This is a genomic window from Cyclobacterium qasimii M12-11B, assembly GCF_000427295.1.
In the GTDB taxonomy this organism is placed as follows: Bacteria; Bacteroidota; Bacteroidia; order Cytophagales; family Cyclobacteriaceae; genus Cyclobacterium; species Cyclobacterium qasimii.
Map to the genome: position 1 here is coordinate 1 of NZ_ATNM01000174.1, position 57,671 is coordinate 57,671.

A 57,671-nucleotide genomic window follows, 5' to 3' on the forward strand; every position below is an offset into this window, starting at 1 on the left:
ATATGCCACTCCTACGGAGTTTAAATCCTTTTCTAACTGATCCTATTTTCTATAATCTTAACACCCCTTTGGGGTTAGTGGTCTTATTTTACTACCAAAGTCACCTTAATTAAGCCCCAGTTTTTTCTATGACATCTCATCAACTATAATGAACAGCATGTTTTAATAATAACCTTCAAATTCAGTCCGAATCCCGAAGGGATGACAGGTTTATAGAACCAAAATCCATCTCAAATCTAAACCCCAAAGGGGGTGAAAGCCATTTTCCAAACCTGACAAAATCCAAAAAAATGGTTAAATTAGGATCCCTCTATCCCCTTTTGGAGGGTTTTTATTTGACTAACTAAATAACCCTATCAATCAATATCCTTTCTCAAAATCCCATATGGTCTCAAAAATAAAAATCCTGGGAATTTGTGGCAGCGCAAGTCGAAATTCCAGCAATCTATTTCTACTGAAACACCTGGCAGAATTGGGGCAAGTTGAATTCAATATGGACCTGCTTGAAGATTTGGCGGAATTGCCCCATTTCCAAACTGCATTAACGGAAAATAATGTGCCGGAAAAAATCATTGCACTGAGAGAGAAAATTGCCAAAGCAGATGGGATTATTATTTGTACTCCTGAATATGTTTTCAGTATTCCAAGCGGTTTAAAAAACCTATTGGAATGGTGTGTTTCTACTACCATTTTTTCAGAAAAACCTGTTGGGCTGATAACGGCATCAGCAAGTGGTGTAAAAGGCCATGAAGAATTGAAACTAATCATGGAAACCATTCAGGCATCTTTCCTGGAAGGAACTACCCTTCTCATCCAGGGAATAAAGGGAAAGATTAATACCGAAGGCAAAATAACAGATCAAAATACGAGAAATCAATTGGCAAACTTCCTAACCGCTTTTGTTAATTTGACATCAAAGAGGTAAAGGATGGAGAGATCAGGATTTAAATTCACAACTTTTGAGCTGATTGCAATGTCCTTAAAAAAGAATCAGTATTTGGTATAATTAATGGTTCCAGCCCAACCCAATCGCGCAAAGCATTTCTGGTGATTATGGCCTGGGAACATCCATCTGTCGTACCGTATTCATCCTTTAATGAATTTGCAAAACCTCCATCATTCCGTGAAAATTGAAGTACATTGTCTATGGAAATTTTAATGATATCATTTTTCTCTTCCTCGCTAATGGCAACATAGGGTTTTATAACGGCCAGTAGGTTTAGTGGATTCCTAACCCAAGTTGAATTGATGCATTCTTCTTCCCGTATGCACTTTAAGGTGCTTTTGAGAATGTTGTTGGCATTTGGCATTTGCCTATCATATACGCCATAGAGCGTACTGACCTTAAAGGCTCCGGAAAGTTGAACATACAAAGAACTACCACCCAAAAACCATTTTCGTTTTGATTAGCGGCCAGGAAATCAAACATGGCCTCCACTATTTGTTCCTGTAAGGTTTCTTCCAGGGAGGAGATTACATTTCCTTGAGCAGACAAAGTTCCTCCTGCCCTCCATGGATTTTCTTCCCAGCCCAAGGTGTCCAACCAATTTTTAAAATTTTCAACTGATTTCAGATGGATAAGGCCATCCTCTTCAGTTTCATCATCGTTTTTGATTGTTGGATAAGGAAATTTGGAACTGGCATCTAATCGCCTAAAGGCTCCTTTCACATAACTTAGTGCCCTGCCCCTTCTCATGTCTATATTGCGGTGTTCGTTCGGATCGTCAAAGAAACCTGTGTCAGCATCTTGAAAAGATTGCAGGAACCCTACCCATTGCTGCTTGAGTGAATCCGGGATAGTATTGGTCAACCCATTGTCATCAATTCTACTTATCACCCTGCAAGTAGATTCAATCCTTGGAGCCGTCTTCTTTTCTGGGCTGTCATAAAATCCTCCGGTAGCAGGATCATACAAATTGGCATAAAAAACAAACAGGTTTTCATATGATTTGTCCAATTGCTTAACTTCTAATAGTAATTCATTGCCCTGCTGACTTTTGCAACTCAATGAGAGGCCGCTTAATGTTAAAACCGCTAAAAGTAAATAAATTCTTTGCATGAATTTGAAAATCAGTTTGAGGCGTTAATTGTTGATTTATTTGACTTCCCTTTATGAAAGGGAAAAGTTGAATCATTTGCGTTAAAGACCACAAATAACCGAATCTAAGGTTCTTGGTCTGGTATTTTATTCAAGGTCAAGGACTATCTTAATGTTCTCCTTTATGATTTCCACCAATTCTACTGGTAAAATACCGACTCTTTTTACAAGCCTCTTATTATCTATTGCTCTAATTTGGTCAATCATTACATCACAATCCTGATGCAGATTTGCCATTCCTTTTTGCAAATGAACCCTTAAAATTTGAGCGTCTTTATTAATATTGGTTGTAATTGGACAAATAATCGTTGAGGGATGAGGGATTTTGTTAAGGAAATTGGTTTGAACAGTCAATACAGGTCTGGTTTTACCTGGTTCTGTTCCAATCTTCGGGTTCAGATCAGCTATCCAAATTTCAAATTGATTAATCTGCATGGTCAATCTGTTCAAAGTCTTTAAGTGTTGCCATTGAATCTTTCTTTACCAAAGCAGATTCTTTTGCAAGCTTTTTTTCAATTAACAGCCGTTTCTGCATTTGATTATAATGCTCCAAAGCTTCATTTATATACCGGTTTCTGGGCTTCTTTATTCGAGAGAGAATCTTTTCAGTTTCTCCGAATATAGCATCATCAATTTTCAAGGAGATTGTCTTCATTTTTTTACATATTACCCATGTTAAATGTATATACAAAAAGTATATTCTACAAGTAAATAATAATAATTTGAAAAGATCCAATATTACATTCATACTTGGACTTTCCAGCCATCAGAATGCTTAGTTCTAGATTGAATTGTACCCTAATGAAATTGTACCCTGAGCCTGTCGAAGGGCACAAATCAATCGGTTCGGATAAGCCTTAACTCGGATCCCATTCAAGAGTATTTAGTATCACTTTGAGGAAATTCGGGTTTTGATAATCTGATTCCTCATGGCCTGCCTGATAATAAAACACCATCCCTTTTCCTTTTGGACGGTACCAGCCTGAAGTAGGTTGAACTCTTGATCCATCTTCAGTTCTGAAACCAAATAAAACGGTCCTTTGGTCATCGGTAAAGCGCTGATTCAAAAACAACTCCGTATTGACGAGTTGAAAAGCACTAAACTCACCCTCGTAATTTGTTTCGTATTCGGATTTAAATGGGATGACTTTTTCATAGTCGATCCCATTACTAGTAATAAAATGGCCGGGATTCAAATTCACCATAGAATAGGTCAAATTAGCCAAGACCTTCCACGGATATTCCTGATGATCCCTTGGGTACAATTGAATACCTAAAAAATCAAGCCATTCAGGGTTTTTCATTTTGGAAGACGAAATCCCATGATGCAGCACAATTAATGACCCACCTTCCATCGTGTAATCAATCAATACGCTGGTAGTTCTGGGTTTCTGGGTAACATGTACATACATAAAAACAAAGTCAAAACCGGATAAATCAGATTCAAGTTCTTCCTCGCTCGTCTTACTGACGAGGTAACCCTGTTCCTCCAAGCCATCTGCCAGGACATCCATCTCAGGCCAGGTGTCAGAAACAATTAAAACTTTGTTTTGCTGTGCAAAAGCTGAAATTGAAATAGGTATCAGTACGATTAGTACCAACAAAAATTTAAACGATGGTGATTTTAGGTTCATGGTTTTCTATTTTTTCTAAAGCCAAAGTATAGGCATATCCCTACTTTCTCCTACCCTGTAGTTTAGCGTATGATAACTTACCTTATAAGTTCTCTTAAAGTTAATAATAATGAGTAAACTGTCAGCGCTCCTCCATCAAACCATTTCCTATTAATGCAGGTCATGCAATCAATTTTCCTCTCATCCTGCTTAGCAGCAATCATTTTTATTGAGCTTTAGAAGCGTTCCACATCAAAAAACTGTCAAACAATTGCTTTGTGCAATTCCCTTATCCTTTTGTATTGTTAATAGGTTGGATGAAATTAATTTACCATTCCTACCATCTTGCGCTATTCCTCATCAGCGCTCACATCAAATCTTTCGTTTGGTAAACCAATAAAACCTCTAATGAAACCATGAACAATTGCAATTGGTAAAAAAAAGAAACCTAATATCAATGTTCTAAATTCGTAAAAGATTGAACTGTCTTTATATGGCTTTCCTTTTAATCTGGATAGCAATGCACTAAGTGGAATTCCATACATATTTCCAACAATCATCACTTGGGAAGCGGAAAGTATAATTTGTGCCTTCTCTTCTCCATATTCTTTTACTATAGCATCATAAGCGTATTTCTTTGGAAAACCTCTGGAATCGGCAAAATGTTGAGCAAAAAGGAGACCCTTTGCCTCTTCAGGCTTAATAAAGTCACCACCTCCTCCTTCACTTAAAAAACTGTTTATTTCTTCATTACCCATCCCTTGACGCAAGGCCATTTTTGCATGACCGTAGGAGCAGATAGCACAACCATTTACTTCTGTAACTGCCAATTGTATGCGTTTTACAAAATTTTGACAGACCAATTTACTTTTTTATTTGTTCCTAGTTTTGACATTGCCCTTGGAGCAAAAACAGCAGCACGATACATTTCTTGTAAACTGAATTTACGTTTAAATTCGACTCTTGAACTTATTGTTTTCGGTATTAATTTATTGCTCCCCATTTTCGTTTATTAATTGCATGCATTTTCACTTTGACCTATTCCGAGGCGGTTCTACTGATTTTGGGTACATTTAGTGCTTCTTGCTCATCCGGTTTCCTATTTGAGGTTATGTCCGCATCACCGTACCACATTACACCTACCCCATAGCCCATTTCACAATCGGTCCAAGTCCATATTTCCATATCCAGCTGTAAGGAGGATGAAAAAGGCATACCATCCAGTGCTCTGCTGCGGGTTTCAGTACTAAAACCCTGGCTATTCCTTTCATCACCTGTTTTTCGGTTGCGTTTATTGTAGACATTAGACCGGGGCTGGGCATGGAAGGGGTGCTCGTAAAAATCAGTGCTTTTCCCGCCCCAGGAGTAGCCATAATAGTCTTCTGTTCCTGTACCAAATAGGGATGGAAAATCTTCGCCATCTACCCAGATTTTCTCGTCTCCTTCTCCCCACCATCTTTCTACCGGATTCATTACTGTAAGTGCATCTGCTACATATACCCCACGACCTTTGAGGGTAACATAGTTCCAGTCGGAAAATGGACGGGTGGAAACTGGATACTGTCCTCGCCAAGCAGCATGAAAATACATGCTTCTGGTATCCCATTCATAATCATCTACCACAGCATGTAAATCAATGGCTATTGGCTCGCTATCTAAATTTTCAACACTTATACTCGCTGTAGATTGGTAGGGCATTACCCATCTACTGGTAAGTGTTCCATCTTCCCCAACGGTGTTGTGCCATCCTTGATAGGGATTCAAGCCTATTCCTGAGCCAAAAAAATCACCTATTGGACACCAAACGGTTTCTTTTCCATCAAAATTCATTTTAATAATCGTGGAGCGCATACGCTCGCTTTTTTCATAAGAACCAAGTTTGAGTGCAAGTGTCCTAAGGGCTGCCTCCCCTTCAGGTAGGACTATGGTTTTTTCTTCGCCTGCAAGCAAAGTTGTTTGCACCTTTACCTGCTCTCCTTCACTGTAGTTGGTTGGGTTTAAGATTTCTTTTCCAACTTGCTCAACCAAATTTTTAGATTTGTCAAAATCTTCCATCGTAAATGTTTTCACAGCTGTTCCTTCCGAGTATTGGCGGTAGGTAAACTGATAAAAGAATGGTGGCCCTGTAGTTGTGATTTTACAACTTCTGGCATAGGGTATCGGGAAGAAGGATACTGCTGAGCGCAAGGATTGATGGGCAAAGGGATAGGGTATTAGACCCGTTCCATTCAGTAATCCCAAGGCATTTCCTTCTAGCACCGGTTCAGCATTCCCATCCAAATATATTTTAATCTGTAGGTCAGTATCCGGTTTGTCGGCATGGAAGTAAGGCATCCAGGTACGCACAATAGCTCCCGGCCCATTGTGCTCCATTAACACCCATTCTTTTTGTTGCTTGTTTTCTTCGGTACGAATAAAATTATGGTCATTTTCGCTGGCATTAAAGTCGCGGTTCTTGAACCAGCCAATACTGTCTTTGGGATCGACCGATGCCCGATTATAACTGCTTTGTTGCTTTAGCCGAAAATCTGTTTTGGGAAACCGTGACTGTTCCTCTCTATCCACCATTTCGTTCAACATCGATTCCACAGACACCACACTTCTTTCATCAATACATGAAAAGAAAAGACAACATAGCGCAAATGCAAAAATGCTTAACTGAAGTATTTTAGGTAAATGAATCATACGATTAAAGATCTGTATACTCCCAAGTTATGCGTTTTTTATCAATTGCGGTAATGCTGACCAATGGGATTTAGGGTGATGTTCAGCTAGGGATATCAATTCGGCCCCCTTTCACAAATAAGCTACTGAACCAATCAACAAAACCTGACCAATTCTAATAAGAGAAAGCTACCGGAGCTTGAGTCCAATCCTAATCGATTGGGACAACAATTAACAAAGCCTTAATCGCATCATTGCAGCATAATTGTTTATGCTTTAATTTTGTTTTTTCAATTAGTCTTTGTTCGATTTTGAAAATGAGGTCATAAACAAATTTAAAATATAGTTTAGCATTTGTTTTAGCAAATCCCTCCATTTGAAGTGCTTGGAATGTGGGCATTATTTTTTGATTTATTTTGACTTCTTTTAAATCAGCATTTGGATCCGTGAAACTTCCTCCGAACATTACAGACTCATCCGGTAAATCTTTCAAAATTTCACTGGAATCAGAATGAGAAAATCCATTCCTTAACAGTACTCTTACAATATTAAATAAATAATCTTTTTCCGCCTGAGATATTAATTCATGTTTTTTGCATAACTCAATAGATTTTCCAAGTTGTATTGAATTATATTTCCTATTAGGTTCTTCAAATACTTCATTCCATTTTTCTAATTCTATGGGACCTATTCCTGTTTCATTATTTATGAGAGCAAGTTTCAATAATCTTTCTAATAAATTATTCGTTAAAGTTATGCTGGCACGACTTAATTCGAGAATCAAGCATTTATTTATCTCAAAAATTAAAGTATTAAACTCACAAAATATTTTAAGTCTAAATTCAAAGTATTTAGATTGTTCGGGGAAGTTTTTATCCAACTTTTCAATAAAGCTTTTTCTGAATATTTCTTTTTCCATTTTTTTTCAGATTATTGCATAGTAGAGCCTGATAGCCTAATTTATTAATTACCTATAAAGACAATAAGAAGCAGACTAACAGTACCTCTAACTGTATATGAAGTTTTCCTTCACACGGCTTGATCATTTGAGCAAACCGAGCTTCAGCGAAACCCTCACGGGTTTAATTGTCGTGAGCTATTCTAAATGATCAGCAAATTATTTAGGCAGGATATACACCTATTGGGTTACGATAACTTAGTGGTACGCCAACATATTGAATATGCATAGTATACTGAAGGTTGTTGTGTATACATGCTTATTGAGAGATTTTGAGTTTTTCAAGAACTTCTTCAAACTGATACTTGATAGCTAATAATGAATCAGGATTTTCACAAACAAGATTCCCGAAATTTTTTTTATTATTATCGTCCACCTTATGCGTGATGAGTAAGGCTTCCTCCTTAGTAAACCCAAGAGAAACTAAAGATTTCTCATCGAGAATTATTGTATTCAAATCAAGAATGTTTTCATCAATTTCTATATGATTTTCATCTCTATGGATTAGCCAACCCTTTTCCTTTGCAATAATCCATTGCTGAACATCAACTAAATCTTCTATAGTAGTTTGAAATACTATACCTTTTTTTTTAATAGACTTCAGTATCGTTGAGTATTTATAGCTATTACTTAAGATTGAGAACGTTTTAGACTCAGCAGAATTATCTCCTATTAACTCACGCACTTTTTCAATTGCATTGAACCCGGCCAAATCGCCATCAAATATCCCAACCGCTTTCAAATATCTTTCTTCAGTTGAATGTTTAGCCAACGTTTTTGCCCAAATAACAATCTGCCTTTCGACCCAAGAAGCACCACCACCATAATGAATCGTTTCGATATACACCCTGTCTTCGTAACCCTTAAAATAATATTTAATAGTGGCTTCAATCAATTTCTTATCAGTGGGGCCTTCGACAAAAATTGTTTCAATACGTTCAGAACTAATTCTTGACTTTACTAGGTTAATATGATGTATAAGGTCTCGTAAATATACCTTCCAATCTTCCTTACTTGAATCATAGTGCCAAACTTTCCACACTCCTTTGAAATCTTTTTGTAAATGTTCAAATTGTGTTAAACCAACAATGTACATAGGGATATTTGCCTTGCTCTTTTTCCTGTACATGTTCTTTAATAATGCCTTTCCTCCATCATTAGTGGCATCACTATCATGTTTCAAAGGCATTTGTAAATCGGTAATCAGAAGATGGAATTCTTTATTTTGTAGATTTTCAATTGCCTCCTGAACAGAAGACGCTTGACTAATAGATAAAGTGTCATTAACAACCTCTTGAATCGTCTTGATAATGATTGAAATCTTGTTCAAGTCATCATCTACAATCAAAGCACCTATGTGACTCATTCGGATGGGATTTGATCTATTAATGACTTCATGTTTTCCATCCAGCTATCGTCAATAGAATTATAAAAAACAGCACCCTGATAAAATGGACTAAAACTCTCTTTATATTTCTTATTTATCTCTTCGAAGGTTATATTCCCATTTTTAGTTGGGAAAACATCGAACATTGTAAATAGAATAGTTGGAACTAAAAGCTTCCTTCTTTTCATTTCTCTTAGAATTTTTTCTCCTCCAAATTGTTCATAATTCCCTCCTAAATCATTTCTTCCACTTTCCCATAAAGGAATTGTCATATCCAAAATTAATAGATCATACACCTTGTAATTAGTTTTCAATTCAATTACACAAGCATGATAAGATTCCTTGACTATTATTTCATCAGATAAAAAGAACTCTTTTAGTCTTTCTATTTTTATTTTTTCATCTTCTAATATTAATACTTTAATCATTGCTTGAAAATTGTTCGTAAGGAAAAAACAACATAATTGACATAGTGTCTTTATCTAGGTAAAAATCAAATCGATCTGATTTTGAATAGGTTTCATAAAGTAAAATTCGTTTTATCTTATCAAATCCACTCTCACCCTCCTTATTTGACCTATCAATATTACTATGATCATTCCACAATTCCTTGATTTTGGTTAATTTGCATAAATTTGGGGAAAAGTCATGACTTTTTGAAACATTATTGCTAGTTGTAACTCTGATATATTTTTCTTCCACCAGGTCAAAGTCTATGGTAATGTTTATTTTATCAGGACCTAAATGGGAATGTTGAATAATGTTGTTCAAAAGAATATTGAAAACAAAAAGTAAACTACTTGAACCCGTTAGTTCTATGTCATCACAATTAATATTTATTTGGGGAGTAATGATATAATTAGGGTTTATTTGATTTGTTAATTCTACAGTTGCCTCAACTATAGTTTTAATGCTTAATAAACTGGTTGAATTGGTGGTATTTAAATAAAACCAATCAGATACACTGATAAGCTCGTTTTGAATATCAGTATTGGATTTAATTAAGAACGGAAGGAGTTGACATTGACTCGGAAGATTCAACTCTCTTAAGCTTTGTATTGCTTCATCAATAATCTCATGATACTTTTTAGGTATAACTTTTGAAAAATGTTTATCAATTTTCCCTTGTAGTTCAAGTAGTGTATGATTTGTTAGACTAGAAAGGATCAAATCTATTGTGGCATCAATAGAAGTGAATAGCTGTTTATACTTTCGATAATATTCAAACAAGACCTCATCGTTAGTGAAAAAAGCGAAAAGCCCATCTTTATTTTCAGCAGTCCTTTCTGTTTGAATTTGAATTAAATGATCTACAATGTATGTTGTAAATTCATCTATCTCCCGGGAGAATTTTCTCAATACAAACTGAACCTGATGATTGATCTCTGGAAAGTAATTCAATTGTGCACCCCAAATTTCATTATCCTTGTACCTATCTTTATATTTCGAAGTTAATAGATCTAGTTTTTCAAAAACACTTCTCAAGTGATTTTTAAGAGCGCCATGCCTGATTCGAGTACTTAAACAGCTGTCTAACCCATACTCCTTGCTATATAAAAAGTTATTTCTTGATTCTAAATAAATACTTTTAAATGCTAAGTAATCTGCACTATTATAAGTTTCTGACTGCTCCTCACCTTGAGACAATGCAGCATCCCAGTCTTTTGTTTTGGAAGGGTTAAACCCAATTATTGCTTTAGATTCAGAGAAGTTCTCAATTTCTTTAAATCGCAAAAACTCATCATTAAATTTTTAACTTGAATTTCTTTGAGCTTGTCTATGTCAATATACAAACGACCTTCATCTACTTCCTTCAATACCTTTCTAATAGAAGTAATTCTGTATATCTCATTAAGTTCCTTTTCATGCTTCAATTTATTGTCAGAATCAATACTCATTAATTTTTTAAGTATTTTCACTCTAACTTGTTCTACTTCACTAATTGAGCCATAATCACTTGAATATTTTAAAGTGTCAATTGTTGCGACATTTTCGAGAAAAGTAATTGTGGTCTTTAGAGAGTACTTTTCTACAAAGTATTCTAGATCAATTTCCGTTATTTCATATATCTGAGTAGCACACATGAATTCATCATAAATCTCATACAAATCGAATTCTTTAACAATTAGAGACGCCAGTACAGAATATTCAATCAGGTCAAAATATTCGTCTTTTGAGTCTTGTTTATCTATGATATTGTATAATCGCTGAAAATCAAGCTTCCTTACTACTAATGCGTCATTAAAGTATATACTTCCAAATAGGATCAATGCTTCTCTTATCATATTCATCTCCAAATAAGAGAAAAATAACATACTTAATTTTCTTTCGTAGTGATATTGAGAAGAATCCAATTCTGTTGATTCTGTCAGTCTTTCTATTACCGCTGTATAGTCTTTCAAACTAAACAAACGCACAACATTTGATGACTCCGATTGGAGCTTTGATTCACTAATAGTATTTTCAAATACAACTTCATCACCAAGCTTATAATTATAAACCTTAAAGCAATGCTCATTATACAAAATACCAAGATTATCCTTAACCTGTGGTCGTGCTGCCGCAAATTTCACAGTCTTGTATGAAGTATATTCGTTAGAAAGAATCCCAATATTGTAATGAAGCCGAGCTATCCCTTCAACTTCTGCGATTAAACCAAAGATTTGCTTTCCAAATGGGCTATTCATAAAGAATAAAGACGATTTTAAAAGTTTGGGGAAACTTGACTCTCTATCTTTACTAAATGATAGAAGATTGTACACCTCCTCTAAAATCATATCTATTCTTTCACTCAAACCTGCTGGACGAAAATCTTCGTCTAAATTGAGAAGAGACCTGCAATAAATTGAATAAAATTCAAATTCTAATGGGTGATTCTCTATTCCATTTAAAGACTGCTTAAATGAATCGTTAAACTTTCCAGAATAGTACATGTTACTGCAATCGATAATATCTCGATAGCCCTCACGTTGAATGAATTCTCCATTCGGATTTAGAACATTAAAAATATTCCCTAACCGGTGGTCATTTGAAACCGTTAAATAAGAAGATTTAACAAACTGAAAAATGGTCTCGTCATTATCAATCGATTGTGATACCTTGTACAACATTACATCCACTAGTACAAGATATAGATCAATTATTGAGAAAGCGTTAGCTACAAAAAGAATGCCTTCCAATCCTTTATGATGGTATGGATAATTTGCTAAGTTACAGCTTTTAAATACAAAGAAATCTTTAAGGACATGAACAGAGTTTATATTATCTAGGTCATTTTGAAATTGACTTAGATATGATTCATATGACAGTTTAGACTCAACTCTTTTACTACTTGAATTTATGATGAATTCGTAAATAGGATTATTAATCTCATTTAAGTAGTATGATAATTCATTCCAATTCCCTTTAGACCCAGATAAATATTCTTTTATTATGAAGTTAGCCTCAATGCTCCATAAAGTTACTCCAAACTCTTTTTCGATTGAAATTAATGATATATTAGCTTCTTCATATTTACATAAGATGATTTGTTTTTCAAACTTGTTTTTCTGTGCAAGAAAATTATCTATAGTAGAAAGATACGGTCTAATTAAATTAGTCACCCACTTAAATTCCTTCCTGAAGTCATTAGTGAAAGTAAAAGGGTTTTTAATATGAATATCCTTTACAGTCTCAAAGAAAGGCGTTTGTTGTACACATTTCAGATAAAGAGGGTGCATTTTTAATGCATCTTTATACTGCCCAGCACTAACATTCTTTTTTATTGCATTAACTTGTTCTGGTATAGTAGAGTTTTTTTTAGACTGAATCTTCCGCACTATTTTTTTGTACTCCATTAGATCAATTTATTATCTGAGGTTTTACACAGGACATACAACACTATGATATCTATTGTTTAATAAAGACAAAATATAAGGAGTACCAAAGCTTGTTCAAATAACTATATACATATTGTTGTATTGAGTATTTCTTTAGCTTGTAAAAATAGACCGTTCTAGTCCCACTTTTGCGGGTAAATCTAAACAACAACGGAATTGAACAATATTTATCGCTCAAATTATTAACCATTAGGGCTTTAATTCAGGATACGAATTTTTATGTTTGTATACCCACTTTCTATTCAACCCCTATACTCCAGCTTTCAAATTAAGGATTTAGGACAAGTATTCAAGTGATAACTCCATATTTATTTATGAATACCGATCACATGACTTTATATCTATTTGGCTATAGGGAAGTTAAGACTGAAAAGATTTAGAATGTTCAGAATAATATAGGCAATGGTTTAATTCCTGAAGAAACCAATAATGTATACATTAAATACCCCACCAGCGAAATTTTACAGAATTTCTTTTCTTTCCATCCCCATAAAATCGACCCCTACTCCTCTCGAGGCATCATTTCCTCTCTTTCTGCAATCTGATACACTAGGCCAGCAATTACTGTGGCATTGATCATAACGTCTCGTTCTGGCACATATTCCATGGCATCCAGGTTGGTGTGGTGGGTTACGGTGAAATAGTTTAACATGTCCTGAATGATCTGGAATCCGGGGATTTTGTAATAATCAAAAACATCGTGGTCTGTGTAATTGGTGTTTTGGATGCTTAGGTTGCCCACATCGAGATGATCGTAGGGCGCCAGCATTTCCTCAAAAACAGGTCGTACGCCTTCATTTCCCTGTAGGTAGATGCCTCGCATTTTACCTGCACCATTGTCCATATTTAAATAGGCCGAGATTTTTTCTACTTCCTTTTTTCTGCTACTTTCTCCCACTTTACCATAGTGGTCTTGGGCATAGGCCAAAGAACCTAAAAAGCCTTGTTCCTCGCCTCCCCAAAGGGCAATTCTTATGGTTCGCTTGGGTTTCAATCCTGTGGCTTTGAGGATACGCATCACTTCCATCATCACACCTGTGCCCGCTCCATTGTCAGTGGCGCCGGATGCCGGATGCCAGGTGTCAAAATGAGCACCAATCATCACCACTTCTTCTTTTAATTTGGGGTCTGAACCTGTAATTTCTCCTATGATGTTCACATTGTTTCCCGGCTTTAAATAAAGCTCTGAATCCAAATGAAATTTGATTTTTGGCTGTATTTCTCTGTCAACAAGACGTTTTAATTTCCCGAAACTTTCAGGAGAAATTGCAAAATAGGGCACTGATTTGATGTGACTTTCTCTAAAACTGTAGGTACCACTCGGATGAACAATACCTGGAAATAAAGGGGTAGTTCCTAAAATACTTAATGCTCCTTCTTCTTTCAGGAAGGCATAAAAAGCATCGTTCTTCCGCATTCCTTTTTCAAAAACAACATCCTTATTTGCTACCAGGTCAACATTTCCGGAAGTTGGGCCCAATGGACTTGGAGAGGCTGGTAGTATATCTTTTTTAGCGCCCTCGATTTCCTCTTCGGTAAATCTTTCCGAAAGTGGATCGAACAACATGTTTTTCTTGGGAACCGAGCCTATCAATACCGTCTTCCCTTTCAGTTTCCCTGCCCATTGTTTTTTCACGGCTTCAATAGCTCCATAATTTTCTATCCATACCATGTCCCCTATTTGCACACCCTTGGAACTTTCGGTCCAGGCATAAGGATAGGCCTCTATTTTCATATAGGCTGGTTCAATCATTTCCACATTAAATGACTTTACTTCCCAACCCATACAGTCATCGCAATAATTTTCGAAGTACACCTTGTCCACTCCCCAAGCTTCCATGGTTTTCTTTGCCCAATGGGCTGCGGTAAGGTACTGATCGGTACCGGTCAATCTAGGCCCATAAACATCGGACAAATCTCCTATAAGCTGCATGACCTGTGACCGCTGAAAGCCTTCGGTGTTGATTTTGGAAATCGCTTGGGATGTTGTTTGTCCAAAGGAACTGAATCCAACAAAAAGAAATAGGGCAATAAATAGAGTAGAAAAGACTTTCATAAGGTGATCGAAAATATACTTGGTTAAAATCGAATGAAATTAAGAAAGAATTATGAAAGCACAAGGCTACAAATAATTATAATGGTAGATATAACTGACTAGCTATGGAATAAGGCAGGATTTGAGAATACCTCCACCTAATCTCTATACCTTTCCCTCCTATTTAAACCTTAGGGTGCCCTATGCCTTACAAGCACGCTTAGTATAGACCACGCCATGCGGAATTACATAGTAAAATCCCTGTCAATCATAGTCCCGGACAAATTAAAGGGAAAATGATAAAGAGATGAATGAAAAACATTACGACATAGATTAATCCCATAACCAAAGGATAAACAAGCATATTGTGCTTTGTCCGGGGACTGATATTATGGGTCAATAAGCCATGTACACCTGCCATAAACATTAGAAATGGCACAACAGCAAACAATTGCAAGAAACTAGCGGCATAATTTTGGTAAGCCATGCCATAAAAATAGCCCCCAATAAGGATGGAAAGGACAATTAAAATCCAGGAAATTCTTTTAGTTATCATGATATTAAGAGGTTACAGAGTGAATTATTGATTCTTATTCAATTGGAATAGTTATTTTTCATTAAACTCAAAACAGGCACATGACTCCGGAACTCCATTTTTTTCACCAGATCCGGATGAAACAATTTTTCCAATAGTCCTGTCTCTTTCTTTTCCAGCATAACCAATAAGTCTATCTGGTTTTGGTCTATAAAATTCACCAATCGATCTTCTGCTTTCTCAGAATACAGCCCCTGAAAACTAATATTAGGATAGTTTATCAGGTCATGAATTTGTTTTTTAAAGTATTCGAAAAACTCAGCACTTTCAGCCTCATCATATTTACTTACATGCGTAACAATGATTTCAGGATGAAAAGGAGATACAATTTGTACCAAATCCTGCAAGGCCTTGAGGTCTTCTTTTTGGAAGTCAGAGGCGAAAAGCACTGTTTTCAATTTAAACGCTAAGACGTTCTCCGGTACAGCCAAAATTGGGACGGGAGACTTACTCAATAAGGATTTGGTTGTACTTCCTATCAGCAGTTCTTTGACTTTACTCCCTCCTTTGGTTCCCATCACCACAAGGTCAGCACTGCTCTTTTCAATGGCCTCTAATATTCCCTTTGTCATAGAATCATTTTCAACAGTCAGGTAAGAGACATCCAAAACTTCATCGCTCCCGGTATGGGATTCAAAGAGCGCTACTAATTTTTTTTCTGCCTCCCTAATACCTTGCTGTTCCATATCAAGGGGATCTTCTATGTAAGGATAATTCCATGCAGTAGGCACTTCAAATACATGAAGCATTATCAACTCAGCACCATGGTTTCTGGCAAGGTTTAATGCAAAATCAAGAGACTTTTCAGCATTTTCAGAAAAATCCGTGGCAAACAAAATCTTTTTCATAACAAGCTTCTTTTGGTTTACTCATTAAACCTACTTGAAACTTATAAGAATTAATATGATATAAGTCACTGTAACGCTGATATGCAGTCAAACCTATAACTATTTGTGATTAAAGCTACTACAAAAATTCACACTGAATTTCAATGGTTTCCCTTTTAAGGTCTTGGACTTTAATCTCGGTTTTTTTTATAATTAAAGTGGTTGGATCTTCCGATATAGGTAGGTATTTCACCCTTCCAGGGCTTGGCTATGAATGATTGTTACTTACACAGGGCTTCACCCTGTGCTTTGATATTATGCCCTTTCAGGGTTGGGGTTTTCCTTCTTTACTGAGCCCTTAAATGGTGACATCTAATAGCGATGGGTATTGCCCATCCTTACATGTGTTATAATTTTTCAAGCCGTGGAAGGGCGAGACTTTATCTTTCTCAAATCTCAGTTTAACTAAAATTAACCAATTAGGGCACAGTCTTTGAAATCGGGAAAAAGTCAATACTCTTTCCCTGATATATTAAGTAAGTAATCTGACCTCATGAAAAACCTGAAAACCAACATTTACTTTAAAGTAACAACAATCGTAATCATCACCTTGTTATTGCTTATTCCTACTTTCATGATAAGGACCTTAATTACGGAAAGGGAGTGGACACAAAATGATGCGATCAGGGAAGTTAGCGCCAAATGGGGTGAGGAACAGACCATTTCAGGTCCATTTATTTCAATTCCGTATCATAGGTATGTAAAGCAATTTTCACAAAAAGACTCCATAGAGAAAATAGTTCAGCTAAAGGAATACCTCCATGTATTGCCCACACAGCTTACCATTTCAGGACAAATTAATCCGGAAAAACGCCATAGAGGCATCTACGAAATAGTCGTCTACAATTCAAAACTTGATATTTCAGGGACATTCAACCAATTTGACCTTAAGGCGCTGGACATCCAACCTGAAAATATACTATTCGACAAGGTAGAATTTGTGGTCGGTATAAATGACCTGAGAGGAATTGAAAAACAAGTAAATTTAAATTGGGACGAAGAAAAGGTTTCATTCAATCCCGGCGTACCTTCCAATGACATCACTGGCAGTGGCATCAATGCCTCATTAGCAATCGACCCAAATGCTGACAAAATCTACAATTTCGATTTCAGTCTGGACCTAAAGGGGAGCCAAAAACTTTACTTCACACCCGTAGGCAAAGTAACGGACATTGACCTTTCCTCGGAGTGGCCCAATCCAAGTTTCAACGGCGCTTTTTTACCAGACAACAGAGAAGTAAGTGAAGAAGGGTTCAATGCCAATTGGAATGTGCTGCATTTGAACAGAAATTATCCGCAAATTTGGGCAAGTAGCCGACATTCAATTGACAATTCGGCTTTTGGGATCGACCTGCTACTACCTGTTGACAATTACCAAAAGTCCTATAGGTCCATTCGGTATGCCATCTTGTTTATCGGTTTTACCTTTCTGGTGTTTTTCTTTATTGAAGTACTCAATAAAATTTTCATCCACCCTATTCAGTACATTCTTGTTGGGGTTTCTCTAATCGTTTTTTACACCCTTTTACTGGCCATCTCTGAGCACTTGAAGTTCAATATTGCCTTTATTATTTCCGCTGTTGCTACACTTTCACTCATTGCTGGTTATGTCAAAGCTATTTTGAAATCAACAAAATTGACCATGCTAATAACCGGGGTTTTAACGGTGTTGTATTCCTTTATTTTTGTCATCATTCAACTTCAGGATTATGCTTTACTCATAGGCAGTATTGGTGTATTTATAATTCTAGGTATCGTGATGTATTTCTCGCGTAAAATAGACTGGTACAATTTAAACCTGGAGGCTGAAGAATAGGACACCACCCTTTCAGGGCTTGGTTATGAATGATTGATGCTTACACAGGGCTTCACCCTGTGCTTTGATATTATGCCCTTTCAGGGCTTAAATTGTCCTTCAATTTCGGCTTGTGTATTTCTTCTTTACTGAGCCCTGAAAGGGTGACATCTAATAGCGATGGGTGCAGCCCATCGTTACATGGGTTTGTCATTTCTCAAGCCCTGGATGGGCGAGATATTTTCCTGTTTGCACAACAAACCAATTAGCAAATAATTGTAATTCACGGTTTCCATTTAACCTTTGTCACTTGGGCTTGAATTAATATTTCACTGGAAAAAACAGTTTAAGGACAATAGCCAATTTTGATGATTTAATTATTTATCGTAATATTGCAATCAAACAATAGGAGACCATGGGACTAGCCAAAACAGAGATATTTTCCGACAAACAAAACGAGATTGCACTGTTTGCAAAGGCTTTCGGCCATCCTGCCAGAGTATCCATTTTACAATACCTGTTTAAAATTGACTCCTGTGTTTGCGGCGATATCGTAAATGAAATAGGCCTCGCCCAACCTACCATATCCCAACATCTAAAAGAACTAAAGCACTTGGGCTTGATTAAAGGAAATGTAGAAGGCACAAGTGTTTGCTATTGCATCAACACAGAAAAATGGTCCGCCATGAAGTCAATAATTTCTGAGTTTCTAGATCAGGACATTTCAAACAAACCCAATTGCTGCTAAAAAAATTCCCCTTTATTAATCGCATTATAGCAATAAATAGATCCGCATTCACAAATCTTATCCCTATGATCGCCACTCAGTCAAATCTTTTTCCGGAAATACTCAACACAATAAAGCGTTTAAAACCTGAACACTTAACCGAAGACCGTAAAGCTGTTATAAAACCATTGGTTGATTATATTCAGCTCAAAGTAGACAATCAACAAGAAATTCGCATTAATTTCATCTGTACCCACAATTCAAGAAGAAGCCATTTGTCTCAGATTTGGGCACAAACAATGGCCTATAAGCTGGGTATAAAGAATGTTTTTTGCTACTCGGCAGGAACGGAAGCTACTGCCCTTTTCCCTGTGGTTGCAGCAACGCTACAAAATTCAGGATTCCATATTAAAACACTATCCCAAGATAAAAACCCTGTTTACAGCATCAAGTATGCTAATAACGAACACCCCATCATAGGATTTTCCAAAAGTTTGGCTGATGAATTCAACCCAAAATCTGAATTCGTCGCCATCATGACCTGTTCTCAGGCGGATGGTGCCTGCCCGAATATCTCAGGAGCAGAAAAACGCATTCCAATAACTTTTGACGATCCCAAAGCATTTGACAATACCCCTGAGCAAGCAGAAAAATACCAGGAAAGAAGCAATCAAATCGCAACTGAATTTTACTACGTATTCTCTCAAATCAAACAATAAAATGGCCACTAAAAAATTAGGATTTTTAGACCGAAACTTAACACTTTGGATTTTTGTGGCGATGGCAATTGGGGTTGGTTTGGGCTATTTCTTTCCAAATTTCCCTAATACAATAAACTCCTTCAATAGTGGAACTACCAATATTCCCATCGCCATTGGTTTAATTTTAATGATGTATCCTCCATTGGCAAAGGTAAACTATTCCCTCCTGCCCAAGGTTTTTAAAAACACGAAAATCCTCACCATTTCTCTTGTACTGAATTGGATTATTGGTCCGGTACTAATGTTTATTTTGGCCATCACTTTTTTAAGGGATTACCCTGAATACATGGTTGGCCTAATATTAATTGGCTTGGCCCGCTGCATTGCTATGGTACTGGTTTGGAATGACCTTGCAGAGGGAAGTGCTGAATATGGTGCCGGTTTGGTGGCCTTGAACAGTATTTTTCAGGTTTTTGCTTACAGCTTTTATGCCTGGCTATTTATAACCATCCTTCCCCCCTATTTTGGCTTTGAAGGTGCCATAGTGGATATTTCAATTGCAACAATAGCCGAAAGTGTCGCCATATATTTGGGCATCCCATTTTTATTGGGAATTTTAAGCAGGGTCCTTTTAGTAAAACTTAAAGGCGAAGAATGGTACAATAACGTATTTATTCCAAGGATTTCCCCCATGACTTTGATCGCCCTATTGTTTACAATCGTTGTAATGTTTTCCTTAAAGGGAGAGTTGATCGTACAAATTCCAATGGACGTTTTACTCATTTCAATTCCTTTGCTGTTGTATTTCACCCTAATGTTCATCATTGGCTTTTTCGTTACAAGAGCAATGGGCGCAAAATACGACCAAACAGCAGCTGTTGCCTTTACGGCAGCGGGGAATAATTTTGAATTAGCGATCGCAGTATCCATCGCTGTATTCGGGCTAAATTCAGGACAAGCATTTACAGGAGTAATCGGCCCTTTGGTAGAAGTGCCAGCATTGATTTTATTGGTTCGGGTTTCCTTTTGGCTAAGAAAAAAGTATTTCGGAAGTCCTTCAAAAATATAAATGCGATTCGAAGCAGGCCTGAATTTAAGTTCACTGGACAGAATAATACTAAATATCTATGAGCTAAACCTATAAGGAACAATAGGTTTGTCCTTTTTCACTTCATCTAAATTATAATCTGTCACATTGCTGGAACAATTCCGGTCGATTGTCAAAGAATTGCGTTATTTTTGTGCCTGAGAAAAATTCATCGTCGTGTACAAACAAATAATAAAGCCCCTTCTTTTTCTAAAAAATCCGGAATCTGCGCATCATTTCACGTTCTCCTGGATAAAAAGACTGTTTAATTTACCCTTGCTTAAACAAGCAATAAATGGAAATTTTGCATTTGAACACAAAGAGCTGGAGAGAGAAGTGTTTGGGTTAAAGTTTAAAAACCCAATTGGCTTGGCCGCTGGATTTGACAAAGACGCAAGGCTTATTGATGAAATGTCACTTCTGGGATTTGGCTTCATTGAAATTGGAACCTTGACTCCCAAACCTCAAGAAGGAAATCCTAAACCAAGGATGTTTCGCCTTCCAGAAGACGAAGCTCTGATCAACAGGATGGGATTCAATAATGGTGGAGTGGCGGCTGCTGTTGAAAGATTAAAGAATAGAAAGTCTGATGTATTGGTAGGAGGAAATATTGGTAAAAATAAAGTCACTCCCAATGAAAATGCCATACTAGATTACCTTTTTTGTTTGCACGCATTGCACGCCCATGTAGATTATTTTGTAGTAAATGTAAGTTCTCCCAACACCCCAAACTTGAGGGAATTACAAGAAAAAGAACCTTTAAAGAAATTATTGGCCGTTGTAAATGAAGCCAATTTCACTTACGACAAGCCCAAACCAATACTATTAAAAATAGCGCCAGACTTAACAGATGGCCAGCTCGACGACATCATCTCAATAGTACAGGAAACAAAAATTGCGGGGGTAATTGCAACCAATACCACCATTGACAGGGGACTATTGTCCACACCTGCAGAACAAGTAAAAGCAATGGGGGCCGGAGGCATTAGCGGCAAAGTATTGAATGAAAGAAGTACTGAAGTCATCCGTTACCTGACCCAAAACTCTGGAAATGCTTTTCCAGTAATTGGAGTAGGCGGTATTTTTTCTGTAGCAGATGCAAAAGCAAAATTAGCAGCGGGAGCTAGTCTGGTTCAGGTATATACTGGTATGATTTATGAAGGTCCGAGCTTAGTTAAGCGCTTGAAAAAAGGCCTTATAAATAAATCAGTGAATTAACAGAACTTTTTTATTTCCAAAGCAAGCATTAAATTACATCCCTACAGCGGAGAAAGGAAGCACCATGGCTGCAAATACGTACAAAAAAAATACATTTAAGAAGAAGGAAACGCCTGGAAAACCAGCCCCTAAAAGTAAAAGGAAGTTTAACTTCGCCTTATTCAATGATAAGCGCTGGAGTCTATCTTTTGGAATTATCTTTATGATGCTTTCCATTTTTATGTTTTTGGCTTTCCTAAGCTACTTATTTGTTGGTCAAGCAGATCAAAGTCTAGTAAATGCTTCAGGAATGCCTCTTCGCACCAAGGCAGGTGAAACCCAAAACCTACTTGGCTATACTGGCTCGGTCATAAGTTATTTCATGATTTACCGTTGGTTTGGGATCGCAGCATTGTTCTTCCCACCATTTTTATTCTTTTTGGGATACAAACTATCCTTCAAAGAATCGTTGGTCTCCCTTACCCGTTATGCGGGTTTCTCGCTTTTCTTTTTGGTTTGGCTGGGCCTGTTGATGGGTTATTTGGTACACCTTATAGATGGATTTAACTACCTGGCTTTTCTCAGTGGCGGATTTGGCTATGAACTTGCCATCTTATCTGATGCTTTTCTGGGATGGGGTACCTTTATACTGATCTTTGGTACGCTTTTGATATTTGTGATCGTCTTTTTCAATGTTGATCAGATCACTTGGTTTAATACTGATGATAAAGAGCCCTCACAGCCAAACGAGGATTCTCCCAATGAAAATGAATACCTAAGCGAGGACGCTTACGAAGAACAATCCCTGGAAGAAGAGACTGATGAGATTGAAGAAGAGGAAGCAGAAGTGGACACTAACAGTTGGAAAGTGACCGATGCTGATAAGCCTTCACAATCAGCTAAAAAAGACAAGCCAGCAGCTCCAGCTTTTAAAATAGAAGATACAACAAAAGATAAGCCTGTAAGTTCAGAAGAAACAGCGGCAACAAACGACTTTGTAGTCAACACCAACGGCAAGGAAGAAAAAACCGCCGAAATGGTCGAAAACCTGGATCCTTATGATCCAACACTAGACCTTCCTAGTTACCAGTTCCCCACTTTAAACCTACTAAACGAATACGACCAACAAAAAGTAACCGTAACCAGGCAGGAATTAGAGGAGAATAAAAACAAGATTGTTGAAACCCTGATAAACTTTAAAATAGGTATCCAGGAGATAAAAGCAACGATAGGACCCACGGTAACACTTTATGAAATAATTCCTGAACCAGGGGTAAAAATAAGCAAAATTAAAAACCTGGAAGATGATATCGCCCTTAGTCTGGCGGCATTAGGAATCCGTATCATTGCTCCGATTCCAGGAAAAGGAACAATAGGAATAGAAGTACCGAATAAAAATAGAGAATTGGTCGCCGCCCGATCAGTATTGGGCACTGAGAAATTCATGAAGAGTGACAAAGAGCTTCCTGTGGCATTGGGTAAAACCATTTCCAATGAAGTGTTTGTTGTTGACCTGGCAAAAATGCCCCACCTTCTTATGGCGGGAGCAACCGGTCAGGGTAAGTCTGTAGGTTTGAACATGATCCTGGCTTCCCTTATCTACAAGAAGCATCCCTCTCAGCTGAAGCTGATTTTAGTGGATCCTAAAAAAGTAGAGCTGACCTTATTTAATAAAATTGAAAGGCATTTTCTAGCCAAACTTCCAAATGCTGAAGAGGCCATTATTACAGATACGAAAAAGGTAATTTACACCTTAAATTCACTTTGTATCGAAATGGACAACCGCTACGATCTATTGAAAGATGCCGGTTGTAGAAACTTGAAGGAATACAATACGAAATTTGTAGCAAGAAAGCTTAGCCCAGAAAAAGGACATAAATTCATGCCTTATATCGTATTGGTCATCGATGAGTTGGCCGATTTAATGATGACTGCAGGAAAAGAGATTGAGGGGCCTATAGCAAGGCTGGCTCAATTGGCCAGAGCCATTGGTATACACCTTGTGCTTGCGACCCAAAGACCATCTGTAAATGTGATCACGGGTATAATTAAAGCCAACTTTCCGGCAAGGCTCTCTTTCAGGGTTACAAGTAAAATTGATAGCCGTACTATTCTGGATGCAGGAGGTGCGGAACAATTGATTGGCATGGGTGACATGTTACTCTCCATGGGCTCTGATGTTATACGTTTGCAATGTGCCTTTTTAGATACCCCTGAGGTGGAAGCGGTATGTGATTGGATAGGCGACCAAAGAGGCTATTCGGATGCTTACCTTTTGCCTGAGTTTGTAGGCGAAGACGGAGACAGTGGTGTGGGAGAAGTTGATTTGGCTGACCGAGACGTTTTGTTCGATGACGCAGCAAGATTGATCGTGATGCACCAGCAGGGAAGCACATCCCTAATCCAAAGAAAATTGAAACTAGGATACAACCGAGCAGGAAGAATTATTGATCAACTGGAAGCGGCTGGAGTCGTGGGTTCCTTTGAAGGCAGCAAAGCCAGGGAAGTATTGGTCCAGGATGAAAACACTTTGGAACAGTTATTGAAGAACCTATAAAATATATTGATTTGTAAAATGTTACGTAAAAAAATAATCACCTTAATTCTCCTTTTTACCAGCTTTTCCTACACTTTACTTGCTCAAAGTGATGCCAAAGCTGTAAAAATACTTTCTAAAGTAAGCGAAAACTATAAAAATCTAAACGGGTTTACTGGACTTTTCGAATACAGCTATTCTACGGAAGACGAGGGGCTCATCCAAACCAACACAGGAAATGTTACGGTAAAAGGTGACAAATATAGACTCACGCTGAATGACCAGGAAATTTTTAATGATGGTAAGACCGTATGGACGCTGATTAAATCCAGCAAATACAAAGAAGTCACTATCAATAATGTTGAAGATGATGCAGATGAACTGACCCCATCCAATGTTTACAACATTTATAAAAAGGGATACATTTCCAAACTTACAGGTAGCAGCGAAATCAATGGAGTAGCTGCCAATGAAATTCTATTGACTTCTGAAAAGCCCAATGCACGGTTTAAAAAAATAAAGCTTTATGTAGATAAGGTGAAAAATGAAATACTAGCCTGGGAAATACGGGATGATGTGGGGGGTACTTTCAAATATACCTTTAAGGAATTGAATCCAAATGTTAAAATCGTTGACGATTATTTTGTATTTAAAGCAAGTGAAAATCAGGATGTAGAGGTTATTGATTTGAGGTAATGCCCCAGACCAAGGTTAATCCTTTCATTTTTTTATAAATTTACCACATGACTTCTCAAGAAATATTTGCCCAAATAAAAAAGAAAGCCTCCTTTTTATGTGTTGGCCTTGACCCCGATCCACAGCGAATCCCCAAACACCTATTGAAAGAAAAGGATCCTGTTCTAACTTTCAATAAGATCATCATTGATCACACCATTGACCATGCTGTGGCTTATAAGCCTAACCTCGCCTTTTATGAAGCGATGGGGCCAGCAGGTTTAGAAACACTTGCCAAGACACTGGAATACCTTCCCGAAGAAGTCTTTACTATCGCAGACGCGAAGAGAGGCGATATAGGAAATACCTCACGATTATATGCCAAAGCTTTCTTTGAGCAAATGAATTTCGACGCCATCACTGTTGCCCCATACATGGGAGAAGACAGCGTTGGGCCTTTTTTAGCGTTTGATGGAAAATGGGTGATATTGCTTGCCTTAACTTCCAATCAAGGCAGTCAGGATTTTCAATTGATCGAAAATAAAGAGGGTAAACCACTATACGCCTCCGTACTGGAAAAAAGTAAAACTTGGGGAACCACTGAAAACATGATGTATGTAGTAGGCGCTACTAGAGGAGAGTCAATCGCCGAAGTAAGAAAGCTTGTCCCAGAACATTTTCTATTGGTTCCTGGAGTTGGAGCTCAAGGCGGAAGCTTGGAAGAAGTAGCCAAATACGGAATGAATAATCAGTGTGGCCTTTTGGTAAACTCTTCCCGTGGCATTCTTTATGCCTCGGCCGAGAAGGATTTTGGCGAAGCTGCCAAAAAAGAAGCTTTGGCGCTACAAACGGATATGGCCCAGCTATTGGATAGTTACTGCAAATAGAATATCCAACTCATATATTTCGTATTTCTTTTATTTTTAGGTAATTTCATGAGGCAATCATGAAATTGGCCTATGTTTCGTTTTCAGGAGGATTTTCTTCAGCTAATTTGGAAGTACCAGTATTTTGATAAAAATGCACTGGAAACTGAGGGTGGAGCACCATTGCTCATTCATAAAATCGGTTTCCACAACCATCATGAAGGTCCTGATTTTAAAGAGGCTGAAATATCCCTTTCAGGCATAAGACATTTTGGTCATGTTGAAATTCACCTACGCACTTCAGATTGGAAATCCCATCATCACCAGACAGACCATGCTTACAATGCCGTGGTCTTACATGTGGTCTGGCAGCATGACGTAGAAGTAAAAAGAAAAGATGGTACCCTTATTCCTACTTTAGTTCTGGATGGTAAGGTGCCATTGGATGTAATCAGAAATTACCAAAAACTTCAAAGTTCGCCCAAAAGGCTACTTTGCACTGACAGCCTCCCCTCCACTCCCGAAATTTTAAAATTCTCCATGTTAGAGAAAGCACTTGTGGAGCGACTTCAGGAAAAGAGTGACCGCGTATTAGAATTGTTGAAAGAAAATGAAAATGATTGGGAAGAGACAGCCTATCAATGGTTGTTTTATTCTTTCGGTTTTAAAACCAACAGCCTCCCAATGCTTAAATTAGCCCAGAGCCTACCCTATAAGCTGATAAAAAAGAATGCCGGAAATTTAATGCAAATTGAAGCGATGATTTTTGGTCAGGCGGGAATGTTTACCAACACATTGGATTTAATTCCTGGCTATGAAAAAAATCTCAAATACGAATATGCTTACCTGCAAAAAAAGTACTCCCTAAAGAGAAACCTTTTTCCTTCAGAGTGGAAGTTTATGAAGGTCAGGCCCAGCAATTTCCCCTCCTTTAGACTTGCTCAGCTTGCAAATCTGCTCAACCGGAGTCCACACCTATTTGATTCAGTACTCCATGAATTGGATAGCAGCAGGTCTTTTGAGCGGATGTTTGACCTTTCTGTAAGTAATTACTGGAAAAAGCATTATCACTTTGGCAAGCCAAACATGCGGGCAACCAAAGGAACATTGTCCAGCGGTATCATGAACCTCTTAGCCATTAACTTTATTGTGCCCCTGTGGTACGCTTATGGAAGGTATACGGACCTTTCCGTTTGGCAGGAAAAATGCTTTAATCTACTACAGGAAATCCCTGCAGAGAAAAATAGCCTGATAAGTATCTACCAGGAAGTAGACTGGTCGGCCGTCAATGCTTTTGACAGCCAAGGTATGTTGGGCCTTTACCACCAATATTGCCACAAGCGTATGTGTTTGCAATGTAAAATCGGTCAAAACCTTCTTCGGCCTAATTTAAAATGATATTTTGCATAGGTTGGTAATTTCCATTAATTTTGTCCTTAGAAAAACAAAATTATGGAAAAACCAATTATTATCTTTGGAGCCAAAGGAATTGCCCATCCTGCATTAGAAATATTCAATAGTCACGATATTGTGGTCTATGGATTTTTGGATGACGATGCGACTTTGCACCAAAAAGAAATTAACAACATTTCCATTCTGGGAAAACTTGAGGACGACGGATTTTTAAAACTTATTGGGAGTAAATGTGATGCATTTGTTGCAGTAGATGATCCAAAGTACAGGGAGACCTTGGTGAAATTACTGAATAAAAGAAGGAAGGTACAACCAGTTAATGCCTTACACAGATTATCTTACATCTCCACCGACGCAGGTATTGGTCATGGTAACTTCATCAATGCTAAAGTAACAATTGGCGCAGGTGCAGAAATCGGAAACCATTGTATATTGCATACCAATGCAACGATAGAACATCAAGCTACGCTTGGAGATTTTGTTCAAGTGGGTGCTGGTGCGGTTATTAATTCCAATGTAGCAGTTGAAAATGGGGTATTCATAGGTTCAGGAGTAACGGTAGTTTCAGGAGTGAAAATTGGAAAAAATGCAAGAATCGGTGCAGGTTCAGTGGTGATCGCTGATGTGGAAGAAAACCAAACGGTATTTGGAAACCCTGCTCAAGTCATAAAGAAATAGTTTAATATATTTATTTTACAAATAACACCCTGCTTGAAACAGGGCTTAAGTTATGGATTACAACATATTATTGTATTACTGCTATGCTCAGATCGAGGATCTGGAAGCATACCGAGAGGAACACCACCTCTTTTGCGTTGAAAACAATATCAGAGGGCGCATTATCATTTCTTCGGAAGGCCTAAATGGCACTGTCTCAGGTTTGAAAGAAGACAGTGAAAAATACATGGCTTATGTCAAGTCAGATCCAAGATTTGCTGACACAGAATTCAAAATCGACCAACACCCCGAACATGCTTTTGCCAAAATCAATGTCAGGGCAAAGGAGGAAATAGTACACTCCGGCCTGAGGCATCTTAACCCTCGCGAAAACACGGGTAAACACCTGGAGCCTGAAGAGTTTAAAGCTTTAAAAGACCAAGAGGATGTCGTGATTTTAGATGTCCGCTCTAACTATGAACATGAGCTGGGTCATTTTAAGAATGCGCTACGATTGGATATCGATAATTTCAGAGATTTTCCAGAAAAGGTAAAAGAGCTAGAACATCTCAAAAACAAAAAAATTCTCACCTATTGTACTGGAGGAATTAAATGTGAAAAAGCATCTGCCTTCTTACTGGAGCAGGGTTTTGAGGATGTGTACCAGCTTCACGGAGGAATCATAAAATATGGCTTTGATGCAGGTGGAGAAGATTTTGAAGGTAAATGTTACGTTTTTGACAACCGCTTGGCTGTAGACGTAAACAAGGTAAATCCTAAGACGGTTTCTAAGTGCTTTGTGTGTGATACACTGTCTGACAGAATGGTCAACTGTTCAAATCCTGAATGCAATGCTCACGTGGCCATATGCGAGTCCTGTGGCTGGGAAATGGAAGGAGCCTGTTCTGAAAGCTGCAAAAGCGCTCCGCAGAAGAGGCCTTACAATGGAACTGGTTATTACCAGAAAAACACCAATGGTTACAATCCTTATAAAGGCCTGTACCAAAAGCCCAATGCTGACAAAATAAAAACTACCCTACATGTCCAATCCGATACCTGAATCGGAACTAATCATCAATCCTGATGGCAGTATTTACCACCTAAAGCTCAAGCCTGGGCAAGTGGCTGATACTGTCATTACGGTTGGAGACCCAGATCGGGTCGGGAAGATTTCGGCTCGCTTCGATAGCATAGAGTTGGAAGTTGAACACAGGGAATTTGTAACCCACACAGGTTGGCTCCAAGGCAAACGAATCAGTGTAATCAGTACCGGCATGGGTACAGACAATGTGGAGATTTTCATGACTGAGTTGGATGCTTTGTTCAATGTGGATTTCAACACCCGCAAACCAAAAACCAGCCACAAACGACTCAATATAATACGGATAGGCACTTCTGGTAGCATGCAAAGCGGTCTACCTGAAGGCAGTTTGCTCGCCTCTACTATGGCTGTAGGTTTGGATACTTTGATGGCCTTTTATACCATCCCCCAAACTACGCTGGAAAGTCAAATAGCGAATCATGTTCAGAAAAGCCTTTCCTTACCTTTCTTGCCATACTGTGTGACTGGTTCAGGGAAATTATTGGCAGTAATTGGGGATGGTATTGCTTCTGGCATTACGGTTACTTGCCCGGGGTTCTTCGGACCACAAGGAAGAGAAGTGAGGTTAAAGCCACGTATTCCTTCTATTTTTAGCTTACTAGGTGAGCACCCATTTCAAGAACATGATTTTACCAATTTTGAAATGGAAACAGCCGGATACTACGCCATGGGGGCAATGTTAGGACATGATGTACTTAGCATGAACGCCATCGTTGCCAACCGAATCTCAGGAAATTTTGCCAGTTCGCCTGACTTGATTATCGATAAATTGATTGATAGCGTTCTTGAAAAAATAAGCGCTATTTCCTAAGCCCAGGTATTCCTCCGTGGGTTTTAATTGTATTTATAAAAATCATGCTTCCCAACATAAAATGACATATTCTACTCTGGGAAGCATTAATTGATTAAGAAATTCCGTCAAGCTCACTTAATTCTAGCCATCTCATTTCCAATTCTTCTATTTTCTTGTCCAGGCCTTCAATTTCAAGAGACCATTTCAACAACTCTTCATGATCCTCAGTGCCTTCATTGATCTTTTGGATAAAAGTATCTTTTTTACCTATCAATTCTTCCAGGCTAGCTGAAATCACTTCAAATTCCTGCTTCTCCTTGAAAGTAGCTTTGTCTGTATTTTTATCTGCTACTTTAGTAGCAACGACTGCTTTCTTTTCGGTAACCTGTTTTGGCGCTTGGGCTTTGTCCGACTTTTCTTTTTCTCTAAGGTCTGTATAATTGCCTGGGAAGTCACTGATCTGCCCTTCACCTTCAAAAACAAACAGGTGGTCAACCAACCTGTCCATGAAATACCTATCATGCGAAACAATCACCAAACAACCTGGGAAAGCATCCAAAAACTCCTCAAGGGTATTGAGGGTTACGATGTCCAAATCATTGGTTGGCTCATCGAGAATTAGGAAATTGGGGCTTTTAACCAGTATCATTAGCAACTGAAGTCGCCTTCTTTCTCCCCCACTTAATTTGGCAATTGGAGTATGCTGTTGCTTAGGTAAGAAACCGAACTGCGTCAAAAACTGACTCACTGTGATCGTAGCTCCACCAGCTACAGTAACCACTTCAGCTACTTCCTTCACAATATCGATAAGCCTCATGGTCTCATCAAAACTATCTTCCTCTTGCTTATAGTACCCAAAGGCGGTGGTTTGCCCAATAGTAACAGTACCTTTGTCAGGAGCATTTTTACCAATAAGCATATTCAAAAAAGTAGTTTTCCCTGCACCATTAGGACCAACGATTCCTACCTTATCTCCTTTTTTGAAAGTATAACTGAAATCATCGACCAAATTTAGGTCCCCGTATGATTTATGGATTTTCTCTATTTCTACAATTTTCTTCCCTAGCCTTTGTGCTGTTACTCCAAGGCTAATGTCTCTTTCTTCAGGTTTCTTAAAGGCCTTTTCCTTGGTTTCGTTAAAGGCTTCTATCCTGGATTTTGATTTGGTCCCACGAGCCTTAGGTTGTCTTCTTATCCAATCGAGCTCTTTTTTGTAAAGGCTTTTAGCTTTTCCAAGCTCCGTAGCTTGATTGGCCTTTCTTTCTTCTTTCTTTTCAAGGAAATAGCTGTAATTGCCTGCATATCGGTACAATTCACCATTTTCCAATTCAAGAATATTGTTGGTTACTTTATCCAGAAAATACCTATCGTGAGTTACCATCAAAAGGGAAAGGTTTGCTTTGGACAGGTAATCTTCCAACCATTCGATGGTTTCTAAATCCAGGTGATTGGTAGGCTCATCCAGAAGAAGTAAATCAGGGAAATGTAGAATTGCTCTGGCAATTGCTACTCTTTTTCTTTGGCCTCCACTGAGTGCTGTTACTTGAAGGGTGGTATCATGTAAGCCCAATTTTCCTAACACTTCTTTGATCTGGTATTCGAAATCCCAGGCCTGCAGTCTGTCCATTTTCTCAAAAATAGGCTGCAAATCCTCACTATTGTCAGTACCGTTCTCAGCCACCACCATGGCTTCCTGGTACGCGTGGATCACTTGAATGATTTCATTGTCCGGATCATCGAAAATGGTTTCATAAATCGTATTCCCACCTGTAAAAATAGGATTTTGATTAACGTAAGCCATTTTTATCTCCTGGTTGATCACGACTTGCCCAGCATCTGCGATCTCTTCCCCCATAATGATTTTCATCAAGGTGGACTTTCCTGCCCCATTTATTCCTACTAAAGCTGTTTTCTGGCCTTGTTCTATCCCGAAGGAAATTTCTGAAAACAAGATTCTTTCTCCAAAGGACTTGCTAAGTGTATCAACTGAAAGGTAATTCATGGCGCAAAATTACAACGGTAATTCGGATAATTCAACATTGATTGCGCAATAGGGTTCGAAATAGCCTAATCACAGCTTTTTCAGTTAGTTAAGCCTTTACTTGAAATTGAGTAGATGAGATCTAAAAATATTGCGCGGATGCACCGTAAGAAAGAATGATAAGTTGGAAATGTGGAGTTTAACCTGATATTATCCAATAAGATTAATGATCCGTCTCAGAAAATAACCCATCGATCAATAGCAGGTTTATTGCTTATTAAAGGCGAAATATTCGATAATGATTTTTAGTTGACAATCAACAGAATAGGCATTTTCAGCAATCCCTAAGCAAAATTTATCACCAATAATGTCCATTAGTAGGCTTAAGATTTTTTAGAGAATGGGTATTAAGCAACAACAGCAGTCCAAAAAATCCTTCTTTTGAAGCTATTGATGAATTGAATTTTAACAGATTAGTCAAATAAAAACAGCTCTTTCCAAAAAAAAATTACTTGAGCATTTCATTAATGGCATGTACCAAAGATTTAACGCCCTGTTTAAAATGGGAAATGGAATCATCAAGAAATGGTTTGGCACTGCTGGATTTATTTTGGTATTTATCCTCAAATTTAGATTTCTTATCCTTGAATTCTTTTTCCAGCTTTTCTTTGTTCAGGTGAAGGTCTTTGATTTTCTTTTCTATCTCCTCACTTGCCTCACCAGTAGCTTTGGTCCCTTTTTGGATTAGGGTTTCAATTTTGCTTCCAACTTCTTGAAGCATTTTTTCAATTTCATCAAATCCAGAGCTCTTTTTTTCCATTGCTTAACAAAGTTTAACTTTTTAAAAGTAAGTAAAAAATGTATAAAACACCGAAAAAAAGTATTGTGTACTTGAATAACTCTCTCACTCATAAAAAAAGCCCCAATTTTAAGTGGGGCTAAAGTTGTTGGACTAACCTGCCAATAAAATGAAGTATTTATTTAATATTGGCTCATATACTTTTGAAAAAGTGCCGTAACACCACTTTCTGAATTCTTCCAGCTCCCCAGGAACTAGCATATTCAGACCTTTTCTTAACTCTTTCTCGAAGAGTTTGCCGTCAAAACTTACCTTTAATAAAATAGTCTTAACATATTCCATCATGGTTCGAGGTATTTTAATTTAGGTTTTGGTTAAAAAGATTGTTTTAAATACTACTAACGGTTTTGGATTAGATTTGTTACGTATAAAATATACTTGTTTATTTGCAGTTATTAAATTACGAAAACACAATCGTTTTATATGTCTTTAACGAAAAAGCTTCTTCTTTTTGTATGCCTGCTGGGTCTTTTTTCACTGTCTGCTCATGCTCAGGAGGTCATCATCGAATTGGGCGAAAATGAGGTCGCACTCAATGAAACCTTCACAATAAAGGTGATCGTGTCTGGAGATAAAATCAGATCTTACGACCAATTGCCGGAAATTCCTGGATTTCAGAAGCAAGGTATTTCCCAAAGTTCTTCGATGAACATCGTCAATGGGCAGATGAGTAGTACAAACAGTGTCATTCAGTATTACAAACCTTTAAGAAAAGGACAGTTTTCCCTGCAAGCATTTAAAATTGCGATAAATGGCATTTCAGCTTCTTCTTCGGGGACATCCATTACAGTTGTAGATGCCCGGTCAAATGCCCAGAGCAACCGTGCCCTAGATCCTTTTGACGATCTTTTTGGTAGAACCAACCCAGATCAACCTGAATATGTAGAAGTCGAAGACGATGCCTTTTTCTCTCTTACGGTTAGCAAAGATGAGGTTTATGTAGGAGAAGGCTTTAGTGTTAGTTTTGCATTCTATATGTCTGAAAGCAATCAGGCACCATTTAATTTCCATGAACCCGGCAAGCAACTTGAACGGATCATCAATGAAATCAAGCCGGGGAATGCATGGGAAGAAAACTTTAACATCACCAGCATCCAACCTGAGCGGGTGGAGTTTGGAGGCAAGAAGTGGACAAAATACAAAGTTTATGAAGCCAATTTCTACCCCTTCAATGCAGGCACTGTAGATTTCCCTTCAGTAGGATGGGAAATGATAAAATACAAAGTGGCCAAAAACCCTAGCTTCTTTGGAAGCAACAGGTTGCAGGATTTTAAAACCTTCTATTCCCAGCCAAAGGCAATAAAAGTGAAAGAACTCCCTCCTCACCCGCTAAAAAATGAAGTAAGTGTGGGAAATTACAGGCTTAGAGAGAACTTTAGTAACATGGAAGTTCAAACAGGCGAAGGCTTTACCTACGATTTCATCATCACTGGGGAGGGCAATATTAGCTCCATACGTCCTCCGAAGGTTAACAAAGGCCAAAAGCTAAACACATTTGATCCCAATGAGCAAGTTCAAATCAATAGAGGCAGAGGCAAGGTTACTGGTATGAAGGAATTTAGCTACTTCATAACATTAAATGAAGCAGAAGTGGTGCCTTTAAAAGACCATTTTGAATGGATTTATTTCAATCCACAATTGGCCGAATATGACACCCTCATCCCGCAAGCTGTTGTAAGTGTAACTGGTGAGAGTAGAATTAATCAAGCCATTTCTTCTTCCAGGCTTGGTGGTTTATATGACCTGATAGAAGTAGAAGACAATAAACTTTTAAACCAAGGATATAAGTCTTATTTTTCCAGCCTGATTAATATTTTGCTATTGCTGGCACTGATATTATTGGCTTATTTGATTGTTAAGAAAAAATAATTCATGCGAAATACATTCGGAAACATATTCACAATTACAACATTCGGAGAATCCCACGGCAAAGGACTCGGAGTGATTATAGATGGCTGCCCAGCAGGTATTAAGATCGATGAGGATTTTATCAGGGTAGAACTCCAAAGGAGAAAACCGGGCCAATCCAAAATAACTACCCAAAGAAAGGAAGAAGACAATTTTGAGATTCTTTCGGGCGTTTTTGAGGGGCAAAGTACGGGTACTCCAATTGCCATGGTCATCTATAATACAGATCAGAAAAGCAAAGACTATTCACATATTGCAGAAAAATTCAGGCCTTCACATGCTGACTATACCTACCACGAAAAGTTTGGGGTAAGAGATTATAGAGGTGGCGGAAGAAGTAGCGCCAGAGAAACTGCTGCAAGAGTAGCTGCAGGAGCTGTAGCCAAGTTATTCCTTGCCCATTATGGGGTTGAAATCAATGCCTACGTTAGCCAGGCAGGCGCTGTTCGCCTTGAAAAACCTTATCAGGAATTGGATTTTAGTCTGACGGAATCAAATATCGTCAGGTGTCCGGATCAAGAGACCGCGGATAAAATGATTCAGGTGATTGATCAAACAAGAAAGGAAAAAGACACCATAGGTGGAGTAGTTAGTTGTGTTGCAAAAGGTGTTCCTGTTGGTTTAGGGGAGCCCGTTTTTGACAGGCTTCATGCTGTACTAGGACATGCCATGCTAAGTATCAATGCTGTCAAAGGATTTGAGTTTGGAAGTGGTTTTGAAGGAGTTACCATGAAAGGTTCTGAGCACAATGATGCCTTTTATAAAGAAGGCGACAGGGTAAGAACCAGGACCAATCATTCTGGAGGAATTCAGGGAGGAATCTCAAACGGTGAAGACATTTATTTTAAAGTAGCCTTCAAACCTGTCGCAACGATCATGCAGGACCAGGAAAGTGTAGATACCAAAGGAGAAGCTGCTACTGTTTCTGGCAAAGGGCGACATGACCCTTGTGTGGTTCCTCGGGCAGTACCTATTGTAGAGGCCATGTGTGCCTTGGTTTTGGCAGATTATTTATTGTTAAACCGGTCCAGCAAAGTTTAAATTTCGCTAGCGTCATTATTTATGAAAAGAAATATACCTCTTCATACCCGTATCATTATAGGCTTGGTTTTAGGCCTGGCCGTTGGGCTTGGGGTTGTAAAATTTGGACTTTCACCAGACTTTATCAATGACTATGTCAAACCAATAGGAACGGTTTTCATCACTGCGCTTAAAATGATTGCGGTGCCACTGGTTTTGGCCTCCTTAATCGTTGGTGTATCTAATTTGGGAGACATCACCAAATTGAGTCGAATTGGCGGAAAGACCATACTCATTTACATTTTCACAACTGCCCTTTCAGTCTCGGTTGGTTTAATATTGGTAAATATCTTCAATCCTGGAAAAAGCCTGCCTTCTGAAACCAGGGAAAAGTTGATGGAATTGTATGACGAAACAGCAGGCAGCAAATCTTTAGAAGCCGAACAAATTAAGGACCAAAGTCCTTTGAAACCCTTGGTTGACATGGTGCCTGAAAACATTTTCCAGGCAGCGGCAGCAAATGAAATGATGTTACAGGTGGTGTTTTTTGCCATCATTATGGGCATTGCATTGATTCGAATCCCTAAAGCCAAAGCGGCACCCGTCATTGCTTTTTTTGAAGGCATCAATGATGTGATCATCGAAATCGTGGGATTTATAATGATTCTGGCCCCCTATGGGGTTTTTGCATTGATGGCTTCGTTAATTGTTGACATTACAGGAGACAACCCAGATTCTGCGATAGAATTGTTATTGGCCTTATTGAAATACAGTCTTGTTGTGATTGGAGGATTGCTTTTAATGGTCGTTTTCTTTTATCCTATGATCCTGAAGATTTTCACCAAGGTCAAATACATGGATTTCTTCAAAGCACTTCGCCCAGCACAATTGCTGGCTTTTACGACAAGTTCAAGCTCGGCGACTTTGCCCGTGACGATGAAGCAAGTAGAGGAAGAAATAGGGGTCTCAGAGGAAATTAGTAGCTTTGTTCTGCCATTGGGAGCCACTATCAATATGGATGGCACAAGTTTGTACCAGGGGGTTGCAGCTGTATTTATAGCACAGGCCATGGGCTTTGACCTTAGCTTAAGTCAACAACTAATGATTGTCATGACAGCAACGCTAGCATCCATTGGCACTGCCGGGGTGCCGGGCGCGGGTATTATAATGCTCATCATTGTCCTGGAATCTATCGGCGTACCTTCTGCAGGAATTGCTTTGATCCTGGCACCTGATAGAATATTGGACATGTTCCGAACAATCGTGAATGTTACTGGAGACGCAATGGTGTGCACAGTAGTGGCCTCAACAGAAGGAGAATTACCTGAAGGCCTGATCAGAAAATCAAATCCCCTGACAAACACCTGACATATAATCTCAGGTGAATTCGTGGGTGAACGAACCAAGATGTACCCGCTTTCGTTCTAAAATAATCAAAGGAATAATTTTAAGAATTATAATCATAAAATAATGCTAGAAGCACAAAAAAGACCTGTACACCTGTACATGGAGTCGAACCCAAATCCGAATTCCTTAAAATTTGTAGCCAATTTTATGTTGGCAGATGATGCTGTCAGTTTTGATTTTCCTGATGAGGAAAGTGCGGCTAATTCTCCTCTTGCATTAGAGTTATTCAATTTTGCCGCTGTGGAAAGGGTTTTCATCGCCTCCAATTTTGTAACGGTTACCAAAAAAGTAGACATACCTTGGGAAGATATTCAAGAACATATCAGAAACCAAATCAAAAGCTATTTGGAAACGGGTAAGCAAGCAATAACTACTCAATTTGAAAGTGACCCACTTTTTGACGAAAACGACAGTGAGGTAGTCAAAAAAATTAAAGGCATTTTGGATGAGTACATTCGTCCTGCAGTTGAACAAGATGGGGGTGCAATTGTCTTCCATAGTTTTCAAGAAGGAATAGTGAAAGTTTTATTGCAAGGCTCTTGCTCTGGATGCCCATCGAGTACTGTTACACTGAAAGCTGGTATTGAAAATTTATTAACCAGAATGTTGCCTGAAGTTAAAAGTGTTGAAGCAGAAGGCGTTTAGCCTCCTGTAGCGCTTTATTGTAGGTTATGGGCTTTAGCAGGTGGGTAGGTGGTTGTTTGGGATTGTTTGCAATTGTATTAAGGTTTTTTGCAGCACAGTCTCCCCAATTGACAGAAAAATGGTATTCGGCTACCCTTTACCCGATCATCAGAGGACTGCTTGACCACACATTAGTTCTTTTGCCTTTTCCTGCAATTTATCTCTTGTTGGTGGGCTTGCTATTTCTTGGTTACCGTTTCATAAAAAACCTGAAACAGCTTACAAGTAATGAGCGAAAACTATTGTTTTTCCCCAGAGTTCTGATTAATTTTTTTGGTTGGGTGATCTTCCTATTCCTAATGCTTTGGGGATTTAATTATTACCGGATTCCACTATACCAGCACCTGAATTTAAACCCTGAACCTTTATCCTTGTCCCTTTTGGTTGAAGAAATTGAGACTACCCAAAAAGAACTTGTTTCGATAAGGTCAGCCCTTCAAACAGACACGACTGCACTACCAGATGCCCCAGCTTTTTCACTTCAAATTTCCCAGGTTCGGGATGAAATGAAAGGGTTTTTAAAAGAATGGAACCATAGCTGGAGAGGTAATCCTGTGGTAAAGCAATTTCAACCTGAAGGTACGCTCAGAAAACTAGGGATTTTCGGTATTTACTTCCCATTTACTGGTGAGGGATACCTTGACCCTAGCCTCCATCCCTTAGAAAAAAGCTTCACCATGTCCCATGAACTGGCCCATGGCTTCGGTATCACGAATGAGGGGGAAGCCAATTTTATGGCTTGGCTGATTTGTTCCGAAAGCGATCAACCATTTATTCGTTACTCCGCAACATTAAAGTTGTTTCGCTATCAACTCAATGACCTATACAGAATGGATGAAGAAGGTTATGCCCTTTTTGTGACAAATATCCCAGAAATAATTAAAAGAGATATAAAAGAAATTCAAGTGAGCAATAGTGCTATTAGGCCCTATTCGATTGAACTTAGCAGAAAATCCAATGACCTGTATTTGAAAACCCAGGGTGTAAAGGAAGGCGTAAAAAGTTATGCACAACTACCCATGCTGGTTCATGCCTGGAAGGCTAAAGAAGAATAGCTAGTCCAATAAATACCATTTTTAAGAAAGGGAAACAGTTCATTTTTCAACTCTAATCAGACGAGTGAGGGTTTATTAATACCTGTTGGGATGACAAGTTTAAAACTGGAGCCAACACCCTCAGTACTTTTCACTTCCAATTGCCCATTTAGCTTGTGAGCACTTTGAAAACACAGGTGAAGCCCCATGCCGGTTCCTTTCTCTTGTTCCGTTCCGTAAGTAGATTTTATATCTTGTTCGAAAATATTTTTCAATCGATCGGCAGATATTCCAATTCCATTGTCTGTTATTTCAAGAATTAACTGTCCGTCACTACTATTAATATTTACCGTCACTAGTCCCCCTGCAGGTGTAAACTTGATAGCATTCTGAACAAGGTTTCTAAAAATAAGCAGCAACCTATCGGTTTCAATATATACCATAGGATTTTTAAGGAAATTAACCTCAAGTTGAATGCGTTTTTGTTTGGAAATCACCTTCAATATTTCCACTGTATCTTCAACAAGCTCTTTTACCAGGATCTTCTTTTCTCGCCCAGCCACATTTTTAATTTCAAAAGAAGACCACTCCAAAATATTTTCCATCATTTGGTAGGTTCTGTTGGTCGTTTTTAACAATTCTTCCCTAAGGTATTTGGCTTCTTCTTCTGTAAGGTCCCCTGAATTTATCAGTTCAAGTGTTTGTATGATCGATTGAAGGGGGTTTTTCAGATCATGCGATATGATGGTAATTATTCTATCCTTTTTATCACTCGTTTGTTTCAAGCTTTTATTTACCTTCGTCAACTCTTCCCTTTGTTGCCTTACTCTATTTTTTTGGATGCCATAAAAATATTTCAAACTAGCTGCTACTAGTGAAATTCCGATAATACATGCTGTATAGGTTACGGATTGATCCGTAAATATTTCTTCCTTGTTTCCATAATTTATTGGTACCCAATTTTCATGATATAGTCCTATATAGTATAACCCTATAAAAAAAACAACATTCAGCACAGTCCATAATAAATAATACTTGCTTTTTACAATGCTAAGGATTACTAAATGGATAAGTAAGAAAACATAAAAGGTTGGGCCATTAATCCCGTCATTATGCAAGAAGTTGTAGGTCAAAATAGGGTATATGCTCAGACTTGCAGAATAAAACGCCGTTTTATAGGCTCTTTTTACCCTTAATAAATACAAATAGCCTGTTACGATAATGGAGATAAATACACAAAGCCCGAACAATACATAGTTCCCTATATAAATGTTCAAAGCCATTAAAAAAGGTTAAAGAAAAAGATGATTATCAGTGTGGCATTAAAAATTTGCACTTCCATGGTGGGGTTACCTTCCCAATAGAACAAATTATTACTTAACCCTTTAATTTTTACCCAAAAATCTACTTTCAAAACCTGCTAGTATTTAAAACAGTATTACTTACTAAAACCTTTGGGAACGCAATAAACGCCCACAAAATAAACCTATATGGCTTATTTAATCTAAAAAATAACATTTAACCCCTTAAAATTTAACGGCATATAGGGTGATAATCGCACTCAAACCAGTGCCCTATCTAATCTATCAATTTCAATATAATCTATAGTTACCGAAAAACCATCAGCAATGCTCATTTTTCCTTCTTTCTGTAAATGAGTAAAGTGGGATTTTCAACTATACTAACAACAGACATGCAACAAGTTTTCTGAAATTTATAAAAAAAATACGCTTCCAGAACTACCTAATGTTAGAATTATCAATTGTATCAAGGAGAAGACAAAGAGTCAATTAGAAAAAAAACTGAAATTTATACCTTCAAAATTTCTTCAAAATAAAGGTGAAAATAGCGCCACTTGATTCCATTAAGTAAGAGGTAGACAAAAATGCAAAACCATTTAGTTGATTGCCCAATGAAAAGTTACCTATTAATTCCTGTGGGTATAATGAGCTTGAAACTTGAGCCTACCCCTTCAGTACTATCTACTTTCAATTCCCCATTTAATTTGTGTGCACTTTGATAACACAGGTGAAGTCCCATACCTGTCCCTTTCTCCTGTTCTGTACCATAGGTAGATTTTATGTCTTGTGCAAAAATGTTACTCAGTCGATCCGCTGAAATGCCAATTCCATTGTCCGTAATTTCGAGGATAAGCTGTTCATTTAAACAATTAAGATCGATTGTGACAAGTCCACCTGCCGGGGTAAATTTGATGGCGTTCTGAACAAGATTTCTAAAAATAAGTAGCAATCGATCTGTTTCAAGATAAACTAAAGGGTTTTTGTGATAGTTAACCTCTAGTTGAATACTTTTTTGCTTGGCTATTACCTTCAAAATTTCTACTGTATCCTCGACGAGCTCTTTCACCAGCATCTCTTTTTCGCGCCCAGCCATATTTTTAATCTCAAAAGAAGACCACTCCAAAATATTTTCCATCATTTTGTAGGTTCTATTAGTCGTTTTTAACAGTTCCTGGCGGAGGAATTTAATTTCTTCTTCTGAAAGTTCCCCAGAATCCATTAACTCTAGCGTTTGAATAATAGATTGAAGGGGATTTTTAAGGTCGTGCGAAATAATGGTAATGATCTTGTCTTTTTGCGCACTGGTTTTTGTGAGGCTACGATTGATTTGGGTCAATTCAATTGATTTTTCCTTTACCTTTTCCTTTTCTACTGCATAAAATCGCTTTATGCTATTTATCAATATAGAAATACCAATAAGTGACACAAAATAAGTGAGGACATGGTCTAAAAAAACAGCCTCTTTGCTCACATAATTTTTGGGTATCCATTCTTCATGATAAAGGCCAATGTAAAAAAGACCAGTAAAAAACAACATGTTTATTAAAGTCCATACGTAATGAAACTTCAACTTTAAGATGCTAAGAATAATTAAATGAACCAGTAAAAACATGTAAAAATTAGGCCCATTGATGCCATCATTGTAAAAAAATGCATAGGCTAAAAGAGGATAACTCCCCCCGCTTGAGATGTAAAATGCCAGTTTATAAGCATTTTTGACTCTTAATAAATAAAAACAGATTAACAGTAAAACTACCGCTATAGCGCTTGACCAAACCAATGCTTGATTGCCTAAAAACAGGTTTGAAATAGAAAATATAATACCGATGAAAAAAATAATTACCAAAATGGCATTGTAAATCTGAACTTCCATAGATGGATTACCATCCCAGAAGAACAAACGCTTACTTTGCCTTTTAATTTTTTCCCAATACTTCACTTCCAAGATCAACTGTTAAATAAATTCCGTTATCCTAACCAAAAACTTTTGTAAACGAAAACGACTCCCCATCAAACAATCCTTTATCACTTAATTTGATCTGAGGAATAACCAATAATGCCATAAAACTTAATGTCATATAGGGTGATTGTAGTGAACAACCCAATCCTTTAGCCACCTTATCAACTTCAATATAATCCCTTGCAACCGAAAAACCATCAGCATCACTCATTAATCCTCCGACAGGTAGTTTCAAGAGACTGTCTTTCTCATTACTTACAGCTGACAAGCCACCACTGCTTTCAATGATTAAGTTTGCGGCCTTGGCCATTAACGCATCATTAGTACCAACTATAATAACATTATGCGAGTCATGTGCCACAGAAGAACCAATGGCGCCATGTTTCAAACCAAAATTTTTAACCAAAGCAACAGCCGGTTTTACATTGGGCTGGTACCTGTTTATAACAGCAATTTTAAGTATATCATTCTCAATATCAGTAGAAACTTTACCATTAATTGAAGGAACATCGACAAGAACACTTGTTGTTATCAATTGTGAGTCATGCGCCTGAATCACTTTTGCCTTCCCCCCCTCATGGATAAGTTCAAAATCCTCAGCAGTCACAAAAGAGGTATTAAAGTTATTGATGGCCGCTCCTTTTACTGACAACAATTTTGTCTTTCCTTCCTTGGCGACCAACTCTCCAGAGATATACGTTTCAAATGCTTTGAAATTTATCAAATCATCTACCAATATAAAATCCGCAGCATCATTTACCTCAAGTAAGCCTACATCAAGCCCATAATGATGTACTGGGTTTATGCAGCAGGCCTGAAGCACATCAAAAAGGTCTTTTCCTTTACTTATTGCCCGAGCAGCCAACTGATTGATGTGTCCTTCCAGCAGGCTGTCCGGATGTTTATCATCAGAGCAAAACATAATTTGACCGGGGAAATCATCTATTAGGTCTATCAGCACATCAAAATTCTTAGCAGCACTCCCTTCTCGAATGACAATCTTCATTCCATGATTGGCCTTGTTCCTGGCTTCTTCCAGTGAAACACATTCATGATCTGTAGAAATCCCTGCATTGATGTATGCTACGGCCTTTTCTCCTGTCAATCCAGGAGCATGCCCATCTACTGGTTTATTGTATTTTTTTGCCCATTCAATCTTTTTCTTTACCTCCTCATCTCCTGCAAGCACTCCTGGCCAATTCATCATTTCAGCCAAGTAAAGAATGTCCTTTCGCCTCAGGAGTTTTTCTGTTTCTGAACTGTCAATAATTGCCCCTGCAGTTTCAAATTCAGTAGCAGGAACACATGAGGGAGCACCGAAGAAAAACTTAAATGGTGTTTGATTACCATTGTCAATCATGTATTCCACCCCTTCAAGCCCACAGACGTTAGCTATTTCATGTGGGTCAGAAACAGTGGCAACTGTTCCGTGAAGACAAGCCAAGCGTGCAAATTCAGAAGGGATGAGCAATGAGGATTCTATGTGAACATGCGCATCTATAAAACCTGGTAGAATAAACTTATTGGGTGCCTCACTTACTTCTAAAATACTGCTAATTTTGCCTTGTGAAACCTGAATTTCTGCAGGAAAAATTTTCCGATTGATAATATCTACAAATTTTCCCTTGACCTTAAAAGTTATTGACATTCTTATGAAAAATTAAAATAGAATTTACGCATTCAAGACAACAAGATCCCTAAAGGGAATAAAAAACCAATTCAAATAAAGCTTCCTGCCAAGAATAGTCATAAATATACTATATTTGCAACTGAAAAGGAAAGCAGTAAGCAATTTCATTTTTCTTTGATGAAAAAAATTATCATTGCCATCGATGGGTATTCTGGATGCGGAAAAAGTACTACAGCTAAAGCAGTAGCGAAGGGTTTGCAATATACCTATTTGGATTCTGGCGCCATGTATCGGGCAGTGACCCTTTATTTTTTAAGGAATAACACAGACCTTGCTAATTCAGAAGAAATTATAAATAACCTTAAAGACATAAAAATCACCTTTCATTTCAATGAAGCAAAAGGAATACAGGAGATTTTCATGAATGGCGAAAATATAGAAGCTGAAATCAGGGGCATGACCGTATCTTCACATGTAAGTGAAGTGAGTACAGTAGCAGATGTCCGCACTGCAATGGTGGACATTCAGCAAAGGATGGGAAATGATAAAGGGATAGTTATGGACGGCCGTGACATTGGCACCGTAGTCTTTCCTGAGGCAGAACTGAAGATTTTTATGACTGCTGACACTACTATCCGTGCTGAAAGGAGACAGAAAGAACTGTTGGAAAGAGGAGAAAGGATAAGCTTGGACATTGTTAAGGAAAACCTGGAATCCAGGGATGCAATCGATTCAGGAAGAGCTGTAAGCCCGTTAAAAAAAGCATTAGACGCCATTGAGATTGACACCAGTTATCTTGAATTTAAGGACCAGGTTTCAAAAATAATTGAATTGGCTAAGGAGAGAATGAACTAATTTTATGGAAGTTACTATAGATAAGAATTCCGGTTATTGTTTTGGCGTTGAGTATGCCATTAAGATGGCTGAGGATGAGATGGAAAGTAGTTCTAAGCTGTATTGCCTGGGAGACATCGTGCACAATGCAATGGAGGTCAACCGACTCAGCAGCAAAGGCCTCGTAGTGATCGATAGGGATCAACTGGAGGATTTGCATGATTGCAAAGTCCTAATCCGCGCTCACGGTGAACCACCGGAAACCTATCGGACAGCTATAAAAAACAATATTGAGTTAATTGATGCTTCTTGCCCAGTAGTATTGAAGCTACAACACCGGGTAAAAAGCGCTTTTGATAAAATGGAAAAGCAAAGCGGTCAAATTGTAATTTACGGCAAAAAGGGCCATGCCGAGGTTATAGGATTGACTGGACAAACGCTTGAAAAGGCAATAGTTGTAATGGATGATGCCGATTTAGACCAAATTGACTTTACCAGACCAGTGACGCTTTTTAGTCAAACCACCAAAAGCACTAAAGGCTTTTATGAGCTGAAGGCTAAAATTGAAGAAAAAATCAAAGAGGCTAAAGGCATTTTGAACGATATAGATTTTAATGCCAATGATTCTATCTGTAGACAAGTTTCCAACAGAGAGCCTCAATTACAAAAGTTTTCTGAAGACAATGATGTAATCGTTTTTGTAGCTGGCAAAAAGAGCTCAAATGGAAAAGCCCTATATCAAGTTTGCAAAGGAATAAACGAAAGAAGTTTCTTCGTAGAAAATGAAACTGAAATAAATCTGGAATGGCTAAACCCGGAAGATAAAATCGGTATTTGTGGCGCTACATCCACCCCGATGTGGCTCATGGATCAAGTAAAAGACCATATTTTATCCCTTGATAAAAACAGTATTAAGGCAATCATTTGAGAAGCGACCCCACTAATTGGGTTTTATACATAAAAAATAGGTAAATAATCGCCGAATTATCTTCTAATAACTAATGTAATTTATTAGATTTGAGGCGTTTTTCATAGGATCAAATAGTTTCAAAAAATAAATATGTCAAAACAAGTCAAGCTTAAAAAAGGGTTTGATATACGCCTGATTGGTAAAGCCGAAAAAAAAGTCGGTGATTACCAACCTGTCAAAACCTTTGCCATCAAGCCCACAGATTTCATCGGAATGCAAAGACCTAAGGTCCTTGTAAAAGAAGGTGATACGGTAAAGGCAGGCACTCCTATTTTAATTGATAAAAAACTAGAAAGGGTGATGTATGTTGCACCTGTATCTGGAGAAATCGTTGAAATTAAACGAGGAGAAAAAAGAAAATTACTGGAAATAAAAATCCTAGCTGACGGCGAAATTAATTTTGAAAACTTTGAGAAATTCACTTCCTCAGAAATTAAGTCAGCAAGTAAGGAGTCAATCACAGACAAACTTACTGCTTCAGGTGTTTGGCCTCAAATAATTCAAAGGCCTTATGGAGTAGTTGCCAATCCTGATGATACTCCTCGTGCTATATTTATTTCAGGATTTGATTCCCATCCATTAGCCCCAGATTATAATTTCACCCTTAAAGGGCAAAGCAATTATTTTCAGGCAGGGATAGATGTCCTAAAAAAGCTTACAAAAGGTAAGGTTTATTTGGGCTTGTCTTCCGATGAGAAATCTGTAGAACTAGCTTCAATTGAAGGCGTTGAAACCACTAACTTTTCTGGCCCACACCCTTCAGGAAATGTAGGCGTTCAAATCCATCACGTGGCACCTATCAATAAAGGAGAGATCCTTTGGACAATAAATCCTTATGGTGTTGTCCAAATTGGTAAACTTTTCATAAATGGAATCTACGACGCTTCAAAATTAGTAGCCATCAGTGGCTCTGAAGCAAAAAATCCATCCTACGCACAGACTTATATAGGAAGTTGTGTTGACAGCTACGTTGCCGGTAATACCAAATCCAATAACTTTAGGGTTATTTCTGGAAATGTTCTAACTGGAGAAAAAATAAACAACGATGGCTACCTAGGCTACTATCAGCACCAACTAACGATAATCCCTGAGGGTGATTATTATGAATTTCTTGGTTGGATGAAGCCTACTGCTGACAAGCTAAGCTTTCACAAAGCCTTGGGTTTAATGTCTTTCCTTTTTCCAAAGAAAGAATACACATTAGACTCCAATGTTAGGGGGGAACCTAGAGCATTTGTGCAAACAGGCGTTTTCGAAAAGGTAACACCAATGGACATTTATCCTGTTTATCTTTTAAAAGCCATCATGGCTGAAGATTTTGATGAAATGGAAGAGCTAGGAATTTACGAAGTTGTAGAAGAAGATCTTGCATTGTGTGAATTTGTAGATGTTTCCAAGCACCCGGTTCAGCAATTAATTAGAAAAGGTATAGAACTTATTCAATACAGTTAAAATATGAAGTTTTTACGAGATCTGTTGGATAAACAGAAACCCTTATTCCAAAAGGGAGGAAAATTGGAAGATCTTTATTACCTGTACGAAGCAGGGGAAACATTTATGTTTTCACCAAATCATACAACAGCTATTAAAGGTGCACAGGTAAAGGATGCGATCGACCTGAAAAGGATGATGATCACAGTGGTTATTGCCATGATTCCATGCTTGTTATTTGGAATTTATAATACTGGCCATTTACACTATCTAGCAGTAGGTGAAGCAGGGACTTTTGGAGACAAGTTTGTTTTAGGCTTGACCCTAGTCTTACCAATAGTATTGGTAGCGTACACAGCTGGGGGTATAGTAGAAGCAGTTTTTGCAGTAGTACGAAAACACCCCATTAACGAAGGCTTCCTGGTTACGGGTATGTTAATCCCTCTAATAGTACCAGCAACAACGCCTTTATGGCAAGTTGCTTTGGCAACAGTCTTTGCAGTTGTTATTGCAAAGGAAGTTTTCGGAGGTACTGGAATGAATATACTAAACGTAGCGATGACCGCCAGGGCATTTTTGTATTTCGCCTACCCAGCCCAAATATCTGGTGACCAGGTATGGACGTATTTAGGAGACAAAATGCCTGTCGACGGTTTTTCAGGAGCTACGGCTCTTGCGGTTGCTTACCAATCCGGACAAGATGGAGTGAATGCTGTAACCAATCTGGCGAGCCACAACGCAGCCTTGATGGACAATATGTTTAGCTTCCAAAATATGTTCATGGGATTTATTCCTGGTTCAATTGGTGAAACATCCACTTTGATGGTCTTAATTGGAGCCGCTATCTTGTTGTTTACAGGAGTAGCCAGTTGGAAAATCATTGTAAGTGGTTTTGCTGGAGCTTATCTTATGGCTGCAGTAATGCAACTATTGGCAGTAAATGAATTTATGGCCATGCCTGCACATTATCACTTGGTAATGGGAGGTGTAGCATTCGGAATTGTATTTATGGCTACGGATCCTGTTTCTGCTTCTCAAACTGAATCAGGAAAATGGATTTATGGTTTACTTATAGGTGTTCTCACGATAATTATTCGGGTAACCAACCCTGCATATCCTGAAGGCATTATGCTAGCGGTGTTATTTATGAATGTATTTGCACCGCTTATCGATTATTATGTAGTTAAAGCAAACAAGAAAAGGAGGTTACAACGTGCAACAGTCTAACGCTTATATCATTACATTTTCGGTCATTTTGACCGTAGTTTTAGGTCTATTATTGTCAGGTACATCTGAGATATTAAAACCTATTCAAAAGAAAGCTGAAGAACTTGATACCAAAAAGCAAATTCTTGGTGCGGTAATACCCGCAGAAAGCATCGCTGAGATGAAGCCTGAAGAAGTTAATGAATACTACGCAAGCAGAATATCTTCTGTAGTAGTAAACATTAAAGGCGAAGAAATCACTGAGCAAGACGGTGTAGAAATTACCGCTGAAACAGTAGATGTTGGTAAAAATTTCAAAAAAGATCCAGAAGAAAGACTATTCCCAGTTTTCATCTTCCTTGAAGAAGGAAGTGAAGATGCAGCAATCGCTTATGTATTGCCAGTTTACGGCAATGGCCTTTGGGATAAAATATGGGGATATGTAGCTTTGAAAACTGATATGGATACCATAGAAGGGGTGACTTTTTCACATGCAGGAGAAACACCTGGTTTGGGTGCAAGAATTACCTCATTGGATGTGCAGCAGAGATACAAAGACAAAACCATCTACAGTGAAGATGGAGAACTTGTATCAGTAGACATGCAAAAAGGTGAAGGCAAGGATTATTCCGGTGACCCTCACAAAATTGATGGCATGTCTGGTGCAACCATCACTGCCAATGGTGTCAATAAAATGCTTAAAAACTACCTGAATTATTACCAGTCCTACATGGACAAAAAGAAAGAGGGTAGTTCAAAAGTGGCTATGAATTAATTGTGAAAAATTTCAACACAAAGAAATTATGAGTACAGAAACCGCTGATAAAGCAATAATAGAAAAGGATACAGAAGCTTTGTTCTCCAAAAGGAGGAAAAAGCTGGTTACTGACCCTTTGGTAGATGATAACCCTATTACCATTCAGGTATTGGGTATATGTTCCGCCCTGGCGGTAACAACGCAGATGCAACCAACCTTGGTAATGGCCTTGTCGGTTATTTTTGTAATAGTAATGTCTAACCTGTCCATTTCTCTTTTGAGAAATAAAATACCTGGCAGGGTAAGGATCATTGTTCAACTAGCAGTAGTGGCAACTTTGGTAACACTGGTAAATGAAGTATTGAAGGCTTTTGCTTACGATATGTACAAAGAGTTATCCGTTTTTGTTGGCCTGATTATTACCAACTGTATCGTAATGGGACGTCTGGAAGCTTTTGCTTTAGGTAACAAACCTTACGATTCTATTCTAGATGGATTCGGAAGTGCCTTGGGTTATTCCTGGATAATTCTTACAGTCGCTTTCTTTAGAGAGTTATGGGGTTCTGGTGCTGTTTTTGGTATCCCAGTTTTTGATTATGTCTCTGGATGGTTTGGAGAGGACTTCAACTTAGCTACCAATGGCCTTATGGTTTCGCCAGTTGGTGCTTTTATTATTTTGGGATTATTGATTTGGGTCCAAAGATCCAAAACAGGATATGTAGAACATTAATAAATCAGGAACAATGGAATTATTTAGTTTAGCAATTAGGTCAATTTTTATTGACAATATGGTTTTTGCCTACTTCCTGGGTATGTGTTCTTTTTTGGCTGTATCCAAAAAAGTTAGTACAGCCTTGGGTCTGGGTGCTGCCGTTATATTCGTATTGACGATAACAGTCCCTCTCAATTGGTTATTGAATGAATTTGTATTGAAGGAAGGGGCTTTGTCATTTCTTGGTGAATCCTTTGCCGTTATAGATCTTACCTTTCTCCGATTTATCATGTTTATTGCAATCATTGCAGCCATGGTTCAGTTGGTAGAAATGGTAGTTGAAAAATTTGCTCCTGCCCTATATGGTGCCTTGGGTATTTTCCTTCCCCTTATCGCAGTAAACTGTGCTATTTTGGGTGGATCACTTTTCATGGCCCAAAGAGATTATACGCTTGCCGAGGCAACCGTTTATGGATTTGGTTCAGGAACTGGATTTTTCCTTGCAATAGTTGCTTTAGCTGCTATCAGAGAGAAATTAAAATACTCTAATGTACCTAATGGCCTAAAAGGACTTGGCATTACCATGCTCATAACAGGGCTCATGGGAATCGCATTTATGTCATTTATGGGTATTGATTTATAATAATAGGTTAATATTCAGTTACGATAATTAATGAAACCCTGTTCTCTTTATAGTGAGCAGGGTTTTTTGGCTTTTAGAATAAATTAACGCTAACCCAGTCTGAGATGTCAAATTTCACTTCAAAACGAATTTTAGGATACTTTCTTAGGGGCCTTTTATTTGTAGTGCCCTTTTTTTTGACGGCCTATATTATTATCATCACGGTTCAATTTTTAGACAATATCATTCCAGTCAATATACCTGGCCTCGGTATATTGGTTATGCTGGTTTTCATTACCCTTGTTGGCTACCTAACTAGCATTTTTATCACCAAATCAATTTTTGAAGAGCTGGAAAAACTAGTATTCAAAATACCTTTGGTAAATATTCTATATACAAGTATCAAAGATCTTATGTCTGCATTTGTAGGCGATAAGAAGAAATTCAACACGCCTATCGTCGTGAAACTTTCCGACAATATGTCGAGACTAGGTTTTATGACACAGGATGATTTAAAAGTAATCGGGCAGGAAGAATTGGTGGCAGTCTACTTCCCACACTCCTACAATTTCAGTGGCAACTTGTACCTGGTGCCTAGAAAAAATGTAGAGAAATTACATAATGTCAATAGCACAGAGGTCATGAAATTCATTGTTTCTGGTGGCGTATCTGACTTGCATTATTACAAAAATCCAAAAGCACATAAGGTGGAAGAAATGCCCATTACGCCTAAAGACATTCTATAGTATGCTTTCCATTCCTTTTAACAGTCCTTTTTCGACAGGAAATGAATGGCAGTACATTCAGGATGCATGTAAAGAGGGCAAATTGGCTGCTGATGGAAAATACACCAATAAGTGCCAACAATTTTTCGAAAAGAAGTATGGCTTTGGGAAAGCCTACCTGACTCACTCTTGTACCCAGGCCTTGGAAATGGCGGCCCTGTTAATGGATCTTAAGCCTGGAGACGAATTAATAGTCCCTAGTTATACCTATGTAAGTACTGCCAATGCTTTTGCGCTTAGAGGCTGTAAAATTGTATTTGTCGATAGCAGGTCAGATTATCCCGGAATCGACGAACTGCAGCTAGAGCATTTGATAAATGACAAAACACGGGCGATTGTGGCCGTCCATTATGGTGGCATCGCCTGCGACATGGATCTGCTAACATCAATTACCAAAAAGCACAATTTATTTTTGATTGAGGATGCCGCTGCAGCCATTGACAGTTACTATCTGGGGGCGGATAAAAATCCCAAACCATTGGGTTCATTTGGACACTTTGCTACTTTCTCTTTTCACGAAACCAAAAACATCAGCTGTGGGGAGGGTGGAATGCTCGTGGTCAATGACGCCAACTTTTTAGAAAAGGCAGATGAAGTATGGAACAGGGGCACCAACAAAAAAGCTTTTATAAGCGGGCAAAGGAAAAAATACGAATGGGTTAGCCTTGGAAGTGCTTTCGCACCATCAGAAATTAATGCTGCCTGGCTATGGGCGCAGCTAGAAGAAATGGATGCAATTCAAGAAAAGAGGGAGAAAATCTGGAATTGGCAGCAAAACAATCTGCCAAATCTATTGGCTCATTATGACTTAGACTGGATGAATATCCCCAGTCATTCCATTCATAATTTTCATTTGTTTTATGGGTTGGCAAAAAGCTTAAAACAGCGAGACGAGTTATTGAACCACCTTAGGCAGAAAGGCATTTTAGCTGTATTTCATTACCAAAGCCTTCACGCTAGTCCTTATAATTTATCCCTAGTGGGTCAAGGTCAAAGACAGCATTTAATACAGGCAGATAAATACAGCGAAAGGTTAATTAGATTCCCTCTTTACACTGATCTGGACACTGAAAATTTAAGAGAACTGATCTCTTCATAAAGATTTAACCTGCATTTGAACGTTTATAAAAAGTTATTAAGCGAATCAGGATTTGGTAATTTGAGAAATTCAGGCCGATTAAAAATTGGAGCTTCATTGAGAGACCAGGTGCTAGTCTTTCTACATCTCAGAACTTTGATCGTATTTTTCTTTCTTTTTAGCTTCTAAGCTAACCTTATCCGTCTTTTTCACTATATCTCTAATAATTTCATCTAACTCTTCTGCAGAATCCATTATCATTTTACGGTAGTTTACCTTTCCAAAATCTTCTTCGAGAGTCTCCTCAGCCATTACCAAACTCATCAATCGCGCCAAAGGAGCTCTTACAACATGGGATTGCATCCAGGCAATCTCCTGTAGCCGCTTATTTTGGTCTTCTATGGCCTTGATGTACTGCATGCGTTCAGTAATATCATTTGCAAGCACTACCTCTGCTTTTACACCTTCATGATCAATCAAGCTACTTTTAATTTCTACCGTAATAATTTCGCCGTTCTTCTTTTGATGGGTAAAAATTTTGGGTCCATTGTTTACCTTTCCGGACCTAATATTATTTATCATTCTTTCCAGCCTTGGTACTTCAAGTTCTGGCCGAATCTGTTTCAGGTTCATTTGTAAAAACTCTTCTTTGGCATAACCGTAATGATCGATGGCCGCCTTATTGACATCCATAAACGCTAATGTCGATAGGTTATAAAGATACATCGGCTGAGGACTGAGATGAAATAACTCCTTGTATTTCAATTCAGAATGTTTCAATTGTTTTGAAATCCTACTTCGCCCAATACTGTAAATAATACTTTTGTAAAGGGAAGTAGGTGATAATTCATCTTTCAATAGGTAATCTGACACGCCCAGAGAAAGCGATTTCATTCCAAATTCTATATTAGAATAGCCCGTAAGTACTACGATACTTGTATCACCTGCAAGTTCCTTTATTTTTAAAATCAAAGCTTCACCTTGCAAATCAGGTAAGGTCAAATCTAAAATTATACCATCAAAATGAAGGTCCTCATCAGTTAGTTTTTCCTGGGCCTCTCCAAAAGTATTTGTAACGGTAAGCTTTAGATTAAGAATTTTTTCATGAAGGTATTCTTCAATTAGAAATACATCGCCCAAATTATCCTCAACCAATAATAAATGATACCCTTCCTGATCCATCGTCAAATTCTATATAAAAATATTTTCAGATAAAGTCCTTAATTAAATTTTAGCCACATAAAATTAATAACCTTATTAATTACGCCAATTCTTACAATAAATACAATCAATGGGCTTCATATCTAAGAATAAAACTAAAATCAAATCTTAGTTTACCTATTCGAAAGTCTTATTGTTTTATGAAAGTACCTTAGGTACAGTAAAATAAAAGGTAGACCCTGCACCATCTTTGGATTGAAATCCAATACTACCCCCCAGGTTCTCAATAATTTTTTTTGCACATGGCCAAACCTATACCAGTGCCAGAATATTTGCTTTTAGAATGAAGTCTGGAGAACAGAATAAAAACCTTGTCCTTTGAGCTTTCAGGAATGCCAATTCCATTGTCTTTCACATAAAACTCCCAAAAGGCATCCTTTTCTTTAGCTGAAACACTGATTTTAGGATTTACTCCGTCCGCTTGGTATTTAAGAGAATTATTGATCAGGTTTTGAAAGACCTGAATGATGGGAGATACTGGAATCCTTAATGTTGGTAGTGGCCCAACTGTTATTTCAGCCCCCTTTTGGGAAATAAGGGTTTGTTGAAGATTCAAAACATCTGAAACAACTGCTGCAAGATCCGTCTCTTTAATTTTTTCCTCCATTCTTCCTACTCTTGAATAGGTCAATAAATCCATGATAATGGCTTTCATCCTAGTCGCCCCATCTACCACGAAGTACATGTATTTCGCTCCTCTTTCATCCAGTACATCTGAATAGTTTTTTTCCAACAGACTAAGAAACCCTGTTATCATCCGTAATGGCTCCTGCAAATCATGTGAGGCGATGTAAGCAAACTGCTCAAGTTCCTCATTAGACTGCTCAAGCTCTCTTGCCTTTTTAATTAACTCTTGATTTAAATTCTTTAGGGTTTCTTCCTCATGTTTTCTATCCGTCACATCTTTTGTCATACCCACTAATCCAACAACTTTACCTGAGGCATCTCTAAGTGCCACTTTATTGGTAAGTAGCCAGGTAATCTTGCCATTGGCATCATAATAGTATTCTTCCAAATTCATGGATGATTGCCCCCCCTCAATAATTTGACGGTCAATTTCTGCCATTCTATTTGCTACCTCTTCAGGAAAATAATCAAACACCGTTTTTCCCAGGGTGACCTCTTCTGATGTGGCACTAAGAAAATTCTCATATTGGAATTTATTGTTAACGATATGCTTACCATTTATGTCTTTTACATAAATATGTATCGGTAAATTGTCAATGATCGTTCTTAATAAAAAACGCTCCTTAAAGAGCGATTCCTCTGCTTGCTTTTTCTCAGTAATATCATAGCCTACCCAAATGTATTGGTAGGTTTTACCTTTACTATTTTTAAAAGGTGTAATTACGGTATCAACCCAAAAAACACCGCCATTGCTTTTTAAACCTTTCAGTTCTCCTCTCCAGATTTTACCTTCAGTAACGGCATCAAGACAGTCTTTCAGGGCTTCATTTTCTTCATAGACGGCATTAGGTAAATCTCCAACTATTTCCTGGTATTGATAACCTGAAACTTCTTGAAATTTCAGGTTTAAGTACTCAACTTTTTGTTTGTGATTGAGAATCATCACAAGACAGGATTCATCCAAGGCAAACCTATAGTCAGAAAGTTCGTTCACACTTTCCAAAAGCTGTTGTTCCCCCTCAAACTGATCCGTAAAATCGGTTATTAGCTCCATCGAACAATTATTGCCATCGATATTCACATAATAACCCAACACTTTAGCGATAAAGATTTCTCCAGATTTTGTTACATGCCGGCAAACCCGATGATGCCCTCCTTTGTCTTTTAACTCTTCAATAATAAAACTATTAACCAATAGAGCCTCTTCAGAGGGCCGAATATCTTTAATATTCAAATTCAAAAATTCCTCTTTGGAATAGCCGTATTTTATTAATGCCTGGTTGTTGCAATCGACAATTTTAAGGGTATCATACTCCCAAATAAAAATGGGCATAGGATTAAAGTCAAAAAACAATTTATAATGACCTTCTGAGATGCCTAATTTTGAAGCTAAAGGTTTTTTTTGATCATTTGAATAAATGATTTCTACAGTACCTATAAACCTTGTTTCTGATCCTTCATGAATTTCACGTCCTTTAATTCTAATGCAGGTCAGATCATTGAGGTATATTGTATCAAAAAAAGGTTTGCTCTCTTTTGTGAGCCTACCGAAATGATTAGAAAGCACCTCAATATAAGGAGACTGGACCTTCTCTAAAAAAGCTGAGAGAGAAATTGAATCAGTATTCCTAAGTTTAAAAATTTCCTGGCCATAGGAAGAAAATTTCATTGTGAGGCTGCCTGGATCAATTTCCCAGGCAGCTATATCACAATGAGTAATTACTTCAGACCAACGTTGATTATCTGCTTCATAAGCTGGCATTTCATGTCTCTCCTATTAAAAAAAACTATTTTATTTCACAAATTCCCGACCAGGCTTCTCAACTAAAAAAGTGTCAATATTCCCATTGTCTTGCAATGTCACGTAAGCCGTTCTACCATCTGATCCACCAAAAGCTATATTAGATGGTTTTTCTCCAGTCATTTTAATTTCCTCAAGCAAATCTCCCTTTGGTGACAACTTTGCAACTGTTCCCTTACCGTGTCTAGTCACATAAAGATCTCCATCAGTATCAACTCTCATTCCATCCATGCCAAAATCTTCAAAAGTATGAATCAATCGCTTGTTTGAAATTTCACCCTCTTCATTCAGGTCATATGCCCAAACAGTACGTTGAACAGATTCATTGACATAGAGGGTTTTGTTGTCCGGACTCACTTCGATTCCGTTAGTCGTTCCCATGTCCGTTTCCAAAAGCACAAACTTTCCATCAAGTCCTACCCTCCAAATTTGACCTTTGCTATTTTTCCAATCCGGGTCGCTGGCAAATACAATGTCATTGTCCATTATGGCAATGTCATTTGGCTGATTCAATTCATCATGATGGGCATAAACAGAAATGGCTAAAGATTCCATGTCCACTTTAAGCACATTATGCCCTGTATAATCGGCGATCAACATTTCTCCTTTACTATTGAAACGAATGCCATTCCCAGTACTGCCTTCAGGTAAGTTAACGAACAAAGACGCTTTTCCATCAGGGGTTACTTTACCAATGGTACCTTGCTTCTCAAAATTAACGACATAAAGCACACCGTTCTTATCAACCGCCGGTCCTTCTATCCCTCCAGTAAACTCACTATTTGAAGTAAAAGGCTGACTTTTATACAATGTATCTACGCTACTCATTTCCTTAATTTCGGTTTCAGATGATTTGGATGAACAGGCTCCTGCACCGACTAATAAAAGCACAAAGACCCAATGATTAATATGATTTATTACCATTTCTAAATATAGGTTAAAAATAAAAATATATGTATTATTCTATGATTACAAGGATTCGAGTAAAATAAAATAGATTTCATGCGAATATATTTATTTTTTGACAGATAAAAGTTCTTTATCCATGACTATTTTTAAGGATCAGGGATAACCTTTTTTTACCTGTTTTCTATTAAAAATATTCCCGGCATTATTCAAAAATTATCCTTAGATGTTGAAACCAATGGTCATAAAATTTATACCATTTTGAGAATTGTAAAGAACCTGGTAAACCATTTTTACTGTTAGCCTATTCTCACTTGGGAAAATCACAAACAAGGATTGTTGAAACTTACCAGGGACATTTGGGATAACTCTTAATCTAACTGATTTTCAACAGCATATGTAATGATCTCAAAAATTAAATCCAAAATAGGCAGTAGCCGTTGCGCTTTTTAAAATCCCTCCAGCCCTTCAAAATTTACTGTTTAATCCACACATAACCCACTTTCTCATCAATCATTTAGGCCCACAAAAAAGTTAAAGTTGGGGTTCATCCCATTACATTTGGAGAAAAAATATTATTCCTATATATTCAATGTACATAATACGAAAACTAAACCTATATCTACAATCATGGAAAAGATGAAAAGAAGAAATACGATCAAAAAAATCTTTGCTTCACTTGCTGGAGTGGCAGGAATAAGCGCTGTTGCCAAAGCAAACACTAGTGTTTCACAAAGCACCGAAAAAGAAGCATTCAGCATTGTAGAAGAGCAGGACGTACCATTGTTTTCTGGTGCAACCAAACAAGGAAATACAGTGTATATCGCGGGTAAAGGTGCCCACTTTGATGGCGATATTAAAGCCCATACTGATCATGTATTAAAAGAACTAGAAAAAGAGCTCATTAAAGCAGGTAGCTCTATGGATAAGGTACTTAAAGTAAATGTTTACCTACATGACCTAAGTGATTACAAAGGCATGAATGAAATCTTTAGAGGCAGGTTCGGAAGTAAGCCACCAGTAAGAACTACTGTTGCGACTTATGGAGGTGTACCAGGAGACTCCTTAGTGGAAATGGATTGTATTGCTTACATTTAAAAGGTCAAATCAAGCTTATAACCCGTTAACCCGATTACCTTGAAAAAAGAAATGATTTTCAAATCACTAATTGGAGCAGGCATTTTGTGCCTGCTCTTAGCTTTAGTATTTATTATTCCCGGCAATATTGAGCATGCAGCAATACCATTAATACTGTTTTTTGTTTTAATGGGTA

The 57,671-nt window shown here is 37.9% G+C and carries 52 protein-coding genes and 1 pseudogene (1 of these 53 running past the window's edge); 29 read left to right on the forward strand and 24 right to left on the reverse strand.

The window, feature by feature from the left end; genetic code table 11:
- The first annotated feature begins 385 nt into the window (after nucleotides 1-385).
- Nucleotides 386-925, forward strand: a complete 540-nt coding sequence (locus ADICYQ_RS21810; protein WP_020892601.1) for an NADPH-dependent FMN reductase — start codon at nucleotides 386-388, stop codon at nucleotides 923-925.
- Nucleotides 926-950: 25 nt separating this feature from the next.
- Here ADICYQ_RS21810 and ADICYQ_RS21815 read toward each other — a convergent pair whose 3' ends face one another.
- From ADICYQ_RS21815 to ADICYQ_RS21885, 15 genes are all read right to left on the reverse strand, one after another.
- Nucleotides 951-1,310, reverse strand: coding sequence for a hypothetical protein (locus ADICYQ_RS21815; RefSeq protein WP_020892602.1), 360 nt, complete (start codon nucleotides 1,308-1,310; stop codon nucleotides 951-953).
- The gene (locus ADICYQ_RS21820) at nucleotides 1,274-2,059 is read right to left on the reverse strand and encodes a hypothetical protein (protein WP_040417590.1); all 786 of its coding nucleotides are present in this window, start codon (nucleotides 2,057-2,059) and stop codon (nucleotides 1,274-1,276) included. The genes ADICYQ_RS21815 and ADICYQ_RS21820 overlap by 37 nt, the downstream gene beginning before the upstream one ends.
- A 126-nt stretch (nucleotides 2,060-2,185) precedes the next feature.
- Entirely contained in the window at nucleotides 2,186-2,533 is a 348-nt protein-coding gene (locus ADICYQ_RS21825; protein WP_020892604.1) for a type II toxin-antitoxin system PemK/MazF family toxin, read from the reverse strand.
- Nucleotides 2,523-2,753 (reverse strand): ribbon-helix-helix domain-containing protein, encoded by a 231-nt coding sequence (locus tag ADICYQ_RS21830; RefSeq protein ID WP_040417592.1) that lies wholly within the window; start codon nucleotides 2,751-2,753, stop codon nucleotides 2,523-2,525. The genes ADICYQ_RS21825 and ADICYQ_RS21830 overlap by 11 nt, the downstream gene beginning before the upstream one ends.
- A gap of 202 nt (nucleotides 2,754-2,955) precedes the next feature.
- A complete protein-coding gene (locus tag ADICYQ_RS21835) occupies nucleotides 2,956-3,732 on the reverse strand; it encodes a ThuA domain-containing protein (RefSeq protein ID WP_020892606.1) in 777 nt (258 codons plus the stop codon).
- A 329-nt stretch (nucleotides 3,733-4,061) separates the two neighbouring features.
- A complete protein-coding gene (locus ADICYQ_RS21840) occupies nucleotides 4,062-4,541 on the reverse strand; it encodes a carboxymuconolactone decarboxylase family protein (protein WP_051160320.1) in 480 nt (159 codons plus the stop codon).
- A 208-nt stretch (nucleotides 4,542-4,749) separates the two neighbouring features.
- Entirely contained in the window at nucleotides 4,750-6,396 is a 1,647-nt protein-coding gene (locus ADICYQ_RS21845) for a glycoside hydrolase family 172 protein (protein ID WP_020892610.1), read from the reverse strand.
- A 190-nt stretch (nucleotides 6,397-6,586) separates the two neighbouring features.
- Nucleotides 6,587-7,294, reverse strand: a complete 708-nt coding sequence (locus ADICYQ_RS21850; RefSeq protein ID WP_020892611.1) for a hypothetical protein — start codon at nucleotides 7,292-7,294, stop codon at nucleotides 6,587-6,589.
- Between the two features lie 298 nt (nucleotides 7,295-7,592).
- Nucleotides 7,593-8,699, reverse strand: coding sequence for a response regulator (locus ADICYQ_RS21855; protein WP_020892612.1), 1,107 nt, complete (start codon nucleotides 8,697-8,699; stop codon nucleotides 7,593-7,595).
- The gene (locus ADICYQ_RS21860) at nucleotides 8,696-9,148 is read right to left on the reverse strand and encodes a response regulator (protein WP_020892613.1); all 453 of its coding nucleotides are present in this window, start codon (nucleotides 9,146-9,148) and stop codon (nucleotides 8,696-8,698) included. The genes ADICYQ_RS21855 and ADICYQ_RS21860 overlap by 4 nt, the downstream gene beginning before the upstream one ends.
- A complete protein-coding gene (locus ADICYQ_RS21865; RefSeq protein ID WP_040417593.1) occupies nucleotides 9,141-10,454 on the reverse strand; it encodes a hypothetical protein in 1,314 nt (437 codons plus the stop codon). Before ADICYQ_RS21865 ends, ADICYQ_RS21860 begins: the two co-directional genes overlap by 8 nt.
- Complete coding sequence (locus ADICYQ_RS21870) at nucleotides 10,409-12,556, reverse strand: hypothetical protein (protein WP_020892615.1); 2,148 nt, start codon at nucleotides 12,554-12,556, stop codon at nucleotides 10,409-10,411. The genes ADICYQ_RS21865 and ADICYQ_RS21870 overlap by 46 nt, the downstream gene beginning before the upstream one ends.
- Before the next feature lie 544 nt (nucleotides 12,557-13,100).
- Nucleotides 13,101-14,654: a M20/M25/M40 family metallo-hydrolase gene (locus ADICYQ_RS21875; RefSeq protein WP_020892616.1), complete on the reverse strand. Its 1,554-nt coding sequence runs from the start codon at nucleotides 14,652-14,654 to the stop codon at nucleotides 13,101-13,103.
- A 247-nt stretch (nucleotides 14,655-14,901) separates the two neighbouring features.
- The gene (locus tag ADICYQ_RS21880; protein ID WP_020892617.1) at nucleotides 14,902-15,189 is read right to left on the reverse strand and encodes a hypothetical protein; all 288 of its coding nucleotides are present in this window, start codon (nucleotides 15,187-15,189) and stop codon (nucleotides 14,902-14,904) included.
- Nucleotides 15,190-15,227: 38 nt separating this feature from the next.
- A complete protein-coding gene (locus ADICYQ_RS21885; RefSeq protein ID WP_020892618.1) occupies nucleotides 15,228-16,076 on the reverse strand; it encodes a universal stress protein in 849 nt (282 codons plus the stop codon).
- 532 nt (nucleotides 16,077-16,608) lie between these two features.
- Between ADICYQ_RS21885 and creD the strand changes: the two genes are divergently transcribed.
- From creD to ADICYQ_RS21945, 12 genes are all read left to right on the forward strand, one after another.
- Nucleotides 16,609-17,931, forward strand: coding sequence for a cell envelope integrity protein CreD (gene creD, locus ADICYQ_RS21890; protein WP_020892620.1), 1,323 nt, complete (start codon nucleotides 16,609-16,611; stop codon nucleotides 17,929-17,931).
- 394 nt (nucleotides 17,932-18,325) lie between these two features.
- The gene (locus ADICYQ_RS21895) at nucleotides 18,326-18,658 is read left to right on the forward strand and encodes an ArsR/SmtB family transcription factor (RefSeq protein ID WP_020892622.1); all 333 of its coding nucleotides are present in this window, start codon (nucleotides 18,326-18,328) and stop codon (nucleotides 18,656-18,658) included.
- 65 nt (nucleotides 18,659-18,723) lie between these two features.
- The gene (locus ADICYQ_RS21900) at nucleotides 18,724-19,356 is read left to right on the forward strand and encodes an arsenate-mycothiol transferase ArsC (RefSeq protein WP_020892623.1); all 633 of its coding nucleotides are present in this window, start codon (nucleotides 18,724-18,726) and stop codon (nucleotides 19,354-19,356) included.
- Between the two features lies 1 nt (nucleotide 19,357).
- The gene (arsB, locus tag ADICYQ_RS21905; RefSeq protein WP_020892624.1) at nucleotides 19,358-20,407 is read left to right on the forward strand and encodes an ACR3 family arsenite efflux transporter; all 1,050 of its coding nucleotides are present in this window, start codon (nucleotides 19,358-19,360) and stop codon (nucleotides 20,405-20,407) included.
- A gap of 195 nt (nucleotides 20,408-20,602) precedes the next feature.
- Entirely contained in the window at nucleotides 20,603-21,643 is a 1,041-nt protein-coding gene (locus tag ADICYQ_RS21910; RefSeq protein WP_020892625.1) for a quinone-dependent dihydroorotate dehydrogenase, read from the forward strand.
- Nucleotides 21,644-21,707: 64 nt separating this feature from the next.
- Nucleotides 21,708-24,179 carry an FtsK/SpoIIIE family DNA translocase gene (locus ADICYQ_RS21915; protein WP_040417595.1) on the forward strand — a complete coding sequence of 824 codons (2,472 nt, stop codon included), beginning with the start codon at nucleotides 21,708-21,710 and terminating at the stop codon, nucleotides 24,177-24,179.
- 18 nt (nucleotides 24,180-24,197) lie between these two features.
- Nucleotides 24,198-24,854, forward strand: coding sequence for an outer membrane lipoprotein periplasmic chaperone LolA1 (lolA1, locus tag ADICYQ_RS21920; protein ID WP_020892628.1), 657 nt, complete (start codon nucleotides 24,198-24,200; stop codon nucleotides 24,852-24,854).
- A gap of 47 nt (nucleotides 24,855-24,901) precedes the next feature.
- Nucleotides 24,902-25,720, forward strand: coding sequence for an orotidine-5'-phosphate decarboxylase (gene pyrF / locus ADICYQ_RS21925; RefSeq protein ID WP_020892629.1), 819 nt, complete (start codon nucleotides 24,902-24,904; stop codon nucleotides 25,718-25,720).
- A 72-nt stretch (nucleotides 25,721-25,792) separates the two neighbouring features.
- The gene (locus ADICYQ_RS21930; protein WP_020892630.1) at nucleotides 25,793-27,097 is read left to right on the forward strand and encodes a DUF2851 family protein; all 1,305 of its coding nucleotides are present in this window, start codon (nucleotides 25,793-25,795) and stop codon (nucleotides 27,095-27,097) included.
- 54 nt (nucleotides 27,098-27,151) lie between these two features.
- Nucleotides 27,152-27,790 carry an acetyltransferase gene (locus ADICYQ_RS21935; protein WP_020892631.1) on the forward strand — a complete coding sequence of 213 codons (639 nt, stop codon included), beginning with the start codon at nucleotides 27,152-27,154 and terminating at the stop codon, nucleotides 27,788-27,790.
- Nucleotides 27,791-27,842: 52 nt separating this feature from the next.
- The gene (trhO, locus tag ADICYQ_RS21940) at nucleotides 27,843-28,829 is read left to right on the forward strand and encodes an oxygen-dependent tRNA uridine(34) hydroxylase TrhO (RefSeq protein WP_040417597.1); all 987 of its coding nucleotides are present in this window, start codon (nucleotides 27,843-27,845) and stop codon (nucleotides 28,827-28,829) included.
- Nucleotides 28,810-29,682 (forward strand): nucleoside phosphorylase, encoded by an 873-nt coding sequence (locus tag ADICYQ_RS21945; protein WP_020892633.1) that lies wholly within the window; start codon nucleotides 28,810-28,812, stop codon nucleotides 29,680-29,682. Before trhO ends, ADICYQ_RS21945 begins: the two co-directional genes overlap by 20 nt.
- Nucleotides 29,683-29,776: 94 nt before the next feature.
- Here ADICYQ_RS21945 and ADICYQ_RS21950 read toward each other — a convergent pair whose 3' ends face one another.
- The 3 genes from ADICYQ_RS21950 to ADICYQ_RS21960 form a co-directional block, all read right to left on the reverse strand.
- Nucleotides 29,777-31,666 (reverse strand): ABC-F family ATP-binding cassette domain-containing protein, encoded by a 1,890-nt coding sequence (locus ADICYQ_RS21950; protein ID WP_020892634.1) that lies wholly within the window; start codon nucleotides 31,664-31,666, stop codon nucleotides 29,777-29,779.
- 487 nt (nucleotides 31,667-32,153) lie between these two features.
- Entirely contained in the window at nucleotides 32,154-32,465 is a 312-nt protein-coding gene (locus ADICYQ_RS21955; RefSeq protein ID WP_020892636.1) for a hypothetical protein, read from the reverse strand.
- 132 nt (nucleotides 32,466-32,597) lie between these two features.
- A complete protein-coding gene (locus ADICYQ_RS21960) occupies nucleotides 32,598-32,789 on the reverse strand; it encodes a hypothetical protein (protein WP_020892637.1) in 192 nt (63 codons plus the stop codon).
- A gap of 138 nt (nucleotides 32,790-32,927) precedes the next feature.
- On the opposite strand from ADICYQ_RS21960, the gene ADICYQ_RS21965 reads away from it, so the two are divergent.
- The 5 genes from ADICYQ_RS21965 (at nucleotide 32,928) to ADICYQ_RS21985 (ending at nucleotide 38,578) form a co-directional block, all read left to right on the forward strand.
- Nucleotides 32,928-34,373 carry a BatD family protein gene (locus ADICYQ_RS21965; protein ID WP_020892638.1) on the forward strand — a complete coding sequence of 482 codons (1,446 nt, stop codon included), beginning with the start codon at nucleotides 32,928-32,930 and terminating at the stop codon, nucleotides 34,371-34,373.
- Between the two features lie 3 nt (nucleotides 34,374-34,376).
- On the forward strand, nucleotides 34,377-35,453 hold the full coding sequence (aroC, locus tag ADICYQ_RS21970) for a chorismate synthase (protein WP_020892639.1): 1,077 nt from the start codon (nucleotides 34,377-34,379) through the stop codon (nucleotides 35,451-35,453).
- A gap of 21 nt (nucleotides 35,454-35,474) precedes the next feature.
- Nucleotides 35,475-36,800 (forward strand): dicarboxylate/amino acid:cation symporter, encoded by a 1,326-nt coding sequence (locus ADICYQ_RS21975; protein WP_020892640.1) that lies wholly within the window; start codon nucleotides 35,475-35,477, stop codon nucleotides 36,798-36,800.
- Nucleotides 36,801-36,902: 102 nt separating this feature from the next.
- Nucleotides 36,903-37,484: a NifU family protein gene (locus tag ADICYQ_RS21980; protein WP_020892641.1), complete on the forward strand. Its 582-nt coding sequence runs from the start codon at nucleotides 36,903-36,905 to the stop codon at nucleotides 37,482-37,484.
- A gap of 26 nt (nucleotides 37,485-37,510) precedes the next feature.
- Complete coding sequence (locus ADICYQ_RS21985; RefSeq protein WP_020892642.1) at nucleotides 37,511-38,578, forward strand: DUF3810 domain-containing protein; 1,068 nt, start codon at nucleotides 37,511-37,513, stop codon at nucleotides 38,576-38,578.
- Nucleotides 38,579-38,634: 56 nt separating this feature from the next.
- Here ADICYQ_RS21985 and ADICYQ_RS21990 read toward each other — a convergent pair whose 3' ends face one another.
- From ADICYQ_RS21990 to ade, 3 genes are all read right to left on the reverse strand, one after another.
- A complete protein-coding gene (locus tag ADICYQ_RS21990) occupies nucleotides 38,635-39,840 on the reverse strand; it encodes a sensor histidine kinase (RefSeq protein WP_020892643.1) in 1,206 nt (401 codons plus the stop codon).
- A 637-nt stretch (nucleotides 39,841-40,477) separates the two neighbouring features.
- Nucleotides 40,478-41,797: an ATP-binding protein gene (locus ADICYQ_RS21995; protein WP_235114852.1), complete on the reverse strand. Its 1,320-nt coding sequence runs from the start codon at nucleotides 41,795-41,797 to the stop codon at nucleotides 40,478-40,480.
- Nucleotides 41,798-41,831: 34 nt separating this feature from the next.
- Entirely contained in the window at nucleotides 41,832-43,466 is a 1,635-nt protein-coding gene (ade, locus tag ADICYQ_RS22000) for an adenine deaminase (protein WP_020892646.1), read from the reverse strand.
- Nucleotides 43,467-43,625: 159 nt separating this feature from the next.
- Here ade and cmk point away from each other — a divergent pair, with 159 nt between their 5' ends.
- The 9 genes from cmk (at nucleotide 43,626) to rffA (ending at nucleotide 51,864) form a co-directional block, all read left to right on the forward strand.
- Nucleotides 43,626-44,303 carry a (d)CMP kinase gene (gene cmk / locus ADICYQ_RS22005; RefSeq protein ID WP_020892647.1) on the forward strand — a complete coding sequence of 226 codons (678 nt, stop codon included), beginning with the start codon at nucleotides 43,626-43,628 and terminating at the stop codon, nucleotides 44,301-44,303.
- A 4-nt stretch (nucleotides 44,304-44,307) separates the two neighbouring features.
- Entirely contained in the window at nucleotides 44,308-45,210 is a 903-nt protein-coding gene (locus ADICYQ_RS22010) for a 4-hydroxy-3-methylbut-2-enyl diphosphate reductase (protein WP_020892648.1), read from the forward strand.
- Nucleotides 45,211-45,342: 132 nt separating this feature from the next.
- Complete coding sequence (locus tag ADICYQ_RS22015; protein WP_020892649.1) at nucleotides 45,343-46,704, forward strand: Na(+)-translocating NADH-quinone reductase subunit A; 1,362 nt, start codon at nucleotides 45,343-45,345, stop codon at nucleotides 46,702-46,704.
- Nucleotides 46,705-46,707: 3 nt separating this feature from the next.
- On the forward strand, nucleotides 46,708-47,910 hold the full coding sequence (locus ADICYQ_RS22020) for an NADH:ubiquinone reductase (Na(+)-transporting) subunit B (protein WP_020892650.1): 1,203 nt from the start codon (nucleotides 46,708-46,710) through the stop codon (nucleotides 47,908-47,910).
- Nucleotides 47,897-48,664 carry an NADH:ubiquinone reductase (Na(+)-transporting) subunit C gene (nqrC, locus tag ADICYQ_RS22025; protein WP_040417601.1) on the forward strand — a complete coding sequence of 256 codons (768 nt, stop codon included), beginning with the start codon at nucleotides 47,897-47,899 and terminating at the stop codon, nucleotides 48,662-48,664. The genes ADICYQ_RS22020 and nqrC overlap by 14 nt, the downstream gene beginning before the upstream one ends.
- Nucleotides 48,665-48,692: 28 nt before the next feature.
- Nucleotides 48,693-49,376, forward strand: a complete 684-nt coding sequence (locus ADICYQ_RS22030; RefSeq protein ID WP_020892652.1) for an NADH:ubiquinone reductase (Na(+)-transporting) subunit D — start codon at nucleotides 48,693-48,695, stop codon at nucleotides 49,374-49,376.
- Nucleotides 49,377-49,389: 13 nt separating this feature from the next.
- Complete coding sequence (gene nqrE, locus ADICYQ_RS22035; RefSeq protein WP_020892653.1) at nucleotides 49,390-50,001, forward strand: NADH:ubiquinone reductase (Na(+)-transporting) subunit E; 612 nt, start codon at nucleotides 49,390-49,392, stop codon at nucleotides 49,999-50,001.
- A 104-nt stretch (nucleotides 50,002-50,105) separates the two neighbouring features.
- Entirely contained in the window at nucleotides 50,106-50,726 is a 621-nt protein-coding gene (locus tag ADICYQ_RS22040) for a DUF502 domain-containing protein (protein WP_051160322.1), read from the forward strand.
- A 1-nt stretch (nucleotide 50,727) separates the two neighbouring features.
- Nucleotides 50,728-51,864, forward strand: coding sequence for a dTDP-4-amino-4,6-dideoxygalactose transaminase (gene rffA, locus ADICYQ_RS22045; RefSeq protein WP_020892655.1), 1,137 nt, complete (start codon nucleotides 50,728-50,730; stop codon nucleotides 51,862-51,864).
- A gap of 120 nt (nucleotides 51,865-51,984) precedes the next feature.
- Here the strand turns inward: rffA and ADICYQ_RS22050 are convergent, their stop codons facing one another.
- From ADICYQ_RS22050 to ADICYQ_RS22060, 3 genes are all read right to left on the reverse strand, one after another.
- The gene (locus ADICYQ_RS22050) at nucleotides 51,985-53,025 is read right to left on the reverse strand and encodes a PAS domain-containing response regulator (RefSeq protein ID WP_020892656.1); all 1,041 of its coding nucleotides are present in this window, start codon (nucleotides 53,023-53,025) and stop codon (nucleotides 51,985-51,987) included.
- A gap of 262 nt (nucleotides 53,026-53,287) precedes the next feature.
- Nucleotides 53,288-55,453: a PAS domain S-box protein gene (locus ADICYQ_RS22055; RefSeq protein ID WP_020892657.1), complete on the reverse strand. Its 2,166-nt coding sequence runs from the start codon at nucleotides 55,451-55,453 to the stop codon at nucleotides 53,288-53,290.
- 30 nt (nucleotides 55,454-55,483) lie between these two features.
- Nucleotides 55,484-56,416, reverse strand: a complete 933-nt coding sequence (locus ADICYQ_RS22060) for an SMP-30/gluconolactonase/LRE family protein (RefSeq protein WP_020892658.1) — start codon at nucleotides 56,414-56,416, stop codon at nucleotides 55,484-55,486.
- A 612-nt stretch (nucleotides 56,417-57,028) separates the two neighbouring features.
- Here ADICYQ_RS22060 and ADICYQ_RS22065 point away from each other — a divergent pair.
- Together ADICYQ_RS22065 and ADICYQ_RS22070 are read left to right on the forward strand one after the other, a co-directional pair.
- The gene (locus ADICYQ_RS22065; protein ID WP_020892659.1) at nucleotides 57,029-57,496 is read left to right on the forward strand and encodes a RidA family protein; all 468 of its coding nucleotides are present in this window, start codon (nucleotides 57,029-57,031) and stop codon (nucleotides 57,494-57,496) included.
- 51 nt (nucleotides 57,497-57,547) lie between these two features.
- A pseudogene (locus ADICYQ_RS22070) lies at nucleotides 57,548-57,671 on the forward strand (bile acid:sodium symporter family protein) (it continues 948 nt past the right edge of the window).

What these genes read in the sequence shown, in the direction of transcription:
- lolA1 (WP_020892628.1), top strand. Translation starts at nt 24,198, where the DNA reads ATGTTACGTAAAAAAATAATCACCTTAATTCTCCTTTTTACCAGCTTT.
- ADICYQ_RS22060 (WP_020892658.1), bottom strand. Translation starts at nt 56,416, where the DNA reads ATGGTAATAAATCATATTAATCATTGGGTCTTTGTGCTTTTATTAGTC.
- ADICYQ_RS21810 (WP_020892601.1), top strand. Translation starts at nt 386, where the DNA reads ATGGTCTCAAAAATAAAAATCCTGGGAATTTGTGGCAGCGCAAGTCGA.
- ADICYQ_RS21825 (WP_020892604.1), bottom strand. Translation starts at nt 2,533, where the DNA reads ATGCAGATTAATCAATTTGAAATTTGGATAGCTGATCTGAACCCGAAG.
- ADICYQ_RS21885 (WP_020892618.1), bottom strand. Translation starts at nt 16,076, where the DNA reads ATGAAAAAGATTTTGTTTGCCACGGATTTTTCTGAAAATGCTGAAAAG.
- ADICYQ_RS21980 (WP_020892641.1), top strand. Translation starts at nt 36,903, where the DNA reads ATGCTAGAAGCACAAAAAAGACCTGTACACCTGTACATGGAGTCGAAC.
- ADICYQ_RS21860 (WP_020892613.1), bottom strand. Translation starts at nt 9,148, where the DNA reads ATGATTAAAGTATTAATATTAGAAGATGAAAAAATAAAAATAGAAAGA.
- ADICYQ_RS21900 (WP_020892623.1), top strand. Translation starts at nt 18,724, where the DNA reads ATGATCGCCACTCAGTCAAATCTTTTTCCGGAAATACTCAACACAATA.
- ADICYQ_RS22020 (WP_020892650.1), top strand. Translation starts at nt 46,708, where the DNA reads ATGAAGTTTTTACGAGATCTGTTGGATAAACAGAAACCCTTATTCCAA.
- ADICYQ_RS22055 (WP_020892657.1), bottom strand. Translation starts at nt 55,453, where the DNA reads ATGCCAGCTTATGAAGCAGATAATCAACGTTGGTCTGAAGTAATTACT.
- ADICYQ_RS21965 (WP_020892638.1), top strand. Translation starts at nt 32,928, where the DNA reads ATGTCTTTAACGAAAAAGCTTCTTCTTTTTGTATGCCTGCTGGGTCTT.
- ADICYQ_RS21880 (WP_020892617.1), bottom strand. Translation starts at nt 15,189, where the DNA reads ATGATAACTAAAAGAATTTCCTGGATTTTAATTGTCCTTTCCATCCTT.
- ADICYQ_RS21975 (WP_020892640.1), top strand. Translation starts at nt 35,475, where the DNA reads ATGAAAAGAAATATACCTCTTCATACCCGTATCATTATAGGCTTGGTT.
- creD (WP_020892620.1), top strand. Translation starts at nt 16,609, where the DNA reads ATGAAAAACCTGAAAACCAACATTTACTTTAAAGTAACAACAATCGTA.
- ADICYQ_RS21960 (WP_020892637.1), bottom strand. Translation starts at nt 32,789, where the DNA reads ATGATGGAATATGTTAAGACTATTTTATTAAAGGTAAGTTTTGACGGC.
- arsB (WP_020892624.1), top strand. Translation starts at nt 19,358, where the DNA reads ATGGCCACTAAAAAATTAGGATTTTTAGACCGAAACTTAACACTTTGG.
- nqrE (WP_020892653.1), top strand. Translation starts at nt 49,390, where the DNA reads ATGGAATTATTTAGTTTAGCAATTAGGTCAATTTTTATTGACAATATG.
- ADICYQ_RS21820 (WP_040417590.1), bottom strand. Translation starts at nt 2,059, where the DNA reads ATGCAAAGAATTTATTTACTTTTAGCGGTTTTAACATTAAGCGGCCTC.
- ADICYQ_RS21985 (WP_020892642.1), top strand. Translation starts at nt 37,511, where the DNA reads ATGGGCTTTAGCAGGTGGGTAGGTGGTTGTTTGGGATTGTTTGCAATT.
- ADICYQ_RS21950 (WP_020892634.1), bottom strand. Translation starts at nt 31,666, where the DNA reads ATGAATTACCTTTCAGTTGATACACTTAGCAAGTCCTTTGGAGAAAGA.
- rffA (WP_020892655.1), top strand. Translation starts at nt 50,728, where the DNA reads ATGCTTTCCATTCCTTTTAACAGTCCTTTTTCGACAGGAAATGAATGG.
- ADICYQ_RS21915 (WP_040417595.1), top strand. Translation starts at nt 21,708, where the DNA reads ATGGCTGCAAATACGTACAAAAAAAATACATTTAAGAAGAAGGAAACG.
- ADICYQ_RS21935 (WP_020892631.1), top strand. Translation starts at nt 27,152, where the DNA reads ATGGAAAAACCAATTATTATCTTTGGAGCCAAAGGAATTGCCCATCCT.
- ADICYQ_RS21875 (WP_020892616.1), bottom strand. Translation starts at nt 14,654, where the DNA reads ATGAAAGTCTTTTCTACTCTATTTATTGCCCTATTTCTTTTTGTTGGA.
- ADICYQ_RS22015 (WP_020892649.1), top strand. Translation starts at nt 45,343, where the DNA reads ATGTCAAAACAAGTCAAGCTTAAAAAAGGGTTTGATATACGCCTGATT.
- ADICYQ_RS21895 (WP_020892622.1), top strand. Translation starts at nt 18,326, where the DNA reads ATGGGACTAGCCAAAACAGAGATATTTTCCGACAAACAAAACGAGATT.
- ADICYQ_RS21850 (WP_020892611.1), bottom strand. Translation starts at nt 7,294, where the DNA reads ATGGAAAAAGAAATATTCAGAAAAAGCTTTATTGAAAAGTTGGATAAA.
- ADICYQ_RS21945 (WP_020892633.1), top strand. Translation starts at nt 28,810, where the DNA reads ATGTCCAATCCGATACCTGAATCGGAACTAATCATCAATCCTGATGGC.
- trhO (WP_040417597.1), top strand. Translation starts at nt 27,843, where the DNA reads ATGGATTACAACATATTATTGTATTACTGCTATGCTCAGATCGAGGAT.
- pyrF (WP_020892629.1), top strand. Translation starts at nt 24,902, where the DNA reads ATGACTTCTCAAGAAATATTTGCCCAAATAAAAAAGAAAGCCTCCTTT.
- ade (WP_020892646.1), bottom strand. Translation starts at nt 43,466, where the DNA reads ATGTCAATAACTTTTAAGGTCAAGGGAAAATTTGTAGATATTATCAAT.
- ADICYQ_RS22030 (WP_020892652.1), top strand. Translation starts at nt 48,693, where the DNA reads ATGAGTACAGAAACCGCTGATAAAGCAATAATAGAAAAGGATACAGAA.
- ADICYQ_RS21955 (WP_020892636.1), bottom strand. Translation starts at nt 32,465, where the DNA reads ATGGAAAAAAAGAGCTCTGGATTTGATGAAATTGAAAAAATGCTTCAA.
- cmk (WP_020892647.1), top strand. Translation starts at nt 43,626, where the DNA reads ATGAAAAAAATTATCATTGCCATCGATGGGTATTCTGGATGCGGAAAA.
- ADICYQ_RS22050 (WP_020892656.1), bottom strand. Translation starts at nt 53,025, where the DNA reads ATGGATCAGGAAGGGTATCATTTATTATTGGTTGAGGATAATTTGGGC.
- ADICYQ_RS21870 (WP_020892615.1), bottom strand. Translation starts at nt 12,556, where the DNA reads ATGGAGTACAAAAAAATAGTGCGGAAGATTCAGTCTAAAAAAAACTCT.
- ADICYQ_RS21815 (WP_020892602.1), bottom strand. Translation starts at nt 1,310, where the DNA reads ATGCCAAATGCCAACAACATTCTCAAAAGCACCTTAAAGTGCATACGG.
- ADICYQ_RS21855 (WP_020892612.1), bottom strand. Translation starts at nt 8,699, where the DNA reads ATGAGTCACATAGGTGCTTTGATTGTAGATGATGACTTGAACAAGATT.
- ADICYQ_RS21930 (WP_020892630.1), top strand. Translation starts at nt 25,793, where the DNA reads ATGTTTCGTTTTCAGGAGGATTTTCTTCAGCTAATTTGGAAGTACCAG.
- aroC (WP_020892639.1), top strand. Translation starts at nt 34,377, where the DNA reads ATGCGAAATACATTCGGAAACATATTCACAATTACAACATTCGGAGAA.
- ADICYQ_RS21990 (WP_020892643.1), bottom strand. Translation starts at nt 39,840, where the DNA reads ATGGCTTTGAACATTTATATAGGGAACTATGTATTGTTCGGGCTTTGT.
- ADICYQ_RS22065 (WP_020892659.1), top strand. Translation starts at nt 57,029, where the DNA reads ATGGAAAAGATGAAAAGAAGAAATACGATCAAAAAAATCTTTGCTTCA.
- ADICYQ_RS22040 (WP_051160322.1), top strand. Translation starts at nt 50,106, where the DNA reads ATGTCAAATTTCACTTCAAAACGAATTTTAGGATACTTTCTTAGGGGC.
- ADICYQ_RS21835 (WP_020892606.1), bottom strand. Translation starts at nt 3,732, where the DNA reads ATGAACCTAAAATCACCATCGTTTAAATTTTTGTTGGTACTAATCGTA.
- ADICYQ_RS22010 (WP_020892648.1), top strand. Translation starts at nt 44,308, where the DNA reads ATGGAAGTTACTATAGATAAGAATTCCGGTTATTGTTTTGGCGTTGAG.
- ADICYQ_RS21830 (WP_040417592.1), bottom strand. Translation starts at nt 2,753, where the DNA reads ATGAAGACAATCTCCTTGAAAATTGATGATGCTATATTCGGAGAAACT.
- ADICYQ_RS21845 (WP_020892610.1), bottom strand. Translation starts at nt 6,396, where the DNA reads ATGATTCATTTACCTAAAATACTTCAGTTAAGCATTTTTGCATTTGCG.